This is a genomic window from Nocardioides sp. AX2bis, assembly GCF_902506435.1.
Classification (GTDB): domain Bacteria; phylum Actinomycetota; class Actinomycetes; order Propionibacteriales; family Nocardioidaceae; genus Nocardioides.
Map to the genome: position 1 here is coordinate 3,812,991 of NZ_LR733215.1, position 54,348 is coordinate 3,867,338.

The 54,348-nt window shown below is 71.2% G+C and carries 60 protein-coding genes and 3 tRNA genes (2 of these 63 running past the window's edge); 26 read left to right on the plus strand and 37 right to left on the minus strand.

Annotation, left to right across the window (positions count from 1 at the left end; genetic code table 11):
- The 3 genes from GV155_RS18335 to GV155_RS18345 all read left to right on the plus strand — a co-directional run.
- Positions 1–160 carry the final stretch of a TRAP transporter small permease gene (locus GV155_RS18335; RefSeq protein ID WP_160010307.1) on the plus strand. The gene continues 437 nt to the left of window position 1, outside the view, so the window shows 160 of its 597 coding nt (coding positions 438–597); its start codon lies beyond the left edge, outside the window; the stop codon is at positions 158–160.
- Complete coding sequence (locus GV155_RS18340) at positions 157–1,440, plus strand: TRAP transporter large permease (protein WP_160010309.1); 1,284 nt, start codon at positions 157–159, stop codon at positions 1,438–1,440. Before GV155_RS18335 ends, GV155_RS18340 begins: the two co-directional genes overlap by 4 nt.
- A gap of 80 nt (positions 1,441–1,520) precedes the next feature.
- A complete protein-coding gene (locus tag GV155_RS18345; RefSeq protein WP_160010311.1) occupies positions 1,521–2,873 on the plus strand; it encodes a class I adenylate-forming enzyme family protein in 1,353 nt (450 codons plus the stop codon).
- Between the two features lie 45 nt (positions 2,874–2,918).
- On the opposite strand, the gene GV155_RS18350 is transcribed toward GV155_RS18345, so the two are convergent.
- From GV155_RS18350 to GV155_RS18360, 3 genes are all read right to left on the minus strand, one after another.
- Positions 2,919–3,620: a methyltransferase domain-containing protein gene (locus tag GV155_RS18350; protein WP_160010313.1), complete on the minus strand. Its 702-nt coding sequence runs from the start codon at positions 3,618–3,620 to the stop codon at positions 2,919–2,921.
- Positions 3,621–3,909: 289 nt separating this feature from the next.
- Positions 3,910–4,101 (minus strand): hypothetical protein, encoded by a 192-nt coding sequence (locus GV155_RS18355; RefSeq protein ID WP_160010315.1) that lies wholly within the window; start codon positions 4,099–4,101, stop codon positions 3,910–3,912.
- Between the two features lie 155 nt (positions 4,102–4,256).
- Positions 4,257–4,607 (minus strand): helix-turn-helix transcriptional regulator, encoded by a 351-nt coding sequence (locus GV155_RS18360; protein WP_160010317.1) that lies wholly within the window; start codon positions 4,605–4,607, stop codon positions 4,257–4,259.
- A gap of 491 nt (positions 4,608–5,098) precedes the next feature.
- On the opposite strand from GV155_RS18360, the gene GV155_RS18365 reads away from it, so the two are divergent.
- Positions 5,099–5,866: a hypothetical protein gene (locus GV155_RS18365; protein ID WP_160010319.1), complete on the plus strand. Its 768-nt coding sequence runs from the start codon at positions 5,099–5,101 to the stop codon at positions 5,864–5,866.
- Between the two features lie 40 nt (positions 5,867–5,906).
- Here the strand turns inward: GV155_RS18365 and GV155_RS18370 are convergent, their stop codons facing one another.
- From GV155_RS18370 to GV155_RS18395, 6 genes are all read right to left on the minus strand, one after another.
- Entirely contained in the window at positions 5,907–7,121 is a 1,215-nt protein-coding gene (locus GV155_RS18370; RefSeq protein ID WP_160010321.1) for a hypothetical protein, read from the minus strand.
- Positions 7,122–7,201: 80 nt separating this feature from the next.
- Complete coding sequence (locus GV155_RS18375) at positions 7,202–8,074, minus strand: serine/threonine-protein kinase (protein WP_160010323.1); 873 nt, start codon at positions 8,072–8,074, stop codon at positions 7,202–7,204.
- Between the two features lie 214 nt (positions 8,075–8,288).
- Positions 8,289–9,581 carry a HEPN domain-containing protein gene (locus GV155_RS18380; protein ID WP_160010325.1) on the minus strand — a complete coding sequence of 431 codons (1,293 nt, stop codon included), beginning with the start codon at positions 9,579–9,581 and terminating at the stop codon, positions 8,289–8,291.
- 319 nt (positions 9,582–9,900) lie between these two features.
- Complete coding sequence (locus GV155_RS18385; RefSeq protein ID WP_160010327.1) at positions 9,901–10,434, minus strand: hypothetical protein; 534 nt, start codon at positions 10,432–10,434, stop codon at positions 9,901–9,903.
- A gap of 754 nt (positions 10,435–11,188) precedes the next feature.
- Positions 11,189–11,959 carry an amino acid ABC transporter ATP-binding protein gene (locus GV155_RS18390; protein ID WP_328820818.1) on the minus strand — a complete coding sequence of 257 codons (771 nt, stop codon included), beginning with the start codon at positions 11,957–11,959 and terminating at the stop codon, positions 11,189–11,191.
- Positions 11,956–13,713, minus strand: a complete 1,758-nt coding sequence (locus GV155_RS18395; RefSeq protein ID WP_236554417.1) for an ABC transporter substrate-binding protein/permease — start codon at positions 13,711–13,713, stop codon at positions 11,956–11,958. The genes GV155_RS18390 and GV155_RS18395 overlap by 4 nt, the downstream gene beginning before the upstream one ends.
- Here GV155_RS18395 and GV155_RS18400 point away from each other — a divergent pair.
- Positions 13,688–14,227, plus strand: a complete 540-nt coding sequence (locus GV155_RS18400) for a YaeQ family protein (protein WP_160010329.1) — start codon at positions 13,688–13,690, stop codon at positions 14,225–14,227. The genes GV155_RS18395 and GV155_RS18400 overlap by 26 nt on opposite strands.
- Positions 14,228–14,336: 109 nt before the next feature.
- Here GV155_RS18400 and GV155_RS18405 read toward each other — a convergent pair whose 3' ends face one another.
- Positions 14,337–14,579, minus strand: coding sequence for a hypothetical protein (locus tag GV155_RS18405; RefSeq protein ID WP_160010331.1), 243 nt, complete (start codon positions 14,577–14,579; stop codon positions 14,337–14,339).
- Positions 14,580–14,825: 246 nt separating this feature from the next.
- On the opposite strand from GV155_RS18405, the gene GV155_RS20875 reads away from it, so the two are divergent.
- Positions 14,826–14,999: a hypothetical protein gene (locus tag GV155_RS20875; protein ID WP_236554418.1), complete on the plus strand. Its 174-nt coding sequence runs from the start codon at positions 14,826–14,828 to the stop codon at positions 14,997–14,999.
- Positions 15,000–15,125: 126 nt separating this feature from the next.
- Complete coding sequence (locus tag GV155_RS20880; RefSeq protein WP_236554419.1) at positions 15,126–15,452, plus strand: YdeI/OmpD-associated family protein; 327 nt, start codon at positions 15,126–15,128, stop codon at positions 15,450–15,452.
- Between the two features lie 198 nt (positions 15,453–15,650).
- Here the strand turns inward: GV155_RS20880 and GV155_RS18415 are convergent, their stop codons facing one another.
- Positions 15,651–16,856, minus strand: a complete 1,206-nt coding sequence (locus GV155_RS18415) for an MFS transporter (protein ID WP_160010333.1) — start codon at positions 16,854–16,856, stop codon at positions 15,651–15,653.
- 94 nt (positions 16,857–16,950) lie between these two features.
- Between GV155_RS18415 and GV155_RS18420 the strand changes: the two genes are divergently transcribed.
- Complete coding sequence (locus GV155_RS18420; protein ID WP_160010335.1) at positions 16,951–17,265, plus strand: ArsR/SmtB family transcription factor; 315 nt, start codon at positions 16,951–16,953, stop codon at positions 17,263–17,265.
- Positions 17,266–17,519: 254 nt separating this feature from the next.
- On the opposite strand, the gene GV155_RS18425 is transcribed toward GV155_RS18420, so the two are convergent.
- From GV155_RS18425 to GV155_RS18440, 4 genes are all read right to left on the minus strand, one after another.
- Positions 17,520–17,975 (minus strand): hypothetical protein, encoded by a 456-nt coding sequence (locus GV155_RS18425; protein ID WP_160010337.1) that lies wholly within the window; start codon positions 17,973–17,975, stop codon positions 17,520–17,522.
- Positions 17,976–19,667: 1,692 nt separating this feature from the next.
- Positions 19,668–19,952, minus strand: coding sequence for a hypothetical protein (locus GV155_RS18430; protein WP_160010339.1), 285 nt, complete (start codon positions 19,950–19,952; stop codon positions 19,668–19,670).
- A 139-nt stretch (positions 19,953–20,091) separates the two neighbouring features.
- Positions 20,092–20,508 (minus strand): DUF6228 family protein, encoded by a 417-nt coding sequence (locus GV155_RS18435; RefSeq protein WP_201300242.1) that lies wholly within the window; start codon positions 20,506–20,508, stop codon positions 20,092–20,094.
- 291 nt (positions 20,509–20,799) lie between these two features.
- Complete coding sequence (locus GV155_RS18440; protein WP_160010341.1) at positions 20,800–21,369, minus strand: TetR/AcrR family transcriptional regulator; 570 nt, start codon at positions 21,367–21,369, stop codon at positions 20,800–20,802.
- Between the two features lie 86 nt (positions 21,370–21,455).
- Here GV155_RS18440 and GV155_RS18445 point away from each other — a divergent pair, with 86 nt between their 5' ends.
- Positions 21,456–22,172, plus strand: a complete 717-nt coding sequence (locus GV155_RS18445) for an SDR family oxidoreductase (protein WP_160010343.1) — start codon at positions 21,456–21,458, stop codon at positions 22,170–22,172.
- Between the two features lie 52 nt (positions 22,173–22,224).
- Here GV155_RS18445 and GV155_RS18450 read toward each other — a convergent pair whose 3' ends face one another.
- The 3 genes from GV155_RS18450 to GV155_RS18460 form a co-directional block, all read right to left on the minus strand.
- Positions 22,225–23,481: a tyrosine-type recombinase/integrase gene (locus GV155_RS18450; RefSeq protein WP_160010345.1), complete on the minus strand. Its 1,257-nt coding sequence runs from the start codon at positions 23,479–23,481 to the stop codon at positions 22,225–22,227.
- Positions 23,474–23,749, minus strand: coding sequence for a helix-turn-helix domain-containing protein (locus GV155_RS18455; protein ID WP_160010347.1), 276 nt, complete (start codon positions 23,747–23,749; stop codon positions 23,474–23,476). The genes GV155_RS18450 and GV155_RS18455 overlap by 8 nt, the downstream gene beginning before the upstream one ends.
- 271 nt (positions 23,750–24,020) lie before the next feature.
- Positions 24,021–24,093, minus strand: a tRNA-Arg gene (locus GV155_RS18460).
- A 222-nt stretch (positions 24,094–24,315) separates the two neighbouring features.
- Here GV155_RS18460 and GV155_RS18465 point away from each other — a divergent pair.
- Both GV155_RS18465 and GV155_RS18470 read left to right on the plus strand, forming a co-directional pair.
- Positions 24,316–26,154 carry a phosphoenolpyruvate carboxykinase (GTP) gene (locus GV155_RS18465; RefSeq protein ID WP_160010349.1) on the plus strand — a complete coding sequence of 613 codons (1,839 nt, stop codon included), beginning with the start codon at positions 24,316–24,318 and terminating at the stop codon, positions 26,152–26,154.
- A gap of 121 nt (positions 26,155–26,275) precedes the next feature.
- Positions 26,276–27,283 (plus strand): LuxR family transcriptional regulator, encoded by a 1,008-nt coding sequence (locus tag GV155_RS18470; protein ID WP_160010351.1) that lies wholly within the window; start codon positions 26,276–26,278, stop codon positions 27,281–27,283.
- A 216-nt stretch (positions 27,284–27,499) separates the two neighbouring features.
- Here GV155_RS18470 and GV155_RS18475 read toward each other — a convergent pair whose 3' ends face one another.
- From GV155_RS18475 to GV155_RS18485, 3 genes are all read right to left on the minus strand, one after another.
- Positions 27,500–27,637 (minus strand): hypothetical protein, encoded by a 138-nt coding sequence (locus tag GV155_RS18475; protein ID WP_160010352.1) that lies wholly within the window; start codon positions 27,635–27,637, stop codon positions 27,500–27,502.
- A 175-nt stretch (positions 27,638–27,812) separates the two neighbouring features.
- A tRNA-Ser gene (locus GV155_RS18480) sits at positions 27,813–27,905 on the minus strand.
- A 50-nt stretch (positions 27,906–27,955) separates the two neighbouring features.
- A complete protein-coding gene (locus tag GV155_RS18485) occupies positions 27,956–28,417 on the minus strand; it encodes a hypothetical protein (protein ID WP_160010354.1) in 462 nt (153 codons plus the stop codon).
- A 76-nt stretch (positions 28,418–28,493) separates the two neighbouring features.
- On the opposite strand from GV155_RS18485, the gene GV155_RS18490 reads away from it, so the two are divergent.
- Positions 28,494–28,582 (plus strand) — tRNA-Ser (locus tag GV155_RS18490).
- Positions 28,583–28,629: 47 nt separating this feature from the next.
- On the opposite strand, the gene GV155_RS18495 is transcribed toward GV155_RS18490, so the two are convergent.
- The 3 genes from GV155_RS18495 to GV155_RS18505 are packed head-to-tail and all read right to left on the minus strand — an operon-like array spanning position 28,630 to position 30,709.
- Complete coding sequence (locus GV155_RS18495) at positions 28,630–28,866, minus strand: biotin/lipoyl-binding carrier protein (RefSeq protein ID WP_160010356.1); 237 nt, start codon at positions 28,864–28,866, stop codon at positions 28,630–28,632.
- Between the two features lie 35 nt (positions 28,867–28,901).
- A complete protein-coding gene (locus tag GV155_RS18500; RefSeq protein WP_160010358.1) occupies positions 28,902–29,900 on the minus strand; it encodes a hypothetical protein in 999 nt (332 codons plus the stop codon).
- An 11-nt stretch (positions 29,901–29,911) separates the two neighbouring features.
- Positions 29,912–30,709 carry a carbon-nitrogen hydrolase family protein gene (locus tag GV155_RS18505; protein WP_160010360.1) on the minus strand — a complete coding sequence of 266 codons (798 nt, stop codon included), beginning with the start codon at positions 30,707–30,709 and terminating at the stop codon, positions 29,912–29,914.
- A 25-nt stretch (positions 30,710–30,734) separates the two neighbouring features.
- Here GV155_RS18505 and mobA point away from each other — a divergent pair, with 25 nt between their 5' ends.
- From mobA to GV155_RS18520, 3 genes are read left to right on the plus strand one after another with little or no spacing between them, the layout of a single operon-like run.
- On the plus strand, positions 30,735–31,328 hold the full coding sequence (gene mobA, locus GV155_RS18510; RefSeq protein WP_236554420.1) for a molybdenum cofactor guanylyltransferase: 594 nt from the start codon (positions 30,735–30,737) through the stop codon (positions 31,326–31,328).
- Between the two features lie 10 nt (positions 31,329–31,338).
- On the plus strand, positions 31,339–32,337 hold the full coding sequence (locus GV155_RS18515) for an NAD(P)H-quinone oxidoreductase (RefSeq protein WP_160010364.1): 999 nt from the start codon (positions 31,339–31,341) through the stop codon (positions 32,335–32,337).
- Positions 32,338–32,380: 43 nt separating this feature from the next.
- A complete protein-coding gene (locus GV155_RS18520; protein ID WP_160010366.1) occupies positions 32,381–32,941 on the plus strand; it encodes a bacterial proteasome activator family protein in 561 nt (186 codons plus the stop codon).
- Between the two features lie 12 nt (positions 32,942–32,953).
- Here the strand turns inward: GV155_RS18520 and GV155_RS18525 are convergent, their stop codons facing one another.
- From GV155_RS18525 to serS, 4 genes are read right to left on the minus strand one after another with little or no spacing between them, the layout of a single operon-like run.
- The gene (locus GV155_RS18525) at positions 32,954–33,598 is read right to left on the minus strand and encodes a hypothetical protein (protein ID WP_160010368.1); all 645 of its coding nucleotides are present in this window, start codon (positions 33,596–33,598) and stop codon (positions 32,954–32,956) included.
- Positions 33,592–34,407, minus strand: coding sequence for an HAD family hydrolase (locus tag GV155_RS18530; protein WP_160010370.1), 816 nt, complete (start codon positions 34,405–34,407; stop codon positions 33,592–33,594). Before GV155_RS18530 ends, GV155_RS18525 begins: the two co-directional genes overlap by 7 nt.
- Positions 34,408–34,409: 2 nt before the next feature.
- Complete coding sequence (locus GV155_RS18535) at positions 34,410–35,288, minus strand: HAD family hydrolase (protein ID WP_160010372.1); 879 nt, start codon at positions 35,286–35,288, stop codon at positions 34,410–34,412.
- Positions 35,285–36,553 (minus strand): serine--tRNA ligase, encoded by a 1,269-nt coding sequence (serS, locus tag GV155_RS18540; protein WP_160010374.1) that lies wholly within the window; start codon positions 36,551–36,553, stop codon positions 35,285–35,287. The genes GV155_RS18535 and serS overlap by 4 nt, the downstream gene beginning before the upstream one ends.
- 120 nt (positions 36,554–36,673) lie before the next feature.
- Between serS and GV155_RS18545 the strand changes: the two genes are divergently transcribed.
- Entirely contained in the window at positions 36,674–38,248 is a 1,575-nt protein-coding gene (locus tag GV155_RS18545) for a diacylglycerol kinase family protein (protein ID WP_236554421.1), read from the plus strand.
- Between the two features lie 18 nt (positions 38,249–38,266).
- Here the strand turns inward: GV155_RS18545 and GV155_RS18550 are convergent, their stop codons facing one another.
- Complete coding sequence (locus tag GV155_RS18550; RefSeq protein ID WP_160010376.1) at positions 38,267–38,995, minus strand: AAA family ATPase; 729 nt, start codon at positions 38,993–38,995, stop codon at positions 38,267–38,269.
- Positions 38,996–39,005: 10 nt separating this feature from the next.
- Positions 39,006–40,652, minus strand: coding sequence for an MFS transporter (locus GV155_RS18555; protein WP_160010378.1), 1,647 nt, complete (start codon positions 40,650–40,652; stop codon positions 39,006–39,008).
- A gap of 78 nt (positions 40,653–40,730) precedes the next feature.
- On the opposite strand from GV155_RS18555, the gene GV155_RS18560 reads away from it, so the two are divergent.
- On the plus strand, positions 40,731–41,576 hold the full coding sequence (locus GV155_RS18560; RefSeq protein ID WP_160010380.1) for a MarR family winged helix-turn-helix transcriptional regulator: 846 nt from the start codon (positions 40,731–40,733) through the stop codon (positions 41,574–41,576).
- A gap of 15 nt (positions 41,577–41,591) precedes the next feature.
- Here GV155_RS18560 and GV155_RS18565 read toward each other — a convergent pair whose 3' ends face one another.
- The gene (locus GV155_RS18565; RefSeq protein ID WP_160010382.1) at positions 41,592–41,996 is read right to left on the minus strand and encodes a DUF4446 family protein; all 405 of its coding nucleotides are present in this window, start codon (positions 41,994–41,996) and stop codon (positions 41,592–41,594) included.
- Between the two features lie 23 nt (positions 41,997–42,019).
- Here GV155_RS18565 and GV155_RS18570 point away from each other — a divergent pair, with 23 nt between their 5' ends.
- The 4 genes from GV155_RS18570 (at position 42,020) to GV155_RS18585 (ending at position 45,686) form a co-directional block, all read left to right on the plus strand.
- Positions 42,020–42,859: a prephenate dehydratase gene (locus GV155_RS18570; protein ID WP_160010384.1), complete on the plus strand. Its 840-nt coding sequence runs from the start codon at positions 42,020–42,022 to the stop codon at positions 42,857–42,859.
- Positions 42,860–42,902: 43 nt separating this feature from the next.
- Entirely contained in the window at positions 42,903–44,129 is a 1,227-nt protein-coding gene (locus tag GV155_RS18575) for an arginine deiminase (protein WP_160010386.1), read from the plus strand.
- Between the two features lie 122 nt (positions 44,130–44,251).
- Positions 44,252–44,620: a Crp/Fnr family transcriptional regulator gene (locus GV155_RS18580; RefSeq protein ID WP_160010388.1), complete on the plus strand. Its 369-nt coding sequence runs from the start codon at positions 44,252–44,254 to the stop codon at positions 44,618–44,620.
- A 7-nt stretch (positions 44,621–44,627) separates the two neighbouring features.
- Complete coding sequence (locus GV155_RS18585; RefSeq protein ID WP_236554422.1) at positions 44,628–45,686, plus strand: adenylate/guanylate cyclase domain-containing protein; 1,059 nt, start codon at positions 44,628–44,630, stop codon at positions 45,684–45,686.
- 109 nt (positions 45,687–45,795) lie between these two features.
- Here GV155_RS18585 and GV155_RS18590 read toward each other — a convergent pair whose 3' ends face one another.
- From GV155_RS18590 to GV155_RS18605, 4 genes are read right to left on the minus strand one after another with little or no spacing between them, the layout of a single operon-like run.
- Positions 45,796–46,740: a DUF5926 family protein gene (locus tag GV155_RS18590; RefSeq protein ID WP_160010390.1), complete on the minus strand. Its 945-nt coding sequence runs from the start codon at positions 46,738–46,740 to the stop codon at positions 45,796–45,798.
- A 19-nt stretch (positions 46,741–46,759) separates the two neighbouring features.
- Positions 46,760–47,569: a glycerophosphodiester phosphodiesterase gene (locus GV155_RS18595; protein WP_160010392.1), complete on the minus strand. Its 810-nt coding sequence runs from the start codon at positions 47,567–47,569 to the stop codon at positions 46,760–46,762.
- A 44-nt stretch (positions 47,570–47,613) separates the two neighbouring features.
- On the minus strand, positions 47,614–48,816 hold the full coding sequence (locus GV155_RS18600; RefSeq protein ID WP_160010394.1) for an ATP-binding protein: 1,203 nt from the start codon (positions 48,814–48,816) through the stop codon (positions 47,614–47,616).
- Between the two features lie 33 nt (positions 48,817–48,849).
- On the minus strand, positions 48,850–49,143 hold the full coding sequence (locus GV155_RS18605; protein WP_160010396.1) for a hypothetical protein: 294 nt from the start codon (positions 49,141–49,143) through the stop codon (positions 48,850–48,852).
- A 114-nt stretch (positions 49,144–49,257) separates the two neighbouring features.
- On the opposite strand from GV155_RS18605, the gene GV155_RS18610 reads away from it, so the two are divergent.
- The 4 genes from GV155_RS18610 (at position 49,258) to GV155_RS18625 (ending at position 52,170) form a co-directional block, all read left to right on the plus strand.
- On the plus strand, positions 49,258–50,124 hold the full coding sequence (locus GV155_RS18610) for an Fpg/Nei family DNA glycosylase (RefSeq protein WP_160010398.1): 867 nt from the start codon (positions 49,258–49,260) through the stop codon (positions 50,122–50,124).
- 133 nt (positions 50,125–50,257) lie between these two features.
- Positions 50,258–50,929 (plus strand): alpha/beta hydrolase, encoded by a 672-nt coding sequence (locus tag GV155_RS18615; protein ID WP_201300243.1) that lies wholly within the window; start codon positions 50,258–50,260, stop codon positions 50,927–50,929.
- Positions 50,930–50,966: 37 nt separating this feature from the next.
- A complete protein-coding gene (locus GV155_RS18620) occupies positions 50,967–51,632 on the plus strand; it encodes a histidine phosphatase family protein (protein WP_160010400.1) in 666 nt (221 codons plus the stop codon).
- 202 nt (positions 51,633–51,834) lie between these two features.
- Positions 51,835–52,170, plus strand: a complete 336-nt coding sequence (locus tag GV155_RS18625) for a rhodanese-like domain-containing protein (protein ID WP_160010402.1) — start codon at positions 51,835–51,837, stop codon at positions 52,168–52,170.
- Between the two features lie 33 nt (positions 52,171–52,203).
- On the opposite strand, the gene aat is transcribed toward GV155_RS18625, so the two are convergent.
- Positions 52,204–52,887 carry a leucyl/phenylalanyl-tRNA--protein transferase gene (gene aat / locus GV155_RS18630; RefSeq protein WP_160010404.1) on the minus strand — a complete coding sequence of 228 codons (684 nt, stop codon included), beginning with the start codon at positions 52,885–52,887 and terminating at the stop codon, positions 52,204–52,206.
- Positions 52,888–52,962: 75 nt separating this feature from the next.
- Here aat and GV155_RS18635 point away from each other — a divergent pair, with 75 nt between their 5' ends.
- Positions 52,963–53,646 carry an EcsC family protein gene (locus tag GV155_RS18635; RefSeq protein WP_236554423.1) on the plus strand — a complete coding sequence of 228 codons (684 nt, stop codon included), beginning with the start codon at positions 52,963–52,965 and terminating at the stop codon, positions 53,644–53,646.
- On the opposite strand, the gene GV155_RS18640 is transcribed toward GV155_RS18635, so the two are convergent.
- On the minus strand, positions 53,607–54,348 hold the 3' portion of the coding sequence (locus GV155_RS18640; protein WP_160010406.1) for a hypothetical protein. The gene runs 518 nt beyond the window's last position; 742 of the gene's 1,260 nt are visible here — the last part of the coding sequence; its start codon lies off the right edge, out of view — the gene reads right to left on this strand; its stop codon occupies positions 53,607–53,609. The genes GV155_RS18635 and GV155_RS18640 overlap by 40 nt on opposite strands.

The window sequence follows — 54,348 nt, forward strand, 5'->3', positions numbered from 1 at the left end:
GCAGGTCCTCGTCCGGTTGGCGCGCGGCCACGATCCGTACCCCCAGGCCGCGAACTCGCTGCTCGAGGCAGAGGGCGGCGTCGCGCTCGCCCAGCAACAGCTGGACGACGAGCCCCGCCACGACGAACGTCACGACCGGCCTCAGGGAGACACCCGATGAGCGTTGCTGCGATCGCCCTTTTCGTCATCCTCTTCCTGCTGCTCTTCTCCTCCGCGCCGATCGCGGTGGCCCTTGGGCTCTCGACCCTGATCTACTTCTTCTACTTCACGACCATCCCGCTCACCCAGGTCCCCGAGACGCTCTTCAACGCGCTCAACACCTTCCCCCTGGTCGCGATCCCGATGTTCGTGCTAGCCGCAACCATCATGAGTCGGGGCGGCATCAGTGAACGACTGATCAAGGCGGGCTTGGCCGTAGTCGGCCAGTTCCGAGGTGGGTTGGCCATCACCGCCGTCCTGTCGTGCGTCTTCTTCGCCGCCATCTCGGGCTCCAGCCCCGCGACCGTCGTGGCGGTCGGCACCCTCCTCATCCCCGCCATGATCAACAGTGGCTACGGCAAGGACTTCTCCACCGGGCTGATCGCCACCTCGGGGTCGCTAGGAATCCTCCTGCCCCCCTCGATCCCGCTGATCGTCTACGGCATCGCCACCGAGCAGTCGATCGGTGACCTTTTCATCGCCGGCATCCTTCCCGGCCTCCTGGCCGGGCTGATGCTCCTGCTCATGGTGGTCGTTCTCTCCTGGCGGCGGGGCTACGGCACCGGCGAGCACGCCGTCAACATGACGCGCAAGGAGAAGTTCCAAGCACTTCGCGACGCAGTGCTGAGCCTGCTGCTCCCGCTGTTCGTCCTGGGCGGGATCTACGGAGGGATCTTCACCCCCACCGAGGCAGCTGCGATGGCAGTCCTCTACGCCTTCCTCGTCTCGTTCTTCGTCTACCGGGAGCTGTCCTTCAAGGACCTCGGCAATATCCTGCTGGACTCGTCGCGCGTCTCAGCCATGGTTATGTTCATCATCGCCAACGGCATCCTGTTCTCCTTCGTGCTCACCGCCGAGCGGATCCCGAACGACGTGACCGAGGCGCTCATTGCACTCGACCTGCAACCGTGGAGCTTCCTGCTGCTGGTGACAGTCATCCTCCTGATCGCCGGCTGTTTCATGGAGACCTCGAGCGCCATCCTGATCATCGCGCCCATCCTGCTTCCGATCGCGATGGAGCTCGGGATCGATCCGATCCACCTCGGCATCATCATGGTGATGAACCTCGAGATCGGCATGATCACCCCGCCACTCGGCCTCAACCTCTTCGTAGCCAGCGGCCTCTCAGGGATGAGCGTGCTACGCGTGGCCAAGGCCGCCCTCCCGAGCGCAGCGGTGCTGCTGGTCGCGCTGCTCATCGTGACCTACGTGCCACAGATCAGCCTCGCGCTGGTTAATTAGCAGTTCAGGTGGAGCCTTCGTGATCTCTTCGGTGCAGCGACCGTGCCGCATCGAAGCTTCGAACCGGATGAGGAGCAGGCATGGACGGCCGCACTGACCGGGAACTACCGCGAATCGACCATGCCGGGGCCACGCGGCTGGCCCCGGTGGTCGCGGACGCACTCGAGCGGGCCGGTGCGGGGCCAGGGGCGCGGGTGGCCTTCACCGCCAGCAACTCCCCCGCCCTGCTCGGCGCTGTCTACGGGTGCCTCGTCTCCGGCAGGGCCCCGGTGGTTCTGAGCGCCGGCCTCACCGACTCCGAGCGACACCAGCTCCTCGCCGACAGTGCACCGGCGCTGACCATCGACGACGGCGCCCTCACTCGCCTCGTCGCGGAGACGGACCGGGGAGTCGGAGCCGGTGACCAACCCACCTCCTGGTTCCGGTGCCGGCCCGTCCACTACACCTCGGGCACCTCCGGAAGGCCGAAGGGCGTGTGGAGCGGCTGGCTCGAGCAGCCGGCCGCCCTGGCGCTGAGCGAGGAGGAACGCGCCGTATGGGACTTCGGACCGGACGACGTCCACCTCGTCTCGGCGCCGCTCTCGCACTCGGCGCCGCTTCGCTTCGCTCTTTACACGCTCTTGCATGGCGGCAGCGTGGTGGTACCTCCGAGCTTCGACCCGGTCCTCGCAGGCCGGCTCGTCGAGGACGGCCAGGTGACGACGGCGTTCATGGCCCCGGCCCACCTCCAGCGACTGCTCGACAGCCGCGACGAGGGCCCCCTAGGTGACACCTCCCGCCTCCGGCTGCTCGCCCATGCCGGATCCAGCTGCCCGGACCACGTGCGTCGAGCCGCCGCCGACGTGTTCGGTCCCGACGTCCTGACCGAGTTCTACGGGTCGACCGAAGGCCAGTTCACGGTGTGCCCGTTCCGGGAGTGGGAGCGTCACCCCGGCACCGTCGGGCGCGCCCGGCCGGGTCGCGACCTCGCCGTGCGTGACGGCCAGATCTGGTGCCGGGTTCCGCCGCACGCACGTTTCACCTACTGGCAGGCACCGGAGAAGACCGCGGCCACCTGGGACGGCGACTGGTTCACCGTCGGCGACCTGGGGCGCCTCGACGACGACGGTCGTCTCTTCCTTGAGGGCCGACGGGACGACCTGATCATCTCCGGCGGCGTCAACGTCTACCCGGCCGAGGTGGAACGTGTGCTGGCCGAGATCGCCGGCGTCACGCAGGTCGTGGTCTTCGCGGCCGACGACGAGCGCTGGGGCCAGAAGGTCTGCGCGGCCGTGTCCGGGACAGTCACCGAGCAGCAGGTGCGGGACCACGCGGCGGCGCACCTTGCGTCCTACAAGCGTCCCAAGCTGGTCACCGTGCTCGAGTCGTTGCCGACAACCCACTCAGGCAAGGTCGACCGGCTCACGCTCGTGCGGGACCTGCGCCTGTCGTGACTCGGGGGCGCTCCCTGCCGTCCAGGACCGGGATGCCCCGCGGGCTCAGCGGCGCACGATGGTGGCGAACCGGGTGAGGCTGAAGAAGTACTGCCCCCGCCGGCTCTGCTCCTTGACGTCTTCACGCCACCCCGTGGCCAGGACCGGCTCCGTGCGGCCTACGAAGTGGGCGATCGCGGCCGCCATGCCCATGCTGTAGGTGTCAGCACCCGTCTGTGTCTCCACCATCGGCAGGGCCACCACGTCCACCGAGGTGAACCCCGCAGATCGGGCCAGCCCCGGCATCAGCACCGGCAGCTGGGGGTGTTTGAAGTGGCCCTCCCAGGCGCGCAGCACCGCGTCGGTCCGGTCCCGGTCGTCGGTGTGCCAGACGGCACTGCGCCAGTCGGTGTCCACGAGGACCGCGGTCCCGCCAGGTTTCAGGACGCGTCGGACCTCGGACAGAGCACGCTCCACGTCCGGGACGTACTCCAAGACTTGGACCGCCACCGCACGATCCAGCTGCTGGTCCGCGACCGGCAGCGCGGTCACGTCAGCCAGGACGGTCCGGGACCGGTCCCCGGTGAGCCTCACCGTCGCCGCCTCGACCATTCCGGGCTCTCGGTCCAACGCGACCACCCGGCCCCGCGGCCCCACGTCCAGCGCGAGCTCGCCGGCCAGGTGCCCCGGTCCGCACCCGAGATCGGCCACTGCCTCGCCCTCGCGCGCGCCGAGCAGCCCCCGGATCTGCGCGCGCTGGGTTCGCACGACAACCGCGTCGTACGCCCTCGCCAGATGAGAGGCGCTGAAGCCCGGGGCCGTCACGGCGAGGACCGGCCGCGCTCGACGGCAGGGCGCGTCACGACGATGTGCCGCATCCCGCTGGTGCGCGTATCCATGGACTTCACGGTACGTCGTTCACGCGGTGGCTGGTACTGCCTCAACTCCGCGCGGATCGGCAGCAGTACGTCGCTTGCGTACCCCCACCTGGAAACCCGAGAACGAAGCACCACACACCTCTTGCACTGCCGGGGTGGTTCTGTCGGACGAAACCTCGTCAGCGACGCCACATCGACCGGCCAGCAGGACGCCGCAGCCGCTCGAGCTCGCTGGCCACACTGCTCCACTTCGCCTCGTCGAGCCGACCCGCGACCTCCATGTCGGCGAGCGCGCGCAGGACGCGACGGCATGCAGCCGGTGAGCCGAGCACCGCGTGCGCGTGCTCCTCCAACGAGACCTCAACAGTCACGTAGGTCGTGGGGATGACTCCGCTCGCCGCCGCAAGGCGCTCCCCCGACGCTGCGCGCCGACACGTGGCCGAGCACCACGTCCGCGGGCGCCCCGGCGATCGCGGCACCGACTCGACAATGACCCGTCCGCAACGCGGACAGGAGCGCTCGACGATCACTGAAGGCGCTCGCGTTCGATGGTCCACGCGACGACAGTGGCGGCGCGCCACCGTAGGTGCTTGCCCACCCGGAACCCGCGGGGCCCGTATCCCTTTTGGCGCCAGGCGTAGATCGTCTGCTTCGGGACGTTGAGGTAGGTGGCGACGGCGTTGATGTCCCACAGCCCTTCAGGGTCTGCGCGGTCCTCCGCGTCTAGCGTCGGTGACGGCCGCGCCGTCTTGTCCGGCCTCTGAGCGGCGTCTACCCCCGGGTCTGTTGTGACTGGGCCAGACGTCCGTGTTTCTAGGTCGCTGCTCCCCTCGTCCCTCCACAGCGGGAGCTGTACGCCACCGTCGTCCCTTGCCATCGCTGCCCCTTCGCGTCGGATCTCTCTCGACCGACAGAAGGCAACGACCAGGGCCCATGGATCAGACGGCAGCAGACGTCGCGCGGCTCGATGGCGAGCAGGCGCAGGACTAGGGGCGCATCGACCCGGCTGCGACCGCCTTCGCATGCGCCACCACGATCCGCACAACGGGCACACGGCCCGAACCACTGGGGCGCCCTATGTGCCGCACCAACTCTACGCCCTCGTGGCGTGTTCAGCGCCGGCAGTAGGACGCCGTGGTCGTTAGGACTCGGCAAGTTGCCGTAACCGGGATAGCTGGGTCTGTCAGTATCTGGGCGCGGCGGGGTGGTCGGCGGTAACCTCCGTCGCATGTTCTTCGGGGCGAGTGCTGCTGTCGTGCGGCGATGTATGGCCGAAGGTACCCGGCGAGTGGCCACCGCCTGCCTAGCTGCTGCGGGCACGATCCGGACCGTGGACCCCACTCTTAACGTCGCCCTCCGCAGGGACCGATGACCTGCTCGCGCACCGTCGCCGTCCGCTACGCCCTTGAGGCTGACATGCTGCCGCCTCTCGTCGAGGCGGTCGATGCTCTCGTTGCGGGGTTGCCGGACGCCGCAGACCGTGAGGTTCTCTTCGAGGTGCCGGCGTTCGAGTCAATTCCCGACCTCGTGATTGTGCAACTGAGCCATGACGCCGTGACGCGGCGACTTGCCGCTGGCGTCACCGCGGTGCCGGATCTGACCTGCGTGCGTGTGCTGGCCGGCCTCGCGGCCGGCATCGACAGCCTCGATGCCCTGGCGCATCGCTGCGGCGTGACGCCTGCGCATCTGCGACGCAAGGTCGTCCCCTCGCTCGTTGCCGCTGGGTGGCTGAGCGACCTCGAGGGCTTGCGCCTGGACGCTCCCTTTGAGCCCGTCCTGAACTGGGTCGTGACAGTGGAGGCGAAGCGGTCGAAGTGGCGAGAAGCCTACGCGCAGGCACGGCGTCAAAAGCGTGTCGCCGACCGGGCGTTCGTGGCCCTCGATGCTGGGTCGGCGAACCCGGCACGGCCGTGGTCCGAGGAGTTCGCCGTCCAAGGCATCGGGCTGGTGACCGTCGACGCGCGGACAGACACGGCGAAGGTGGAACGGCGCCCGCGCCGCGGACCTCGCCCCGATACCGACGCACGTTTCCTTCTCGGCGAACGCGTGATGGAGATGACTGCCGCGGGAGTGAGCGTCGGTAAGACGTTCCCCGTGTTCGGTCAGATGCTGCCAATGCGGGTCAGCGTCTGCTGACCTCTTAGCCTCGGCCCGTCGCCAGCTCGGGTCCGCAGAACTACCGCAGTAGCGCCTCCCATTCGGTAAGGTGCTTCGGCTCGCTTTCGCCGGTAAGTGTCGCGGCGCCAGACAGTGCCCTGTTGAACGTGTCGGCTTGCTGGACGCGCGCGTGGCCTGCCGCTCGCCGTCCGGTCCGGCCGAGCGTCGCGGTGAGCTCAGCCCCGTTGAGAAGGTAGTGGAGCTGCTCCACTTTCTGCTGCCAAGGGCCGTTCGCCAGCTGCTGGCAGTACGCGCAGCCGCACGCCTGGTAGCCGGCCTGCCTGGTCAGCGGCGGTTGGTCGGTGCGAAGGATGGTGTGCAGGACGTTGCGTTCAAAGACTCTCTCCCGTGGCGGGTTGCCGCCTCCGCCGCTGGGCGGCGGCTGGTTCAGGTAGGCGCGCTCGGTGCTGGACATACCGGTGGAGAACCCGCTCGCGCCAAGTGCAGTCGCGTACCAGCCGGTCAACCCGCTGTTGGGGAGGAACAGGACCTTTCCTTCGTCGCTGGCGACCTGGGCGAGTTCTCTATAAGCGTTGAGGAGCGTGGTGGCGGTGAGCTGGGAGTACGGGTTCGGGCGGATGGGGGGCCACATGACCCGTAGCCACCACAACGGCTCCGGGCTCTCTACGATCTCCTGCAGCAGGCGTGCGCGCAGGGTCGCGTCGGTCAGCCAAGCCGTGTCCAGGGTGAGATTGACGAACATGGGGTCATCGGAACCGAGCTCGGCGCGGGTCGCAGTGACGAACGAGATGGCGGTCGCGAGCTGCTGGGCGCTTTGGGCGGACCCAACCCAGCCGCTGGCCGAGAGTAGGACGTTCGCGCCGGCATCGTGCTGAGCATCGAGGACCTCTCGCACCCAAGTCGAATTCGGCGTCGCTGGCATCGCCGCGGAGGCGTAGTTGTACCTGGTGGCGAACCGGAGGTGCCTGGAGTGCGGCGCGATGTTCGGTCCGGGCAGCGTATGAATCTCGGGATCGGCGAACCGCAGGGTCGCTGTCGAAACAGAGTTGAGGAACTTCCTAGCCGCCGTGGGAGTCTGGACGGGCAGCCGGGTCGCAACCCCAACAGCAGCATCGGTCGTGCATACGCGCTGCGCGCGGACCACGAGGTCGGGAAGAAGCCCGGCATTGTTGTAACTGCGGTGCACGACGAACGTCGGCACCGTCCCTGCCAGGGCCTCGGCGGGGGTCGGGAGTGATACCCCTGGCGATACGCGAACCAGCGACCTGGTCATGGTGTGCTCCTCGCTCGGCAGGTGCTCCGCCCTATACGGGCGCTCCCGCAGGGTGGTGGGGCTGGCGTGTCGGACTGGGACTAGATGATGAGGTCTCGAAGGGCTCGTTCGGCGCGCCCGCGCTTGTACGCCGCAGCGGACAGGAGGCGCGTCACGACGGCGGCGAGGTCAGGCGGAGTCGTGGTTGGCAGCGGCTTCGGGCCGTCCTCGATGAGCCGGATGGCCTCTAGATCGTCAACGGCCTGGGCCCGGAAGCCATAGAACGGGTGCGCTCCGGCAAGCATGATGTGGAGGACGACGCCGACGGCGAACATGTCGGCCATTTGCCGGGCGCGCTCGCCCTTCAGCTGCTCGGGGGCCATGAACGCGACCGTGCCCATCATGGCCGGGTAAGCGGTGATGGATGCTTCGTCAAGCATCTTCGCCAGCCCGAGGTCGAGGAGCACCGGTTGGGTCCAGTCGCCGCCACGCAACGCGATGTTGTCTGGCTTGATGTCGCGGTGCACGGTCTGTTGGTCGTGAAGCTCCGCGACGCCGGCGAGCAGACCCTGCGCGAAGCATCGGACGTCGTCGGGTGGGACAGGAACTCCTAGTTGTAGGTGTCCAGCGACGGCGCCGCCGTCGATGTACTCGAATATCAGCGCCGGCCGATCGTGGCCGGCAACGTGAACCTGCTGTACCTCGAGCAGGTTGACGACGTACGGGCTGTTCGCGCGCCGCAGCCCCTCGGCTTCCCGGTCGAGGTAGGCCTTCGGGTAGGCGGGTTCGAGGATGAGCTTGGCGGCCCGGTCGACGCTTCCTGCCTGCGAGATCCGCCAGGTCTCCCCGAACGAGCCGGTGCCGAGGGGCGCGGCGGACGTGCATCCGAACGCCGCGGCGACCTCGGCCGCCGAGAAGTTCGGGGCGACCGCAACTGAAGGCGTGGGTTCGTAGAACGCTGAGATAATGAACATGCGGCTCCTCCCCGCTCTCGCCGATGCCCGCAGGTATACACGGTGCGTGGCGCACGATACGCACGTCGACGCCCAGAACTTTGATTTCGGTCACGTTCACCCTCGTGGCGTCCGACCCCGAAATAGACATTCGGGCGAGGCAGGTCGCCGCACAGAGGCTCGCCATGACTGATGCGAAGTAGGCGATCGGCTCTGAGAATGTAGTAGCGGCGTATCACCATCGTGTCGCGACGATCGATGCGGGCACACCAACCTTGACCGCGACCCAAGCGCGCAGCAGGCGAACGCCCTCGCGGTAGTGCTCGATCTTCGCCTGCGGGGAAACTACCGCCCGGTTCGCATGCTTCACGGAGTTGTACGAATCGGTGAAGTCTTGCGCGAACGTCGGCTCGAACGCGTGCGTGCCTGCGACCTCCTTCAGTAGGTGGTCGACGCGCGGTTTGACCTTCACGTTGTTGGCGGCTGAGGGAGTCAACCCCGACTCAATCAACGACTGGTAGCCGACAGCCTCAACGGCGATACCGATCTGCGACATGTGCGCGTCGAGCGTTGCGCCTTCAAGATCCAGCAGGCGCACCAAAGGCTCGATACCACGCGAATATTCAGTCACGAGTTTTAGCCACTTTCCCACACCGACGCGACCAATGTCAGCGTAGGTGAAGAGGAAACGATCAGCTGGGCTCCATGAGAGGGGCGCAATACCAGTGACTGCGGTGCGCACCTTCGACCAGGTTTGCTTCTCCTCGCCCCTAATCGTAACTGTCTCCTTGCGGCTCGCAGCCTCGTGTGACTGGAAATTGATCGGCTTCCATGCAGCGACTCGCAGCAGGCTACGGACGGCGTTGTGGGGAGCCAAGTGCTCGTCCCACGCACTGCCCGACTTCTTGAAGGTTTGGAGGAACACCCTGCTCTGATACGTCACGTCCGGCGTCTGGTGACCCGAACCGATCGCACGCGCAACCGCCCTCAGGTTCATCGAACGCGCCAAGGGCATCGCGTCGACAGCCTTTGCCGTTGTAGAGATCTCGTACGACTGCTCGTCGTCCTTATTGAACTTGAAGACACTTGTCAACGCGGAGTAGCCCAGCCAATGGCCAAGCCCATCCATCTCTGACCGAAGGCCATTCGGCTTCACGTAGTGCGCTGCCGCCCACGCCCCCTCCACTGCGTACCGCGCGTTGATGACGCCCACGCCGGTCGCGGGAGTCGTACCTCCGAACCGCTGTTTGCCCCGACCGCTGTGACAGCCGACGAGCGCAACTGAACCTTCGCTGTCGTAGTAGTAAAGTTCCGTCGGCGGCCTGTAGTCGTGCTTTGACCGGTCCACGTCATCCATGAACATGATGCCTTGACTCCACCAGCGACTGCGGTCGTCCGCGTGAGCGAGATAAGGAACCTTCACCCGCACACCCAACTCGTCGAACTCGTACAACGCGCTCAGCAAGTCCGTGTCGGGATCACCGTCCACTAGAAATCCAATGCGTGTTGGGGTCTGTTTGTCGGCCACCTAGATCTCCTCAACATGCACCTGAATATTATCGATGTCGCTATGAACCAGACACAGAACTGATTGTTCATCCACGCTCTGCACTGCCTATTGTTGAATGACGTGGCCTGACACCCCGGGTCTCACCACACTTGACGTCCGTTTGCTTTGAGTCAGGCGGCTCGCACGGCACATGCGCATGCTCACGTAAAGTACGGCAAGGACAAACCATCCATACCGAACCTAGGACGCTCCGCCATCGTGGCGCTCCGGCCAGCCTGCGTCATTCCACCGTTGTGAGGCGCTGCGGCGCGGTCGCCCCGGCGCTGGCGTGGTCCCCTTACGGAACTGAGAGCGGCGTACTCTGAACAAGCGCCCTTGCGGAGTTCAGCGGGTCCAGTGCGCCCTCAATCGCGGCAGCGAGATCGAGGAGATCCTCTGGACTGCGCGAAACCGTCTTCCACGACTTCCCGTCCTTGGCGGTGTAGGCCAAGCCCGGCAGGTAGTGGCCATGTGAGTCGGTCCCAGCAGTGAACGGATGGGCGTGCAGTAGCTCGTTCCTCATCGACTGTCGAGCATGTCGGAACGCCGTCACGGCGGCATCAAGCGCATCCGCGATCTCTATGCCTTTCGGGAAGGCTCGATAGTCGTCGGCCAAGTCCTGTAGTGCGGTCTCTTTGGCTCCAGCCATCTTGGCTCTGGTCATCGGAAGCGGCACCGCCCCCGCGTCAGTCAAGATCGCCGTGACAGTCTCCTCGAGGCTCAAGAAGCAGAACAGTGCTCGGCCAAGTGCCGCCAGAACGTCGGGGTGAGCCGGCGTGCGGAATTGCCGACCAAGGGTTACGTGCGTCTCGTCCGCGGCTGCATCAGTCACGGGACAGAATCTAGACGGCCGTCGCAGCGGGCGGTCAGGGACCAGAGCGCGTCGTACCGCCGCCTGTCGGGGACGGAGCTGGAGCCCACTGAAACCAGTTGGTGACGGCGAGGTAGCGCGCGGTCACCACGAGCATCTCGACGTCGACGGCGTTTCCGTCCTCGGTCGAGAACGCCACAGCTCACCGGGAGCAATCGGGTCTCCGCTGCCGGAGACGTCCCATGGCACGCCGTGGGCGTACCTCGGTTCGACGTCGGCGGTCTCACTACCGGTTCTGCTGGTGGTGAAGGACCTGTGCGTAGTCGGTCGCTGAGATGCTCAGCGTCCCGACATCACCCCCCGCCGACGGGGGTGGGGTACCCACGGAGCGGACGTGAGCGCTCACCACACCACGGGGAGCCTCGGGGAGGGCAGCCAATGGTTGCTGCTGGCGCGGTCGGTCCCGACTCGTCCCTCGGGACAGGGCTTCGCCCGGTAGCTCAGGCCACCGGCGAACACCTGGCTCGCCGTGACGGTGCCACAGGGCGGCTTGTAGTAGTCGACGTCGGCACATCGGGAACCGCCGTCGAAGAGAAGGCACCGCCTCCGACGGAGTCGTACGGCAGGACGGTCCGAACCGCCTCGTGCCACACGAGACGCTCCTTCGACACCCAGCTGGGCCGCACCGGCGCCAACCCCACGAGCGGTGTCCCCAGGACGAGCTGCCGGAACATGTCGGGAGGTCAGCGCTCACGGCACCTGCGGGCCGGGTTGTTCAGCCTGGCTCAAGCACCCGCCGCAGGAACTGCTTCGTGCGCTCATGCTGCGGGTCGTGGAGCACGTCGGCGCCGCCCTGCTCGGTGATGACGCCCTCGTCGAGGAAGAGCACCTGGTCAGCGACGTCGCGGGCGAAGCGGATCTCGTGGGTGACGATCACCAGGGTCCAGCCCGAGGTCGCCAGGTCGCGGACGACGGCCAGCACCTCGCCGACCAGCTCGGGGTCGAGCGCTGAGGTGGGCTCGTCGAGCAGCACGACCTTCGGGTTCAGGGCGAGCGCGCGAGCGATGCCGACGCGCTGTTGCTGGCCACCGGAGAGCTGCGAGGGGTACTGGTCCTCGCGGCCGTCGAGGCCGACCTGCTCGAGCAGCCGGCGGGCGTCGGCGGTGGCCTCCTCGACCTCGCGGCCCTGTACCTGCACCGGCCCCTCGAGCAGGTTCTGCAGGACGGTCTTGTGCGGGAAGAGGTGGTGCGACTGGAAGACCATGCCGCTGTGCGAGCGCAGCGCGTCGACCTCGTCGCGCCGGGTGGACCGGTCGACCGAGGTGTCGCCGAAGTCGACGGTGGCATCAGCGATGCGTACGGTCCCGCTGTCCGGCACCTCGAGGACGTTGAGGGAGCGGAGGATGGTCGTCTTGCCCGAGCCCGACGGGCCGATGAGGGCGGTGACGGTCCCGTCGTCGGCGCTGAGGTCGACGCCTTTGAGCACGACGTTGTCGCCGAAGGCCTTGCGCAGCCCGCGGACCTCGATCAGTGGCGTGGTGCTCACGCTACGTACCTCCCGAGTCGCCGCTCTAGCGGCTCCTGCGCCTGCGCCACGATGAAGCAGACGATCCAGTAGTAGAGCGCCGCGAAGAGGTAGAGCGGCATGAAGTCCGCACTCGGCGACGCGGCGTTGATCGCCTGCCTCAGCAGCTCGGGCACGAGAATCACCGAAGCCAGCGAGGTGTCCTTGATCAGCGAGAGCAGCGTGTTGGACAGCGGCGGCACCGCGATCCGCGTGGCCTGCGGCAGCACGATCCGACGCATCAGCTGCGGGTAGCCCATGCCGATCGTGGTGGCCGCCTCGTACTGCCCGCGTGGGACGGACAGGATCGAGCCGCGGATGATCTCAGCGGCATAGCCGCCGACGTTGAGGCTGAGCGCGAGGATGGCGGCGGGAACGGGCGGAATGGTCAGCCCGATCTGGCCGAGGCCGTAGAACACGATGAAGAGCTGGACCAGGAGCGGGGTGCCGCGGATCGTGGAGATGTAGACGTGGGCGGGGAGCTGGACCAGCCGGTTGGACGACATCCTGGCCAGTGCCGTGACCAGCGCCAGCACCAGGCCGATCGCGAAGCTGGCGGCGGTGAGCGGGAGTGTGTAGACCAGCAGCCCCCTGAGCATGGGCCACGCTGCGCCTCGGACGACCTCCGAGGTCGAGCGGGTGTCGGAGCCCTTCACGTCCGTGACCTCGGCGGCGTCCTCGACGGTCACGTCGGCGCCGAAGTAGTCCTCCGAGATGCCCGCGAGGGTGCCGTCGTCGGCGAGCCTGGCGAGCGCGTCGTCGGCCTCCTGCTGCAGCTCGGGGCTGTCCTGGCGGAACGTCAGCGCCTGCTGGCCGACGTCCTCGCCGGCGTCGCCGACGATCTCGATCTCGTCCGACCCGGTGGAGGCGAGGTAGTCGAGCACGGCGATGTTGTCGTTGACGACGACATCGACGCGCCCCTGCACGAGCAGCTCAGCCGCCTGGGCAAACTGGTCGACCGTGCGGATCTCGGCGCCGGCGTCACGGGCGACCTGCGCCCAGTTGCTCGTCTCCGACTCGGCGGCCACCAGACCGTCGATGTCGTCGAGCGTCTTCACGTCGTCGTTGCCGGCGGCGGTGACGATCACGCCGCGTGAGTAGGTGTAGGGCGCCGAGAAGAGGTACCGCGCCTCGCGCTCGGGATTGATCGTGATCTGGTTGGCGATCACGTCGACCCGGCCGGCGTCGAGCGCCGGGAAGATCGAGTCGAAGGGCGCCTCGACGAACTCGAGGTCCCACCCGGCCTCGTCGGCCACGGCGCGGATCACCTCGATGTCGAAGCCGGTGAGCTCGTCGGTGTCGGGATCGTGGAACGTGAAGGGCGGGTACGTCCCCTCGGTCCCAACGCGGACCGTGCGTGCCTCCGCCGGGGTGCCCGCCGACTCGGCCGACGCCGCACCTCCGGTGAGGGCCAGGGTCGCGACGAGCCAACTCAGGACCACGAGCGCGAGTGCGCGCCGCGACTGCTGCATGAAAGTCACGTTAGTCGCTGCTGTTTTGACCAGTGGCCTGTGGTCGCTGTTGGCGGCACCGTGACGCGCGGGTCCTGACCCTGGCCCGGGTCCACGCAGTGACACCGTGGAGCACGGTGCGGAGAGCGAAGGGGTCTGCTGCACGATTTGGTGTCGGCAGACCTGGCCCATTCCGCCGCGATCAGGCGACGGTGATAGCGACGCGAGAGGTACCCGTTCCCGGACTAGGCTGAGCCCCATGGCGGCCGGCGCGACGATGCACACGTTTGAAGTCGAGTTGGCCGACACGGATCGCGGCGTCTACGAGGAGTTCACGCTGCGCGCGGCGCGGCATCCGTCAGAGACCGAGGCGTACCTCGTAACGCGCGTGCTCGCCTACTGTCTCGAGCACGAAGAGGGCATCGCATTCAGCGAGGGCATCTCGGCGACCGACGCCCCGGCGGTGCTGGTGCGTGACCTGAGCGGGAAGCTGCTCGCCTGGATCGAGGTCGGCGCACCGGATGCCGCGCGACTTCACACGGGCAGCAAGGCGGCCGAGCGCACGACGATCTACACGCACCGCGACCCGGCCAAGGTGCTCGCGCAGTGGGCAGGGGCGAGGATCCACCGCGCCGCCGAGATCGTGCTGCACCACTTCGATCCCGGGTTCATCGATTCAGCGGTGGAAACGATGGAGCGCCGCAACACGATCACGCTCACCGTCACGGAGCGGCAGCTCTACCTGGAATTGAACGGCGTGCACCTCTCATCGGCGGTGCACGACCACCCGATCGGCTAGCGGGAGCGACGGCCCGTTGCCGATCCTGATGCGCGACTTCCGGCGCGCGTCAACACACCGCTTCTGGGACGGCTCCATACGCCGAAACTGCCGAGAGTCGGGCGGGTCTCTATCCCTGTTCGACAGCGGTAAGGGCGACGACCGCGCCGCAGTCAAGCAAGACCAGGAAGTAAGCGCCATCGGCGGCAACAGAAGCCGACTCCGGCTCGGTCATGGGCTGCCGTAGGGCCTCTACGAAGGTACGCAACCCCGGCGTGCTCGGACCCTTGCCGTCTTCACTCCGCGCCAGCCGCACCTCATAGGTTCGAAGGTCAAGCGCGCCGGAGGTCACAGCCACCAGTTCGGCGCTCATGACGTCCAGGGAAGCAGCGGCTCGCTCAGCCAACGGGAGTTGACTTGCCGTGAGCATCGAGTGGAGTTCGCTGAGTTCGACATAGCGGGTTCGCACTAGGGCATCGTGCCGCACGATGTCCGCCCGCCATGCCGCACTGAGGGCGGCTAAACTCGCCCGGATCTGCCGCGGACAGAGTGCACCGGAGGTGCGTCTAACCACCGCCTGAGAGGCGCAGATGTCGGCGTCCGCGGCTAGCGTCGGACCATGGCAACCCCGCTGCCCGAGCTGCTAGTGAGCGACCCGGCCGCGCTGCGAGCGTGGCTCGAAGAGCACCAGGCGACGTCGCCGGGCGTGCGGCTGGTGCTGACCAAGAAGGGCGGCACGGACACCACGATCAAGTGGGCGAACGCGGTCGAGGAACTGCTCTGCTTCGGCTGAATCGACGGCCAGGCTGGCAAACGTGACGAGTACAGCTACACCGTGCGCATCACCCCGCGACGCCCCAAGAGCAGCTGGTCCCAGCGAAACGTCGCACTCGTAGCGACTCTCGAAGAGCAGGGCCGGATGACCGACGCCGGTCGTGCCGCGGTCGACGCCGCGCGCGCCGACGGGCGGTGGGACTCGGCGTACGCCGGTCCGGCGACCCGCCAGGCGCCCGACGACCTGCCCGCGGCGACAGCGGCGGATCCGGACGCGCGGGCGATGTTCAAAGTGCTCACGAGCGCCAACCGGTTCGCGCTGATCCATCGCGTCGAGAACATGAAGCGCGCTGAGAGCCGGGCCCTCAAGATCACCGAGATGGTTGAGATGCTGGCGCGCGGCGAGACGCTTCACCCGCAAAAGGCGGGTCATCCCGGACGGGCAAGCCAGGGCACCGACGCCCGGCAGTAGGCCCCTCGTCGTGGTCGTCGTGCCTGCTCGAGCAGGGTCTTCCACCGCTACGGACGTGACCTGCACGGCCGATGATGCGCAGCGAGCGTGCGAGGCCCTCAGCCTTCCTAGAAGGCCTTCGCCATCTGCTCCGCAACCCTCTGCTCGTCCGGACGACCGCTCTCACGGAGCCCCGCGCCGATGTCGCTGCTGGATCTGTCAGTCAGTCGAGCGGTATTTGCGCAGGAGCGCCGCCGTCGCGGAAAGGACGATGACCAGCCCGCCGTAGGCGTACGTCGTAGCGGCCAGGCCCACGTGGGGTGCGGCCACGCCGGCGACGACGGCGGGGATTCCGAAGGCGAGGTAGCTGACCACGAAGACCGAAGCGAACAGCTCGCCCCGCTCGTCGGGTCCGACGGTCGGGGTGATGGAGCGCATGATGCCGAGGAACGCGGTGCCGAAGCCCGAGCCGGCGACCACGGCCGCGGCGATGAAGCCCCAGTAGGAACCGAACGCGAGCGCGACCAGCGTGAGTGCGGTGCCGAGGGCCAGCGCGGTCGTGCCGTAGATCGTGATCTGGCGCGAGGTCCGGTTGCGGGCCACGAAGCTGGAGAGGGCGCCGACCCCGGTCAGCGTGGTGACCACCAGTCCCTGCTCGACGTGGCGGGCGCCACCGAGCTCCTGCGCGACGATCGGCGCGCCCAGCGAGAGGTAGAGCCCACCGGTGGCCCAACCGGCGAACAGGGCCGGGGCGCTGCGCGCGAAGGCCGGGCGGGCGGTGACCGGGACGCCGACGGTGGGTCGGAACGACTGGAGCACACCGTCGTGACGAGGAGAGGTCTCGGGGAGCAGCCACACGGCCAGCGCGAGGAGCGCGTACACGCCGGTCAGGACGCCGAAGACCACTGCCAACGGGGCGGCAGCACGGTCGATGACGGCGCCGCCGACCAGCGCGCCGAGCGCGAGGCCGGCCAGGGGCATGACGCTGTTGGCGGTGGCGGCAACTCCGGGGCGGCCGGGGGGCTCGAGGTCGACCACGGTGGCGGTGAGCGAGGAGAGCAGCAGACCGCTGGCGACGCCCTGAACGATCCGGGCGGTGACCAGGAGCGTGACGGAGTCGGCGTGCCAGAAGGCCAGCATGCTGACGGCCAGCAGGGCCAGGGCGCCCGAGACGACCGGACGACGGCCCAGGTGGTCCGACAGCGAGCCGGTCACCAACAGCGTGAGGAGCAGCGCGACGGCGTACACCGCGAAGATGCCGGTCAGGGTGGCCGAGGAGAACCCGATGTCGCGCTGGAGCACGGGGTAGAACGGCGAGGGGGCACTGGCCCCGGCCATCATCACCAGGATCGCGCCGAGGGCGAGGGCGAAGCCGGCCGGGTGGCCACGACGGACAGGGGCCGGGGCGTCGACGGTGGTGGCCATGGTGGGTCCTCGCGGGGATCGATATTGGTTCGACGAAGTTCGAACCATGGCGACGGTACGTGAGTCTTGCCAATGGTTCAACTATTGTCGAACCATGACGGCTCCCACCGAGCTCCACCACCCCCCGATCAGTGACGTGGCCATCACAGACGTGCTCTTCGCGCTGAGCGATCCGGCGCGCCTTGCCCTGGCGCGCCAGCTCGTGGACGGGCCGATGGACATGGCAGCCTGCAGCGCGACCGGCGGCCCGGTGCCGAAGGCGACCAAGTCGCACCAGCTCAAGGTGCTGCGCGAGGCCGGCGTGGTCCGCAACGTGCCCAAGGGACGTGGGCGCCTGCTCAGCCTGCGCCGCGACGAGCTCGACGCCGTGTTCCCGGGACTGCTCGACTCCGTACTGGGCACCCGCTGAGGTCCCAGCCCGACCACGGGTTCACCACTCCTGACTCTGCGTCGCGAGGCGCGTCATTCCCCCGCGTGCGGGCAACGTCCGCTGGCGATGGTCGAGCCCAGGCGTCACCGTGGAGGCACCCGTTCCCGGCGACGCACAGCGGACGGCTCTTGCGGAACACGACCTCGACCACAGCGCTGCCAGCTGCGCGCGTTCCGGTTGAGGTTCCTCCTGCGACACCGCCCCGACCTATCGAGGGCCGGGCGCCGGAAACGTCAGCGGCGCCTCAGTGGTCCGATGAAGCGGATTCGCTGGACGACCTGTCCGTCACTATCCAAGCCCACAAGGGCGGTGACGTCGTCCACCGGCGGCCGGATAAGGACGAAGCAACGCAGCGGGCTTCCGTCGTCCGTAGTGGCCGCGGAGAGTGCGGCGGTAGAGACCTCAGTGTGGTTGCCCTCATCAAGGCTCTCAGCACGCAAGATTTCGATGCGGGAAGTGACGAGGCCGTAGATGTAGCGGTTTCCTTCTCCGTGCTTGAAACCGCCCCCAAATCCGATCTCCGTCGTGCCCGGTATGTCGTAACCAGACCCGTCCTCAACAATGCCCCCGTTCACATAGAGCGCCATTTCGTGGCGCCCGCCTATGCCGTCGGGCCGATACCGCAGCGCCCATGTGTCTCCGTTCGGCGCAACGCCCTCCGCAGCAACGACTTCGCCTGCTGTGTTCATGTGCACAGGCTGACACGGGGTGTGGCCACGTCCACCCGTGCCGCAGACCGCGAGGGTGCAGCAGGCGGCACGCTCCGCGAGCCGAGCCGAGCCGAGCCGAGCCGAGCCGAGCCGAGCCGAGCCGAGCCGAGCCGATCCGTTCTGGTGATGGACGCCCGTGTACCGCAGGGGCGATCCGATCGGACGATCTTGGTTTCGCAGGACGTTCCGATTGCGGTACGCCGTCTAACGGCGCTCGGGAACCAGCACGTGCGAGCGCCTGCGTCGCAAGCAATAGCCATTTCCTTGGGACGCCATCGCCTTCCGAAGAAGGTGAACCCCGACGCTGTTGCTCAGGGGCGTCGAGTTGCGCCACGCAGCAAGAACCGGCCGGTCAACAGCACGACCACAATCAGTAGACCCAAGGCCACAGCAGCGTTCCAGAGACACGGCTCATGAGACTCCTTATGGCATCAAATCGACGGCTCCGCGAAGGAACCGGCGTCCTGCCCTCCTTGCGGCTTGCCAGAAGGAAGGCCCCGAGCGCCTCGCCTCGCGGTGGGTCAGAACTGCCAACGCCACCAGCCCACCGACGAAGATGACCCATCCGACTGCCAGAACGGGCATGTCTACGAACCACGCCGCGAACAGCAGTACGCCACCAAACATGGTGACGAAGACCGAGGTAGTCATAGACCGTGTCAGGTCTTGCTCGATAATTGGAGACACGCCACCACGGTAGAGGTCGGCGGCGCAGCCCATGACTCGTGGCCGTGTGCCTCGCCCGTTTCATCTGAGGGCACGGGCTTCCCCGCCCCTTAGAATGGCTAGGGATTCGACTACTTGTGATTGGCGCAGGCGCTCATTCGCCCGCCCTCTTCATGAGGTCAACCGCAAACGTAGAGCGGAACCGAATGGGCATCCAGCGCGTCTGAGTGCCAACTGGTGCATGCGCAGTCAAGAGCGGTTTGAGGTCAGAGGAGACTCGGTGAAGGTTCTAGGTGCGACGGCAGCATTGGTCATCATGTCGCTAGGTACTGCGTGTTCAGCGCCGACGCCACCGCTGGGGGAGGACCCTAGGGAGCCTAGCGAGCTCACCAGCCCATCCGCCGAAGTCGACGGACCGCAAACGGTACTCATGGAGTATTCCGGGGTAGAAGTCAAAGTCCCATCGACGTGGGAGCGAATAGACACGAGCGCATGCGAGTTTGGGTTTGACCGCTGGGGACCACCCGAGTCCGACCCTTGTAATCATGTAGAAGGGGTCGCGTTCTACGGGTCTGCTTTGTTCGACCCGGCCACCGGTCCCGGAGTGAATCGAACGAAGGATAACGGGACCCCCGGCTGGGACGGTTACGTTCTAAGGGGCGACTGGGCTGTATATGGCTTCTCTTGGGACCGCGGCGTTGTCCAAGGCATCTTGGACTCGGCAGTCAAAGCGGACAGTGGTGCTGGGTCAGGGGACACCCGGTGAGAGTTCCAAGATTCACAACAGCAGCGGTCGCGTTGCTCGCCGGTGCATGCTCACACGCGGCACCTGAACAGGTTAAAGCCGAGGTTCATTACAGCGACTACCCGCGTGAATCTTCTGGGTCTCTGCCAAGTGCTGAACCCAAGTGTGATTCCAAAAAGTTTCTGAGTTACTACTACGCCGGTCCAGGTAAGAAGACGCCAGAGGCCATGGTGGATTTTATGGCTCCTGAGTTTGATGTCTCATTCCGTAGCCGTGACCGTCGTGAGGTTGAGGTCAACGCCTCTGACCTGGATACCGGTGACTTGGCCCGGATCTACACGGTCTCTAAAGATGGTGACCTCTGGTACCCCGATGGATATGCCACCTGCGCCAAGAACTAGCGCACAGTGCGCCCCTAGCGCACGGATCTCGTCGTCGACAATTGCTGTTGCCATGAAGGGGGCATCGCTCCGACCCCAGGGCTGCAAGGTCACGTGGCCGTCGGAGAGGTTCACCGACACCTCGCTGCCCTCGACTTCGCTCACGATGCCGAACCCCGCAGTGTTCTCGATTGAGAGGCACGCTCCGCGAGCCGATCATCATCCGGGACCGTTGGAGCTGCGTCTTTTCGCCGCGATCAGGACCCCTTCAATGTCATGCCGTGAATCGGACCTGCAGCGAGCGTCACGAACTGCGGTTCGCGAGGTCCTGTAAGTCGCCTGCCACCTGGCTCAACTGCTCTCCGGGGTCGAGGGTCAGGTCGGCGGTTGCCTTCCAGCCGTGGTTGCCCCAACCCGCGAGCGCGTCACTCAATGTGACCCGGACTTGGACGTGGCCGTACTCGTAGCGGGCCTCGATGCTGAGATCAGACTCAAGCGAGGTCCATTCGCGTGTGCCTGACCAGCCGCGCCAGTCGAGGGCCAACCCCGCGAAGAACTCTTCGAGCTCGCTCCACCCCGATGCGGGGTGCAGGTAAACCCGCTTGGTGGCCGAGAGCCCATCGACAGAGAGGACCGCGACGAGGTCGCCGAGCGCGGGGTCGTCAGACTCGACGTCGAGCCGGAGGCACTCCGACGCTGATCCAATCTCCACCGCAGCCACGCGCCGAGTTTGCCAGACAACGCCCCCGCGTGCGGCGCAGCGTGCGCTCGACGCCGCACGCCTTGCCAGCGCAATCTGCGCGCTCGTCAACTGGCAACTTTCCACCGCCCGTGGGTGCGCATCGACTGCCGCAAGGCGCCGCGGATGCCGGCACTCGGGGCCTCTCGGCAGTCCGAGAGGCGAGGACAGCGGCGACTGAACGGACCGCGGCAAGCCGGCTGACAGAACCGCTCGTCCCTACGCTCCGTGCGGGCGCACCAAGCGAAGACGCCGACAAACCGTCAGCGCCACCTAGTTGCCGCGGTCGTGCGTCGGCGCGGGCAAAGTCGCCATCGCGGTCCCTGCGATGGCCAGCAGGTCTTCGCGGGTGCCGCCGTCACGCGCGCAGCCGGACATGCCGCGCAGGACAGCCACGAGGAACGAGGCAAGGTGGTCGGTGTTCGCCTCGGCTGCCAGGTCGTGGTCTCGCACCCCTTGGTCGAGCCGGTCCTTGAGCCGCTGGCGGAGGACCTCCCGCTGGGCGTCGAGCCGAGGGTCGGTCAGCATGAGGCACCCAGCGGGGGTCTCGGGGTTGGTGTGGGCGTGTGCGGTGTCGTCGAGGATGCGAGCGATGGCCTCCCTCGTGCTCGGCAGGGCCGCCGCGCTGTCGACTGCCTCGCAGGTCCGCTCGAAGTACAGAGTCGAAGCCTCCTCGAAGAGGCGCTGTTTGTTGCCGAACGCCGCGTACAGGCTGGGGGGCGTCAGGCCCATCGCCGCGGTGAGCGTCGCGATGGAGGTCTCCTCGTAACCCGCGCGCCAGAACTGCTCGAGCGCTGCTGCCAGAGCAGCATCGCGATCGAAGCTTCGAGGTCGGCCGGCCATGAAGACCACCGTAACGTATCGACCACTACAGAATGTGGTAGCGTCTCGCCGTCATTCAGTAGCGATCGATACAGAACGGATTCCCCATGAACATCGAAGGTGCAGTCGTGCTCGTCACCGGCGCGAACCGAGGCATCGGCGCCGAGTTCGTCGACCAGCTCAAGAAGCGCGGCGCGGCGAAGATCTACGCCGCCGCCCGCGACGCGGGCGCGATCACCGCCGAGGGAGTGGTGCCGCTCGAGCTCGACATAACCAACGCCGGCCAGGTCGAGGCGGCGGCGGCCGCGGCGGGCGACGTCCAGGTGCTCATCAACAACGCCGGCATCTCGACCGGGACTGCGCTGGTCGCTGGCGACGAGGCGACGATCCGTCGCGAGATGGACACCAACTTCTACGGCCCCCTGCTGATGACCCGCGCGTTCGCGCCCGTCCTGGGAGCGAACGGTGGCGGCGCGATCCTCAACGTGGTCTCGGCGCTGTCGTGGTTCACCGCCCCTGGCGCCGGTGCGTACGCGGCGTCGAAGGCTGCGGCCTGGGCCCTGACCGACAGCACCCGGCTCGAGCTCGCCGCCCAGGGCACGCACGTCGTGGGCGTGCACATGGGGTTGGTCGACACCGACATGGCCCGGGCCGTGGACGCGCCGAAGATCGCGTCGTCGGCCTTGGCGAGCGCGGGCCTCGACGCCATCGAGTCGGGTGCGCAGGAGGTGCTGGCCGACGACTGGGCGAAGTTCGTGAAGTCCGGGCTCAGCCTCGACCCGAAGGCGCGGTACGAGCAGATCTTCGCCGCCCTGGGAGCCTGAGCCCGGTCCTGCTCCCCGTCCCATCCACGCGACGGAGCACCGCAGCACCGTGTCACTCGACGGCCTGCGGAATCGCGGAGTCCTCCCACAGCAGCGCACCCATCTGCATCGCGGCCCGCCGCCGCAGCTCGTCGACGGCGTGGGTGTAGCGCTGCGCGGTGGCCATCTCGGTCCAGCCCATGATGGCCATGACGGTGCGGATGTCGACGCCCTGGAGGAGCAGGAGGGTCGCTGCGGTGTGGCGGGCGTCGTGCAGCCGCACGTCCCGGGTCCCCGACGCGGTGAGCAGCGCCTTCCACTCGGTGTGGTCGCGCGAGGGATCGATGAGCCCGCCGGCGGCGGCGGGGAAGACGAGGTCGTGGGTGGCGTCCCAGTCGGCGCCGGCGCTCAGGCGGCGGCGGTTGACGCGGGCTCGGTGCGCCCGGAGCTCCTCGACCAGCGGGGCCGGCAGGACGACCGTGCGGCGCGAGGCCTTGGTCTTCGGCTCGACCAGCTGCAGCCCGCCGCCGGTGCGCTGCTCGCACTCCGCGCCCCGCTTGCGCCCACAAGCAGGCTGGCCGTCGGTGGCGGCGCAGCCGTGGTCCCAGGTGTGGCGCTGGACCGCGCGGCGGATGCGCAGCACGCCGCCGTCGAGGTCGACGTCGCTCCAGAGCAGGCCGAGCGCCTCGCCCTGGCGCAGGCCGAGGGACAGGGCCATCGACCACCGCGGTGGGTTCAGGGTGCGCTGCGCCGCGGCGATCACGCGACGGCTCTCGGGGACGGTCAGCGGCTCGACCTCGACCTGCACCGCGCGTGGGGGACGCGCGATCAGGGCCGGGTTCGAAGCCAGCCGCCGGCGGCGGACGGCCTCGTTCAGCGCCGAGCACAGCACCCGGTGCACGGCGCGGATGGTGTGGGTGGAGTGGCCCGCCTCCACCATCCGGCGGTAGTGCGCCTCGAGGTGCTCGGGCTGGATCTCGCTGAGCCGCCAGGCCCCGAGGCTGTCCGCGACGTGGTTGCGCATCTGGCTGCGGTAGGTCGACAGCGTCTTCCACCGTGCCGTCATCGGCAGCACGGTGCCCAGCCAGTGCTCGAGCCAGGCGTTGAGGGTGAGGTCGTCGGCGGTCCAGACGTAACGCCCGGTGTCGCGGGAGCGCTCGACCTCGCGGACGGCCTCGCGCAGCGCGGCCTTGGTCCTGTGCTGCAGGTGCTTGCGCTCGGTGGTCCCGTCGGGGCGGCGGCCCATGGTGACCCGGGCGTGCCAGCTGCCGTCGGCGCCGCGGTAGAGCGAGGCGGTGGTCTGCTCGGCGGGCTTGCGTGCCCTACCCATGGTGCGGGTCACTGATCTCGCCGCGGAGGTGGGCGACGTAGCGCTCGAGCTCGCGGCGCTCGATGCGTACCGAGCGCCCGACGTGCACCGCGGCGAGCCGGTGCCGGGTGATCTGCCGCTCGACGCTGCGCCGCGCGCAGCGCAGCTCGCGGGCGACCTCGTCCAGGGTCAGCAGCATCGTGACCGGCGCAGCCGGGCCGGTGCTCGGGGCGCGTCCGGTCGTGGTCGGGGCGGTGGTGGCGGCGTGGGTGTGCGCGTGGGTGTCCATGCCACCCCGATGACATGACAGACCACCGTGAGGATCACTCGAGGTACGAGAAACCGGGGGACGCAGCGGGGGACGTCCTGGGGGACGCCGCCTCATGGTCAAGGCGGGTCTCGTGACGCTCGCTTCGCTCGCTCCTCGACCACCGAGGATGGCGCCCCGCGGTGCGGCGAATCGTTTTTGAGCCGATATTTGAGCCGGGAGAGCCCCGTGGCCCGCTTTCAGCGAGCCGGTCATGCACCTGTTCGTGCAGGTCATGAGCCTGTCCAGTCTGTGCGCCTGTAGGGATTCGAACCCCAAACCTTCTGATCCGTAGTCAGATGCTCTATCCGTTGAGCTACAGGCGCCCGTCCCCGGTCGCCCAGGAACCAGACGAGAATAGCCGACCCCCGTCGCGGGCACGAATCCGGGTCCGGACCCGCCGGTCGTTGATCGATCCAATGTCGCGGCGCGGTGACCCGCGGGTAACCTCGCGTCGAAATAGTCGGAGTCCGAACAATTACCACCGACGACGACACCACCGCCACTGCGCAGCGGCTGCGGCGAGATCACGGGAGAGGGATGAAGGCATGACCGCCACCCAGGAGTCCAGCACCAGCGCCACCGGCCACCCGACCACGCACCAGGGGATCATCGACTTCGTCGAGGAGGTCGCGGCGATGACCACGCCCGACCGCGTCTACTGGTGCACCGGATCCGACGAGGAGTGGACCGAGCTCACCGCGGCCCTGGAGTCGACCGGCACCTTCACCCGGCTGAACCCGAACATCAAGCCGAACTCCTTCCACGCGGCCTCCGACCCGATCGACGTCGCGCGCGTCGAGGACCGCACCTACATCTGCTCGGTCGACGAGAAGGACTGCGGGCCCACCAACAACTGGATGGACCCGGAGGAGATGAAGGAGCGCATGCGCGGGCTGTACGCCGGCTGCATGAAGGGCCGCACGATGTACGTCATCCCGTTCGTGATGGGCCACCTCGACGCCGAGAAGCCGATGTTCGGCATCGAGGTCACCGACTCCGCCTACGTCACCGCCTCGATGCGCGTGATGGCGCGGATGGGCAGCAACGTCCTCGAGCGGATGACCGAGCTCGACGCCGACTTCGTGCCCGCCCTGCACTCCGTGGGCCACCCGCTCGAGCCGGGCGAGGCCGACGTGGCCTGGCCCTGCAACGACACCAAGTACATCGTGCAGTTCCCCGAGGAGCGCGCGATCTGGTCCTTCGGCTCCGGCTACGGCGGCAACGCCCTGCTCGGCAAGAAGTGCTACGCGCTGCGCATCGCCAGCGTGATGGCGCGCGACGAGGGCTGGCTCGCCGAGCACATGCTGATCCTCAAGCTCACCAGCCCGCAGGGCGTCACCAAGTACATCGCCGCGGCCTTCCCCAGCGCCTGCGGCAAGACCAACCTCGCCATGCTCGAGCCGACCATCCCCGGCTGGACCGTCGAGACCCTCGGCGACGACATCGCCTGGATGCGCGTCGGCGACGACGGCCGCCTCTGGGCGGTCAACCCGGAGTACGGCTTCTTCGGCGTCGCCCCGGGCACCAACGAGCACACCAACCCGAACGCGATGAAGACCATCAACAAGGGCAACTCGGTCTTCACCAACGTCGGGCTCACCGAGGACGGCGACATCTGGTGGGAGGGCCTGGAGAACCCGCCGGCGCGCGCCACCACGTGGAAGGGCGAGGAGTGGACGCCCGAGAAGGCCGAGGAGGGCCTGCTCACCAGCCACCCGAACTCGCGCTACTGCACCCCGATCAAGCAGTGCGACATCCTCGCCGACGAGTACGACGACCCGCGCGGCGTCCCGATCGACGCGATCCTCTTCGGCGGCCGACGCAAGACCACCGTCCCCCTGGTCTTCGAGGCCCGCGACTGGAACCACGGCACCTTCCTCGGCGCCACGCTGTCCAGTGAGACGACCGCGGCCGCGGTCGGCCAGGTCGGGCTCGTGCGCCGCGACCCGATGGCGATGCTGCCGTTCATCGGCTACAACGCCGGGAACTACTTCGACCACTGGATCTCGATGGGCAAGGACCACGACGCGGCCAAGCTGCCGAAGATCTTCTACGTCAACTGGTTCCGTCGCGACGAGGAGGGCGGCTTCCTGTGGCCCGGCTTCGGCGAGAACAGCCGCGTGCTGAAGTGGGTCGTCGAGCGCATCGACGGCCAGGCCGCCGCGGTCGAGACCGCGATCGGGCACGTGCCGACCCCGGAGTCGCTCGACACCGACGGCCTCGACATGACCGAGGAGCACCTGCGCGACGCGCTCGCGGTCGACCCGGTCGAGTGGCGCGCCGAGCTCCCCGAGATCCAGGAGTGGTTCGAGAAGTTCGGCGACGACCTCCCCACGGTCCTGTGGACCGAGCTGGACGGGCTCCGCGCCCGCCTCGACGCCTGACCCCGTACGCCCGCAGCACCCCGGGCCCCGTCCGCGAACAGCGGGCGGGGCCCGGGTGCGTGTGGGACGATGACGACGCCCCCGACGGCTCCCTGACGGTGGCCGGAAGGAGTCCCCTCGCGTGACCAGCTACGGCCCCGAGGAACGCGCGCTCTTCGAGTCCGAGGCGGCCGCCCTCTTCGCCGAGATCGTCGGCACCGGTGGCATCGCCCACGACGACCCGCGGATCGCCCTCGGCGGCGCCCGGCACCCCGCCTTCGAGCTGCTCCTCGAGCTCGGCCTGCTCCAGCTCGACCGTGAGGGCACCAGCTACCAGCCCCAGGACCCCAGCGCGATCCAGTCCCGCGTGGTCTCCCCGCTCTCCCAGGAGGGCTCCCGGCTGCTCGAGGAGTCCTCGCAGTGGGCCTCGGCCTTCGGCCAGCTGACGCAGACCTGGCGGCGCTCGCCCCGGGCCTCCGACGGCGGGCCGATCACCCACCTGCGCGGCAACGCGATCGGCCCGTTCCTCGCCGGCCTCGTCCAGGAGTGCGAGGAGGAGATGCTCACCGCGCAGCCGCAGACCGGCCGGGACCCGCAGACGCTGGCCTCCGCCGCGCTGCGCGACATCGAGATGCTCGAGCGGGGCTGCACGATGCGCACGCTCTACCAGCACAGCGCGCGCCGGAGCACCGTCACCCACCAGTACGTCTCCGCGGTCACCGAGCGCGGTGCGGAGGTGCGGACGCTGGACGAGTTCTTCAACCGGATGCTCGTCTTCGACCGGCGCGTGGCCGTGATCCCCGGCGACGACGACCTGCGGCTGGCCATCGCCATCCGGGAGCCGTCGGTGGTGGCCTACCTCGTCGACGTCTTCGAGCGGGCCTGGGAGCGGGGGCGGCCGTTCACGAACCGCGACACCGCGATGATGAAGGACATCGCCGCCGAGCAGCGGGCGATGACGATCCGGATGCTGATCGAGGGACACTCCGACCCGGCCAGCGCCAAGCGCCTGGGTGTCAGCCCCCGGACCTATGCCGGCTACGTCGCCGACCTCAAGGCCGAGTGGGACGCCCAGACCCGTTTCCAGCTGGGCTACGTCATGGGCACGAAGGGTGTCTCGGGCCAGGAGCCGTCGCTCGGGGAGGATTGACCAACCCGGCCCGGGACCCGATGATCAGCATCGAAGGCGGTGACTCGAGTCTGGTTCGAGTCACCGCCTTCGCCGTAGGGACCGGCCCTGTCGAGCGCGGGAGCCCCACAATCTGGGGGGGTGGTGAGGCTCCGGTCCCACGTATGTGCGGCGCTCAGCGCGCCGGTCTGTGAGCGATCAGGTCCTGCTGCGGCCCACCCGCAACAGGACCGGGGATCACTTGTTGGTGACGAGGCAGGGACCGCCGCAGCCCCAGCTCGAGTCGCGTGCCTGGGCCGGGGCGGAGACGCCCAGCAGCCCGAGGCTGACGGCCGTGGCGGCGACGGTGATACCGATCTTGCGGGTGATGTTCATGGAGTCTCCTGTGGCTGGTGTCCCGGTGCGGTCTTCCTGACCGCGGTCACAGTCTGCGGGCGCGACCGGAGCCTCCGGGAGCCTCAGAGTGGCTCATGTCTCTGCATTGCAGGATCTTGCAACGCCGAAAAATCACCGGAGCAGCATCCTGCGCCCCCGTGAGGGGGAGCAGGACTGGCGGAGGCGGCGGGATTTGAACCCGCGAGAGGGCATTACCCTCAACCCGCTTAGCAGGCGGGCGCCATAAACCTGACTAGGCGACGCCTCCCCGACAGCGGACACAGGCTACAAGCACCGCCGGGTGACGGCGAATCCGGCTCAGCCCCGGCGCTGCAGCCTGGCCCGGACCTCGCGCACGAGCTCCTCCCGGTCACCGGCCACGGCCTCGACCGGGATCACCGTCTCGCGCCCGTCGCCCAGCCGCAGGACCAGGCACGGGTGGCCGCCGGTGGTCGTGGTCACCACCTCGCGGACCTCCGACCACGCGGCGTCGGTGACGCGCGCGCCACGGACGAGGCGGACGGCGTACCCGGCGTCGTCGAACCGCAGCACCCAGGCCCGCGAGCGGAGCCACCACCCGAGGGCGAAGGCACCGACGACGCCCAGCAGCAGCGGGACCACCAGCAGGTCCCCGTTCAGCCCGAAGGCGTAGACGAGCGCCGTGGTGGCGAAGAGCAGCAGCGCGACCCCGACGAAGGCCGAGCCGACCAGTCGGGCGACCAGGGGCGGCGCCATCCGGTAGACACGCGTGCCGGACGGTGCGGCGCCGGGAGTGCTCATGGCCCCGATCATCCCCGACCGGGCCCGTCTAGACTCCCCCGGGTACGGGCGGCCGGCGACGCCGTGGCGCCCGCACGGAGGGGTGCCGGAGCGGCCGATCGGAACCGCCTTGAAAGCGGTCGCTGGCAGAGATGTCAGCCGCGGGTTCGAATCCCGCCCCCTCTGCCGAGGCCGGCGCTGCGTCCGGTGGTGCGTCCGTGGTGCGTGCCCGGTCAGTCGGCGAGCAGCAGCTCGACCAGGACGTCACCCTCCTGGACGACGTCGCCGGGGGCGACCTTCACCGCGCGGACGGTCCCGGCGTGCTCGCTGGGCACCGGGATCTCCATCTTCATCGACTCCAGCAGCACCACGGACTGGCCGACCGCGACCTCGTCGCCGGGGGCGACCTCGATCTCGAGCACGTTGGCCACCATCTCGGCGAGGACGTGGCTGAGGCGTTCACGGGGCATGGGAGTGAACCTAGTCGTTACCGCCGCGTACGCGGCTACAGCAGCGGCTCGGTGCGGCGGGGCTCCGGCCGGACGGCCAGGCCCTGTTCGGCGGCCCGGCTGCGACGACCCCGGGTGCCGGTGACGGCGAGGTCGACCCGGATCAGCAGGTAGCCGACCACCAGGCCGACCACGAGGCCGTACAGCACCGAGAGACCGCTCTCCAGCAGGGTGACGCCGGGGTTGACCAGCGCGGCGGCGGTGGACGCCGTCGCCGCGGCGCCGAACGCGCAGACCCACCAGCCCTGGCGGCGCCGGGCCCGCATGTGGCACCCCCACGCCAGGGCCGGCACGCCGACGACGGTCTCGATCGGCCGGGGGAAGGCGCCGAGGGTGTCGCGGACCCAGACGACGCCGTCGAGCAGGTTGTCGACGACCGACGGGGTGCCGTAGCGGCGCAGCAGCTCGGCGTAGAGCAGTGTCACGGCGAGCAGCAGCGTCCCGCCGACCACCGCGACCACCCCGCGGCGCCCGAGGCCGTGCAGGCCCGCACCGAGGCGCTGGACCACGGCGACCGTGGCCGCCAGCGCCAGGCCGAGGGTGACGTACTCGAAGCGGGCCAGGGTCAGCGCCGGGGCGTAGCCCAGCGTCGCGAGCGCGCCCACGCCGGCGACCACGACCGCCACGAGGCACTCGCGCGCGGCCTGCCGGAAGCGGACCGCCGGCACGGTGGCCATCACCCCGAGGACGGCCGCCACCACGCAGGTGGCCACGGCCGCGCCGGTGCGCAGCCAGGTCAGGTCCAGCACCACCGCGAGGACCCCGGCGACCAGGGCGACGGTGCCGAAGACGACCGGCCGGCCACCGACGCGGGCGGCCAGCGCCCAGGCGTACGCGGTGGAGACGACCACGGCGCCGGCCCGCGGCAGCTCGTCGGGGCCCACCGGGACCAGGCCGACCACGAGCAGCGCGGCGCCGGCGGCGACCAGCAGCAACCACAGCGGCGCGAGCAGCCGGGGCGAGGTCAGCCGGGATGCGGCAGCGGGGGTGCGCACGTCGTCGAAGGCTACAGACCGGCCGCCGGGGCCCGGACCTGCAGGCGGCGGTTGGCCAGGGAGGGGTTCGTACGGCGCGCCTGCTCGAGGACCGCCCGCTCGAGGACCGCGGTCACCACGGCCGGCTCCGCCTCCGCCTCCCCGAGCACGTCCCCCAGCGGGTCGACGACCATCGAGTGGCCGCTGTAGCGCGGACCCGGCTGTGCGGCCGCCGCCACGAAGACGGTGTTCTCGATGGCCCGGGCGCGCACCAGCGTCCGCCAGTGGTCCACCTTGCGCTCACCGGCCACCCACGCCGACGGGACGACCAGGACCTCCGCACCGGCGTCGACCAGCAGCCGCGCGTGCTCGGGGAAGCGCAGGTCGTAGCAGGTCATCAGGCCGACCACCCAGCCGTCGACCTCGACGACGGCCGGCGTGGTCTCCCCCGCCAGCAGCCGGTCGGACTCGCGGTAGCCGAAGGAGTCGTAGAGGTGGATCTTGCGGTAGTCGGCCTGCGCGGCGCCGCGCAGGACGAGGGTGTTGAACGGCCGGCCGGCGTCGTGGCTGGTCTCGAACATCCCGGCGACCACCGTCGTGGACCGCGCGGCCGCCGCCTCCGCCACGGTGCTCGCGAACGGGCCGTCCACCTGCTCGGCGAAGGCGCTGACGTCGGAACCGGCCGTGCCGAAGTCGCGGGCGAAGGCCTCGGGGTAGGCCACCAGGTCCTGGTCGGCCGGCGTCAGCGCGCGCACCGCGTCCCGGTTCACCGACGGCTCCAGCGAGGCCGCCTCCTGGACGAGGGCCACCCGCAGGCGATCACGACTCATGCGCCCAGGGTGTCAGACTCGGGGCGTGCCCGACCCCCTGCCGACCTACGCCGCCGTGGTGCTCGCCGGCGGCCGCGCGACCCGCCTGGACGGGGTCGACAAGGCCGGGGTCGAGGTCGACGGGCGGACCCTGCTCGCCCGGGCGCTGGACGCCGTGGCCGACGCCGTCGAGGTCGTCGTGGTGGGCGAGAGCGTCCCGACGGCCCTGCCGGCCACCTTCGTGGTCGAGGACCCGCGCCACGGCGGGCCGGTGGCCGCCCTGCTGACCGGGCGCGACGCCCTGCGGGCCGACCCGGCGTACGTCGCGGTGCTCGCCGTCGACATGCCCCACCTGACCCCGGGCACCCTGGACCGGCTCCGCGCCGCCGCGGCGGGCCGGGACGGCGCGGCGCTGACCGACCCGGACGGGCGCCGCCAGCTCGCGCTCGTGCTCGACGTCGCGCGCCTCGACGCCGTCGCCCCGGACCGTGAGGACCGGCACGGCCACCCGGTGCACCGGATGCTCTCCGGGCTCGACCTGGTCGACGTGGCCGCGCTCGGCCGGGAGCACCGCGACGTCGACACGTGGTCGGACCTGCGCGACCTCGCGGGCGAGCCGGGCCCCGACCGCACGCCGTAGGGTCGCCCGCATGCGTGCAGTCGTGACGGACGGGACCGGTGGACCCGAGGTCCTCTCGGTCGGTGAGGTCGACCAGCCCGAGGCGGGCCCCGGCGAGGTGCTGATCGAGGTGCGGGCCACCGCGGTCAACCGCGCCGACACCCTGCAGCGGCGCGGGATGTACCCGCCCCCGAAGGGCGCCTCCGACGTGATCGGCCTGGAGTGCAGCGGAGTGGTCGCCGCCCTCGGTCCCGACGGTGACGGCGGCCCCGTCACCGGGGCCGGCGGAGCCGTCCTGGCCGTGGGTGACGAGGTCTGCGCCCTGCTCGCCGGCGGCGGCTACGCGGCGTACGTCGTCGTGCCCGCCGGTCAGGTGATGCCGGTCCCCGCCGGCGTCGACCTGGTGACCGCCGCGGCGCTGCCCGAGGTCGCCTGCACCGTCTGGTCGAACCTCGAGATGGTCGCCGGCCTCCAGCAGGGCGAGACCCTGCTCGTGCACGGCGGCGCCGGCGGCATCGGCACCTTCGCCATCCAGCTGGCGCACCACCGCGGCGTCCGCGTCGTGGCGACCGCCGGGTCGCCCGAGAAGCTGCAGACGTGCCGCGACCTGGGCGCCGACGTGGTCGTGAGCTACCGCGACGAGGACTTCGTCGAGGTCGTGAAGGGCCTCGGCGGGGCCGACGTCATCCTGGACAACATGGGCGCCTCCTACCTGGGCCGCAACGTCACCGCGCTCGCGACCGAGGGGCGCCTCGTCGTGATCGGGATGCAGGGCGGCGCCAAGGGCGAGCTCGACCTCGGCATGCTGCTCGGCAAGCGCGGCAGCGTCGCGGCCACCTCGCTGCGTGCCCGGCCGGTCCAGGAGAAGGCCGCGATCTGCGCCGAGGTCGTCGCCGAGGTCTGGCCGATGGTCGCCGACGGCCGGATCCGCCCGATGGTGCACGGCACCATGCCGCTGGAGGAGGTCCGCGCCGCCCACGAGCTGATGGAGGCCTCCGGCCACACCGGCAAGATCGTCCTGACGCTCTGAGCGGGTGGGCCCCGGCCCGGGGCCCGCTGGCTAGGGTCGGTCCATGAGCGAGCAGCAGGACCAGCAGGTCGTCGTGGTCGGCCCGGACGGGAAGCCGGTCGGTGCCGGCGGCGAGGGCGAGCGGGCGATCACCGAGCTGGTCGAGCAGCCGGCCAAGGTGATGCGGGTCGGCAGCATGGTCCGCCAGCTCCTCGACGAGGTGAAGTCGGCGCCGCTGGACGACGCCAGCCGGGTCCGGCTCCGCGAGATCCACCAGGCCTCGGTCCACGAGCTCGAGGAGGGCCTCGCCCCCGAGCTGGTCGAGGAGCTGCAGCGCCTGTCGCTGCCCTTCACCGACGACTCGATCCCCTCGGACGCCGAGCTGCGGATCGCCCAGGCCCAGCTGGTGGGCTGGCTCGAGGGTCTCTTCCACGGCATCCAGACCGCGATCTACGCCCAGCAGATGACGGCCAAGGCCCAGATCGAGCAGGTACGCCGGGCGCTGCCCCGCGGCGCCGGCGGTCCGGAGCAGGCCGGTCAGCAGCCCGGCGCGCCGGGTCAGCCCGGCCAGCCGGGTCAGCCCGGCGAGGCCGGGGGCCACGGCAGCGGCGGGATGTACCTGTAGTCCCGCTCCGCGTCAGTCGCCGCGGTTGAGCCGGCGCGTGACCAGCAGGCCGAGCAGCCCCACGAGCACGAGCCCGGCGCCGGGGACCGCAGCCCGGACGAACGGGGTCGGGGTGGCGGTCGACACCGGGGTCAGCGTCGCCGTCGGCGTCTCCGGCGGCACCGGCGGCCGGCCGGAGCCGAGCAGGGTCTCGACCTCGGCCACGAGGTCGGCGTCGGCCAGGGCCGTGCCGCTCTCCCCGTCGGCGAGCAGGACCTCGCCGGACAGGCTGGCGAAGACGACGTACCGCTCACCCTCGTCGAGGGCGCCGAGGCTGCACCGGTCGTTGGTCCGCTGGGTGACCAGCTCGACCTCCTCGGTGTCGATGATCGCGCCGCGGCCGGGCTTGTAGACGCGGTCCACGACCACGGACTGGAAGTAGTCGGTCTCCTGGGCGCTGATCTCGTCGCTGGCCACGCCCCGCACGGTGCCGGTGAAGACGGCCGAGGCCGACTTGGTGGCGTCGGCGAGCGAGGCAGGCGCGCAGGACGTCGGTTCCGTGCCCGTGCCGTCGGTGCCGCCGGTGGTGTCGGTCGCGCCGGCGGCCGGGGCGAGCAGCGCCAGCCCGAGCACCGTCGCCGGGAGGGCGACGCGCAGTGACCAGGGGCGGCTCAGCATGCGCCCATGACAGCAGACGGGAGGTCGAAGAGACCAACCAGGGCACGCGCCACGCCGTCGTCGTCGTGGTCCCCGACGACCTCGTCGGCCGTGGCCCGGACGTCGGGGTGGGCGTTGGCGACCGCGCAGCCGCGGCCGGCCCAGGTCAGCATCGGCAGGTCGTTGGGCATGTCCCCGAAGGCGACCACGTCGACCGCGTCGATCCCCAGACCCGCGGCGAGGTGGGCCAGGGCGACGCCCTTGGTGACACCCCGGGCGCTGACCTCGACCAGCCCGGGCAGCGTCCACGTGGCCTCGGCGTCGTCACCGACGGCCGCCGTCACGGCCTCCCGCAGCGCGTCCGGGTGGGCGCTCTCGTCCTGGACGAGGAGCTTGAGCCCGGGCTCGTCCCACAACCGCTCGGGGTCGTCGACGACGAGGCCCGCCGGAGGGTCCTCGATCTCGGTGTAGGCCGCGTCGCAGACCAGGCCGGAGACCCGCTCCACCCCGAAGCCGGCGCCGGGGACCGCGGCGGCCACCCGGGCCACCACGGCCCGCCCGACGGCGGGGTCGAAGGGCCGCGTCTCGACCGGCCGGTCGCCGGCGACGTCCCAGGTCAGCGCCCCGTTCGAGACGACGGCGAGGCCGTGGGCCCCGACCACCGGCCACAGGTCGAGCATCCAACGGCGCGGGCGCGCGGTGACCAGCACGACCGGGACGCCCCGCTCGTCGAGAGCGGCGAGCACGCGCCGGCTGGCCGCCGACAGCGTGCCGTCCGCGCGCAGCAGGGTGCCGTCGAGGTCGGTGGCGACCAGGCGGGGCGGGGGCACCGTCAGCCCCCGGCGGCGTCGGCGTCGGCGTCGGCGGTGCCGAACCAGCGCTCGAGCTCGCGCGCGGCGCCGTCGTCGTCGACGCCGGCGGTCACGGCGTCCGCGGCCTGGTGCACCACGTCCACGGCCTGGCCCATCGCCACACCGCGCCCGGCCCAGCGGAGCATCTCGACGTCGTTGCGGCCGTCGCCGATCGCCAGCACGTCGGTGGCGGTCAGCCCGAGCGCGTCGACCACGTGGTCGAGGCCGGAGGCCTTCGAGACCCCGGGGGCCGAGAGGTCGAGCCAGGCGGTCCACCCGACGACGTAGTCCGTGCCGTGCAGCCCGAGCTCCTCGCCGAGGCGCACGAAGTCGTCGACGGTCGCGGCGGGGTCGCGGATGATGACCCGGCTCACGGGCGCGGCGACCATGTGCTCGACCGGGGTCGGGATCAGGTCCCCGCTGAGCTCACCGGTCGGGAAGGCCCGGTTGACCCGGTAGCCGACGCCGCGCTCCTCGACGGCCACCAGGGCCTCGGGGTGCAGCTGGAGGATGCGCTGCACGGCGGGGCCGGCGTCGAAGGTCTCCTCCCGCACCACCTCGAGCGGGGGGTAGCGGGTGACCACCGCGCCGTTGCTGGCCACGATCCAGAGCCGGTCGTCGGCCAGCTCGGCCAGCCCGAGCAGGTCGGCCACCCCGGTCATGCCGTGCGGGGAGCGTCCGGAGGCCAGCACCACGTGGGCGCCGGCCCGCGCAGCCCGGCGGACCGCGGCGCGTACCGCGTCCGGGACCTCCTCGAGCGTGGTCCCGGCGCCGGTGATCCAGCGCAGCAGCGTGCCGTCGATGTCGAGGGCGACCAGCCGGGGCCGCCAGCCCGGCTCGCCGGGCGCGGGCGTGCTCATGCGGTGACCGGGGTGAGGACCTCGAGGCCGCCGAGGTACGGCCGCAGCGCCTCCGGGACGCGGACGGAGCCGTCGGCCTGCTGGTGGGTCTCGAGGATGGCCACGATCGTGCGCGGGATCGCGCAGAGCGTGCCGTTCAGCGTGGCGACCGGGCGGGTGCCGTCGGCGTCGCGCAGGCGGATGTCGAGGCGGCGGGCCTGGAAGTCGGTGCAGTTCGAGGTCGAGGTCAGCTCGCGGTAGCGGCCCTGCGTGGGGATCCAGGCCTCGCAGTCGAACTTGCGCTGGGCGGAGAGCCCGAGGTCGCCGGCCGCGGTGTCGATGACGCGGTAGGCCAGCTCGAGCTTGCCGAGGAACTCCTTCTCCCAGTCCAGCAGCCGCTGGTGCTCGGCGTAGGACTCCTCCACGGTGGTGTGGACGAACATCTCGACCTTGTCGAACCAGTGCACCCGGATGATGCCGCGGGTGTCCTTGCCGTGCGAGCCGGCCTCCTTGCGGAAGCAGGGGCTCATCGCGGCGTAGCGCAGCGGGAGCGACGCGCCGTCCAGGATCTCCTCGGAGTGGAAGGCCGCCATCGGCACCTCCGAGGTGCCCACGAGGTAGAGGTCCTGGCCCTCGATCCGGTAGACGTCGTCGGCGGCCTGGCCGAGGAAGCCGGTGCCCTCCATCGCCTTGGGCTTGACCAGCGACGGCGCGATGACCGGGATGAAGCCGGCCTGCTGGGCCTGGTCCATCGCCATCTGCACCAGCGCCAGCTCGAGGCGGGCGCCGTGGCCGGTCAGGAAGTAGAAGCGCGAGCCGGAGACCTTGGCGCCGCGCTCGAGGTCGATCGCGCCCAGCATCCGGCCGAGCTCGACGTGGTCGCGCGGCTCGAAGTCGAACTCGCGCGGCTGGCCGACGTGCTCCAGCACGACGTAGTCGTCCTCCCCGCCGGCCGGCACCTCGTCGGCGGCCAGGTTGGGGATCTCCGTCAGCGCGGTGCGCCACGCGGTCTCGGCCTCGCCCTGCGCGGCCTCGGCGGCCTTGACCGCGGCGGAGAGCGCCTTGGTCCGGGCCAGCAGCTCCTGCTTCTCCTCGCCCTTGGCCTGCGCGACCCGCTTGCCGAGCTGCTTCTGCTCGGCGCGCTTGGCCTCGAAGTCGCCGATCGCGGCCCGGCGGTCGGCGTCGGCGGACAGCGCCCGGTCGACCACCTCGGCGGACAGGCCGCGCTTGGCCTGGGCGGCACGCACTCGGTCGGGGTCGTCTCGCAGCAGCCGGGGGTCGATCATGGCGCCAGGCTATCGGCCGCACCGCGTCGCTCCCGGTCCCGGACCCCACCCCCGGGGCGCCCTATCCTGGCGAGGGCCGCGCGTCCCCCGGCCCTCTCCCCCTGCCCCTCGAGGAGCGTCGTGCTCGACCGACCCCGCAGCCTGCAGCTGAGTGCCGGCGTGGCCTGCCTGCTGCTGCTCGGCCTGCTCGCCCTCGGCGTCCTCCAGGGTTGGGACTGGCTGGCCTCGGTCGACGACGCGGGCAGCCGGGCCGCGGCCTGGACCGCGGACCAGCCGTGGCTGCGCCAGCCGCTGCACGTCGTGGAGCTCGCCTTCGGCACGATCGGGATCACCGCGCTCACCGCGGTGCTCGCGGTGGCGCTGTGGGTCAAGGGACACCGGCGCGCGGCGACGTACGCCGTGCTGGTCGTCGCCGCGACCGCGCTCGCCACGACCGGGCTGAAGCTGCTGGTCGGCCGGGAGCGTCCGCCGTGGCAGGACCCCGAGCTGCTGCTGCTCTCCAAGGCCTTCCCGTCGGGACACGCCTCGTCGATCACCGCGCTCGGCACCGTGGCCCTGGTGCTGGTCTGGATGCTGGTGCGGCGCGGGGGGGTCCGCCGGTTCGCCGCCGTGCTGGTCACCCTGGTGGTGCTCGCGGTCTACGCCGACCGGGTGCTGCTGGGTCGTCACTACCCCAGCGACGTGGCCGGCGGGCTGCTGCTCGGCCTCGGCCTGGCGCTGGTCGGCCTGGTCGTGCAGGACCCGCTGCCGCGCAGCCACGCCCGCGGGAGCGAGCCGCTGCCGGTCGCCGGCCCCACCACCCGTGACCTCGCCGTGGTGCTCAACCCCAGCAAGGTCGAGGACGAGCAGGCGTTCCGCACCCTGGTCACCTCGATGGCGCTGGCCGCCGGCTGGTCCGAGCCGCAGTGGTTCCTCACCACGCCCGAGGACTCGGGCACGGGCCAGGCCGAGGCGGCCGCGGTCGCGGGTGCCGACCTGGTCGTCGTCTGCGGCGGCGACGGGACCGTGCGCGAGGTCTGCGCCGAGCTGGCCGGCACCGGCGTCCCGGTCGGGATCATCCCGGCCGGCACCGGGAACCTGCTGGCCCGGAACCTGGCCCTGCCCCTCTACATCCGCGCGGCCGTCGACATCGCGCTGACCGGGCAGGACCAGGCCGTCGACCTGGTCGAGGTCTCGGGCGACGACCTCGAGCGGACCCACTTCATGGTGATGGCCGGGATGGGCTTCGACGCCGCGATCATGGAGGGCGTCAACGACAACATCAAGAAGCGCGTGGGCTGGCTCGCCTACGTCCTGTCGGGCCTGAAGGCGCTGATGTACCCGGCGGTGAAGGTCCGGATCTCGGTCGACGGCGGCGAGCCGGTGGAGACCCGTGCGCGCACGATCGTGGTCGGCAACGTCGGGCACCTCCAGGCCGGGATGCCGCTGCTGCCCGACGCCCGGATCGACGACGGCCAGCTCGACGTGGTGCTGCTGCACCCGCGCCGGTTCCTGTCGTGGATCCCGCTGGCGATCCGCGTGATCCTGCGCCGCCGCCACGTCGACGACCTGGTCAACCGGATGACCGGGCGGACCGTGGTGATCCGCACCGACGTGGAGACCCCGCGCCAGCTCGACGGCGACGTGATCGCGCCGGGACGCGAGCTGCGGATGGAGTGCCTCCACGGCCGGGTGCTGGTGCGCGTCCCGCGCTGAGCCGGGGCCGGAGGCGGCTCAGTCGTCGTCGAGCAGGTGGCGCAGGTAGCGCTGCGGCTCGTCGAGGTAGCGCCGCCAGTGCTCGACCAGCTCCAGGTCCTCCCAGCGGGTGCGCCGGTAGCCCCACTCGCCCACCTCGAGCAGCGTCGCGCCGGGCATCGCGGCCAGCACCGGGGAGTGCGTCGCGCAGAGGACCTGGCCGCCGCGGTCCGCGACGTCCTGCAGCGCCGCGATCAGGCCCAGCGTCGCCGAGAAGGAGAGCGCGGCCTCGGGCTCGTCGAGGCAGTAGAAGCCGGGTGAGCCGAACCTGCTGCGCAGGACGGCGAGGAACGACTCGCCGTGGCTCATCTCGTGGAAGGCCGGGTCTTGGGGGCCGCCGAGACCCTCGAGGTGGGTGAACCACCCGTGCATCGTCTCGGCGCGGAGGAAGAACCCCCACCGACGGCTGCCGAGCCCGCGCTGCAGGCGGAGCGCGTCGCCGAGGGGGGACTCCGAGCGGCGGGTGCTGTGCACGCTGTTGCGGGTGCCGCCCTCGGGCGAGAGGCCGTACGCCATCGCGACCGCCTCGACCAGCGTCGACTTGCCCGACCCGTTCTCCCCCACGAGCAGCGTCACGCCGGGGTCCAGGCGCAGGCCCTCGCGGTCCAGCTGCGCCACCGCCGGGACCGTCATCGGCCACTCATCGGGATCCGGGCGCCGGGTCCGGTCCACGGTGACCTCGACGACCGGCGGCTGGTCGAGGTCCATGCCGCGCAGGCTAGGCGGTGGCGCCGACACCGTCCCGCTGCTCGGGCCCGTCGGCCGGCGGGGCGGCCGGGGCCGGGCCCTGGGCGACGAAGTCCTTCTGGCGGATCAGGACCAGGCAGAGCAGGCCGGCGACCAGCGCGATCACCGCGGCGATCAGCAGGATGTGGTCGAGGGCGTCCACGACGGCGGTGGTGCCGACCTGGGTGACCAGCTCGCGGGCGGCCTCGGCCCGACCCCCCGGGGCCGCCGCTGCCGCCGCGTCGGCGGCGACCTGGACCTGGCCGCCGGAGAGGGCCGCGGTCAGCGGGTCCAACGCGGCCGCGGGGACCTGCGCCTGCAGCCCGGACGTGGCGTCGGCGGCGATCTCGCGGCTGAAGATCGAGCCCAGCGCGGCGATGCCGGTGGCGATCCCGACCTGACGGAAGGTCGAGTTCACCCCGGAGGCCATCCCGGAGCGCTCGACCGCGACCACGCCGACCGCGGTGGAGGCCAGCGGCGGGTTGATCATCCCGATCCCGACGCCCGCGACGAGCAGGCCCGGGATCAGGTGGGTCCAGTCGTCGCCCACGCCGATCATCAGCGCGAGGCCGCCGGCGGTGAGCAGGAAGCCCGGGGCGATCAGCCACTTGGTGGGGACCTTCTCGGTCAGCCGGCCCGCGATCGCGGCCGCCACGAAGGAGGCCCCGGAGAGGAACAGCAGGCGTACGCCGGTGCCGACCGCGGAGTAGCCGAGGACGTTCTGCAGGTAGATCACCAGGTAGGCCAGCACCGAGAAGATCGACGCGGACACCCCGAAGGCCGCGACCAGGCCCCCGGTGAAGGTCGGCTTGCGCAGCAGCGCCAGGTCGAACATCGGCTGCGACTGGAGCAGCTGGCTGACCACGAAGGCCGTCATCATGACGGCGGCGACGACCAGGCAGCCGACGACGAGCCCGTCGGACCAGGACCGCTCGCCGGCCTCGATCAGGCCCAGGACCAGCGCGGCCAGCGCGGTGCTGAAGGTGACGAACCCGATCCAGTCGGGGCGCCCGGCGTACGGGTTGCGGGACTCGCGGACCTTGGCCAGCGTCAGGACGACGGCGCCGACGCACAGCGGGACGTTGACCCAGAAGATCCAGCGCCAGGACAGGCCGGTGGTGAGCACGCCGCCGAGGACCGGGCCGACCGCGACGGCCACGCCGGTGACGGCGCCGAAGACGCCGAAGGCGACGCCCCGCGCGCGGCCGGTGTAGGTGCTGGCCAGCAGGGCGAGGGCGGTCGCGAACATGGCGGCCCCGCCGATGCCCTGGAAGGCGCGGGCGAGGGTCAGGAACAGCACGTCCTGGGCGACGCCGCAGGCCGCGGAGCCCAGCCCGAAGAGGACGATGCCGATCACGAAGACCTTGCGGCGGCCGTACAGGTCGGCCAGGGAGCCGGCGGTGAGCAGCAGCGCGGCCAGGCTCAGGGCGTAGGAGTCGATCACCCACTGCAGGTCGGCGATCGAGGCGTCGAGCTGGCTCTGGATGTCGGGCAGCGCGACGTTCACGATCGTGATGTCGAGCAGCAGCATGAAGACGCCCGTGGCGACCGCCACCAGCGTCCACCACGGGGAGCCGGCCGGCGTGTCGGTGGCGTCGGTGGCGTCGGGGGTGCGCGGGGTCTGGTCGGGGTCGGGCATGGGGATGACGATCCACCCGGAGCGGGATATGGTCAAGGGGTTAACGATCAACGTCTTGCCTACAGTGAGGAGGGACACGTGCTGGAGGTGCTGGCCGCCCTGCCCGGACACCTGCTCTTCCGGGCGCGGATGCGGGTCGCCGCCGAGCTGGCGGCCGTCCTGCCGGCGGACGTCGACGTGCACGGCTTCGCCGTCCTCCACGTCCTGGGCGACGGCCGGGCCCGCTCCCAGCAGGACCTGGCCGAGGCGGTGGCCGTCAGCGGGACGACCCTGGGCACCGTGGCCGCGGCGCTGGTACGGCAGCGCCTGGTCGCCCGGGTGCGCAACCCCGCGGACCGCCGCTCGTGGCTGCTCACCCGCACCCCGGCGGCCGACGACGCCCTCCGCGCCTGGGGCGCCCACGTCGACGAGGTCGTGCGGCGGCTGACGGCACCGCTCGGGACGAGCGGCGCGGCCGAGCTGCGCGACCTGCTGCACGCGGTGGCCGACCCCCACCTGCCCGCGCCGGTGCCGCCCGTCCTGCGGGCCAGCACCGGCTTCCTGGTCACCCGCGTGCACGAGCGGGCGCACCGGGACTTCCTGGAGGCGCTGGCCCCCGTCGGGTTGGAGCCGCGGCACTTCGCGGCGCTGGTCGTCCTCGCCGAGACCGGACCGGTCCCCCAGGCCGACCTGGCCCGCCACCTCGGGCTCAGCGGGGCAAGGGTGGTCCAGATCGTCGACGGGCTCGAGGAGCGCGGGCTGGTCAGCCGGCGGGCCGCGGCGGGCGACCGTCGTACGCACCTGCTGCACCGCGAGGCCGGCGCGGACGCGGCCACGGACGCCGCGCGCGCGGTCGGCGCGCGGGCGATCGAGGACCTGCTGTCGCCGTTGTCCGCGGAGGAGCGGAGCCGGCTCAGCGCGCTGCTGCGGGCGTTCGTGTCCTAGCCCGGAGTGGCTGGGTCAGGCGCGGGCGTGGTCGACCGACTCCTGCTCCTCCGGGGAGAGCGGCTGGTCGCAGGTCCAGGCGGCGATGTTCTTGGCGTAGGTGCGCGCCTCGCTGCGGCCGTGGATCGAGGTCAGCACCACGCCGTGGCCGGCGTCGTCGAGCAGGGCCAGCGACCACGACAGGTGCCCGCCCATGTCGCCGAAGGCGTCGTATCGCACGACGGCGAGGTTGCGCAGCGCGGCGCGGCCCTCGGCGGCCAGCGCGGCGACCTCCTGGCGGAGGCCGTGGAGGTCCTCGGGCAGCGCGTCGACGCCGCCGCCGCGGGGACGCGCGGTCCGCCGCAGGGCGACGACCGCGAAGGCGAGGGCGACGGTGGCGAGGAGGGCGACCACGGCGGTGAGCAGCGACAGGACCAGCACGTCGCCGACCCTAGACTGAGCCGGTGACCAGGACGGGACGCATCGCCTACCAGGGCGAGCCGGGCGCCAACTCCCACGCGGTGTGCGCGCACCACTACCCCGACCTGGAGCCCGTGCCGTGCGCCTCCTTCGAGGACGTCTTCGCCGCGGTCGACCAGGGCACCGCCGACCTGGCGATGATCCCGATCGACAACTCGATCGCCGGCCGGGTCGCCGACATCCACCACTTCCTGCCCGGCTCGGGCCTGCACATCGTGGCCGAGCACTTCTGGCGGATCCAGTTCGTGCTGCTCGGGGTGCCCGGGGCGACGACCGACGGCCTGCGCACGGTCCACAGCCACGTCCACGCGCTGGGCCAGTGCCGCAAGGTCATCCGGGAGCTCGGCCTGACGCCGCTGATCTCCGGCGACACCGCGGGCGCCGCCCGCGAGATCGCCGAGGCCGGCGACCCCACCCAGGCCGCGATCTCCCCCCGCCTGGCCGCGGAGATCTACGGCCTCGAGGTGCTGCGCGAGGACGTCGAGGACGAGGACCACAACACCACCCGCTTCGTGGTCCTCTCCCCCGACCTCGTCGAGGCCGAGCCCGGCCGCGGCCCGGTCGTGACCAGCTTCGTCTTCAACGTGCGCAACATCCCGGCCGCGCTCTACAAGGCCCTGGGGGGCTTCGCGACCAACGGCGTCAACATGACCAAGCTGGAGAGCTACATGGTCGACGGCCAGTTCACCGCCACCCAGTTCCTCGCCGAGGTCGACGGCCACCCCGCCGAGCCCGGGCTCGCGCGGGCGCTGGAGGAGCTGCGGTTCTTCACGCACGAGATCAACGTCCTGGGCGTCTACCCCGCCGACGCCTCGCGCCGCTGAGGCGGCGCGCCGCCGAGGGCCCCGCTGGCCCTAGGCTGCGCCCATGACGGCTCACGCGCCCACCGGCGCCGACAGCGAGGTCGGGACCCTCCGTACGGTGCTGCTGCACCGGCCGGGTGCCGAGCTGCAGCGACTGACCCCCGGCAACAACGACCGCCTGCTCTTCGACGGCATCCCGTGGGTGGCGCGCGCCCAGGAGGAGCACGACGCGTTCGCGCAGGCGCTGCGCGACCGCGACGTCGAGGTGCTCTACCTGACCGAGCTGCTCACCGAGACCCTCGACGACCCCGACGCCCGGGCGACCGCGATCGGCACGGCGCTCTCGGGCCTCGACCTCGGCGACACGATGCGCGGCTACCTGGCCGGCAAGCTGGGCGACGCCACGCCCGCCGAGCTGACGCACTACCTGACCGCGGGCATCCGCAACGACGAGGTGCGCGGCGGGTTCGGCCTGGTCACCTCGCTGCTGCCGCACGACGCGTTCCTCATCGACCCGCTGCCGAACCTCCTCTTCACCCGCGACTCCAGCTTCTGGGTCCGCGACCGGGTCGCGATCACCTCGCTGGCGATGCCGGCGCGCAAGCGCGAGACGCAGCTGACCGAGCTGGTCTACAGCCTGCACCCGCGCTTCGACGCGGCCCCGCGCATCCACGGCCACCAGCTCGAGCACGTCGAGGGCGGCGACGTCCTGCTCCTCGCCCCCGGCGTGATCGCGGTCGGCGTCGGCGAGCGGACCACGCCCGCGGGCGCCGAGCGGCTGGCCCGCCAGGTCTTCGAGGGCGGCCTGGCGCACACCGTGCTCGCGGTCCCGATCGCCCAGGAGCGCGCGACCATGCACCTCGACACCGTCTGCACGATGGTCGACGTCGACAAGGTCGTGATGTACCCCAACGTCGCCGACTCCCTCACCGCCTACGCCGTGACCGACGCCGGCCGCGCCGACGACGGCAGCCTCCTGCTCGCGGTCGCCGAGGCCGAGCCGTTCCTGGTCGCCGCCGCCCGGGCGATGGGCATCGACCGGCTGCACCACATCGACACCGGGCTCGACCCGGTCACCGCCGAGCGCGAGCAGTGGGACGACGGCAACAACACCCTCGCCCTCGCCCCGCGGGTCGCGGTCGCCTACGAGCGCAACACCGAGACCAACGCCCGCCTCGAGGAGGCCGGGATCGAGGTCGTCCGGATCTCCGGCTCCGAGCTGGGCTCGGGCCGTGGCGGGCCGCGCTGCATGAGCTGCCCGATCGAGCGCGACGCGTTGCCGCGCGGCTGAGCGCCGGCCGCCGACGTCCAGCGGTGGTCCGGTCCAGTGGGCCGGGTCACCGTCGTACGCCGTGACCCGCGTCCGCGCGGGCTCGTTGACGAGGTGACCACCCCGCGACGAGAGGCGCCCCCATGCCCGGCACGTTCTTCGAGTCCTTCACGCCTCCCGAGGTCGCCCGGATCAGCGCCGCCGGCCGCCGCGTGCGCCTGCCCGAGGGCTGGTCGCCGATCTGGGAGCGGACGCCGGCCGACAAGGCGTACGTCATCATCTCCGGCGAGGTGTCCGTGCGCCGTGGCGGCGAGGAGATCGCCCGGCTCGGCGCCGGCGACGTGATGGGCGAGGGCGGGATCGTGCGGCACTCCCTGCGCTCGGCCTCGCTGGTGGCCCTGAGCCCGCTGGACCTGATCCACTTCACCGCCGAGGCCGTCGAGCAGCTGTCGGTGGAGATGCCGCGCTTCCGGCAGGCGCTCGACGCGGTGGCCGCGTCCCGCCTGGGATGATGCGGCGGTGAACGAGGACCAGGACCAGGGCGGTGACGAGGCCCTCCCGACGGGCGCGTCCCTGCAGGACGCGGTGCAGCGGCTCGAGGCGCGACTGCTCGACGGGCTCCCGCGGCTGACCCGGCAGGAGGTCGCCGACGCGGCCGGCGTACCGCTGGTGGTGGCCGAGGAGATGTGGCGGCTGCTCGGCTTCGCCCGGGTGGGCGACGACGACGTCGCGTTCACCGACGCCGACGTCGAGGCGCTGCGCCTGACCCACGACCTGATGCGCCTGGGCGTGCTCGACGACGACTCGCAGTCCGCGCTGGTGCGGACCTGGGGGCGCAGCTTCGCGCGGCTGGCCGAGTGGCAGACCTCGCTGATGGCCCGGGTCGCCCTCGAGGACGCCCGCGACCCCGCCGAGCAGCTGGCCCGGTTCGCCGAGGACGTGCTGCCGCGCATCGACCAGCTGCAGTCGTACGTGTGGCGCCGCCACCTCACCAGCGCCGCCGGCCGGTTGCTGACCTCCTCGGGCGGGGCCCGGGACGCCGCCGACGCCGTGCAGACGCAGACCGTCTGCTTCGTCGACATCGTCGGCTACACCGCGCGCAGCCGTTCGCTGGACGAGTCCGAGCTGGTGGCGTGGCTGGAGTACTTCGAGGACCAGTGCGCGGGGATGTCGCTCGACGTCGGCGCCCGGATCATCAAGAACATCGGCGACGAGGTGCTGCTGGTCGCCGACGCCCCCGGCCCGATGGTCGCGCTGGCGCTGGCGATGACCGCGCGCGGGGAGGACGAGGACGACCGCTTCCCGCGGGTACGCGCCGGCGTCGCGACCGGCGAGGTGGTCAGCCGCCTCGGCGACGTCTTCGGCTCGACGGTCAACGTGGCCGCCCGCCTCACCTCGGTCTCGCGGCCCGGCCGCGTGCTGGTCGACGCCGGGACGCACGACGCGCTGGCGCCCGCCGAGCAGCCCGCGGGCGCCGACGACGCGCCGCCGTACCGGTTCAAGCGGGTGCGGCGCATCTCGGTGAAGGGGTTCACCCGGCTGGCGGCCTGGACCGTACGGCCGCGCTCCGGGGGCTGAGCGCCGACCGAGGCGGGACTTGACGGGCAGGTTTCGAACTTGTCGGCCTTTGCAAAGGCCGACAAGTTCAGAAGTCCCCGGCCGGCCGGGGACTTCCGACGGCTCCGACCTAGCGGATCGTGACCTGCCGGTTCGCCAGGCCCGACCGCGCGGCGCGCTGCTCCGAGGTCAGCGGGGTCGTCTCCGCCAGGGCGGCGTCGAGCGCGGTCTTGAAGTCGGCGGCGGGGTCCTCGAGCGCCTCCGCACCGGTGCCGACGGGCAGGTCCCAGACCGGGGTGAGCAGCCCGTGGGCGCGGAACATGCCGACCAGGCGGCCCTCCGGGATCAGGGTGTCGGTGCCCGCGGCGTGCAGGCGGGCGAGGGCGTCGAGCAGCTCGCCCTCGGGCTCGGGCATCACCCAGCGCAGGTGCTCCTTGGAGCCCATCCGGGTCCAGTAGGCCGAGGCGACCGACGTCAGGCGGGCCGTCGGGGCGGCCTGGTCGTCGGCCTGCTCGAGCAGGTCGGCGACCTCCGGGGACTGGTCGGACTCCTCGACCCAGTAGCCGTAGCCCTCGTGCACGGTGATGTCGAGCGGGGCGTCGACCACGAGGTCCTGCAGCCGGGGACCGGGGCCGGGGGCGTCGGTGAGGCCGACGGCGCCGGGCTCGGCCTCGAGCGCGGCCAGCAGCACGGCGGCGAGGTCCCGGGAGGGGTCGCCGAAGGCGTGCTGGACCTGGAGCCCGAGCAGCACCTCGCCGGAGTCGCGGACGACCGCCGGCACGGCGCCGGGGGCCAGGGTGCAGAGCGTGACGGTGCGGCCGTGGGCGTCGACGTCGTCGCGCAGCGTCAGCGGGGCGGTCGCGGCGGGGACGAGCTCGCGCAGGGCGACCACGTCGCCCTCGGAGGCCAGGCCCTCGAAGGGGCGCGCGACGTACACGTCACCGCCGCCGGCGGCACCGTGGCACGCCTTGTAGCGCTTGCCCGACCCGCAGGGGCAGGGCTGACGGGGACCGACCTCGCCGGGCTCGGTGGGGGTGGTCTCGGCGCGCTGCCGGTTGCGGTTCTTCTTGGCCATGGCCGCAACCTATCCGGCCTCAGGCGCCGGAGGCGGATCGCCCGCCGGGGCGCCCGTCGAGCAGGCCGATCAGGTACGCCGGGCGGTCGGTGATCACGGTCGTCACACCGAGGTCCTGGCAGAGCCGCAGCTCCTCGGCGGTGTTGACCACCCACACGTGGACCTCGTGCCCGCTGCGGGCGAGCCGCTTGCCGTACTTGCGGTGCTCGGTGAGGTCGTCCATCCCCGGCCCGACCAGCCAGTCGCGCCCGATCGCGCGCTTGAGCATCGGCCAGGCCGCCGGGCGGTCGATCAGCTGGACGAGCTGGACCCCCGGGGCGAGCCGCTCGACGCGCTGCAGGGCGGTGAAGGAGAAGCTCATCACCCGGGCCGGGGACCCGGGCCGGGCCCAGCCGAACTCCCCCAGCATCTCGACCAGCCGCTTCTCGACCAGGCCGCCGTAGCGGGTCGGGTGCTTGGTCTCGATCGCGATCTCGACGCGGCGGTCGAGGTCGGCCACGTGCTCCAGCAGCTTGCGGAGGGTCAGCACGCCGCTGGTCTCGGGATCGGGCTCGGCCGCCTCGTCGTCGAGGTCGGCCCACGGGTTCTTCCAGCTGGCGAAGTCGAGCTCGGCGATCTCCGCCAGCTCCATGGTCGAGACGGCGCCGGGTGACTGGGCGGTGCGGCGCAGGTCGCGGTCGTGGACGCAGATCAGGTGCCCGTCGGCGGTCAGCCGTACGTCGCACTCCAACCCGTCCGCGCCGGCGTCCAGCGCGGCGAGGTAGGCACGGAGCGTGTGCTCGGCGTTGTCGTGGCTGGCGCCGCGGTGAGCGACGACCTTCGGCCTCATGGCTCCATGGTGGCAGGGTCAGGGGCGGTCGGGTGGGAGGGCGGTCACCGGGCGCGCAGGTACTTGCCGAAGTGCGGCACGGTGAACGCCACGCTCCCCCGCTCGGCGGAGTAGACGAGGCCCTTCTTGATCAGCCCGTCGCGGGCCGGGGAGAGCGACTGGGGCTTGCGGGCGAGGTGCTCGGCGATGCCGGCGGTGGCCACCGCGAGGTCGCCGGCCTCGACGCCGAGGTCGGCCATCGCGGTCATGTAGTCGCGCTCGGCGGGGGTCGCACGGTCGTACCGGGCGCCGAAGAAGCCGATCGCGAGCTCCTGCTCGGCCTCGGGGGCGGCGGCGCGGACGTCGTCGACGCCGATCGGGGAGCCGACGGCGGCGTCCCAGGTGACCTTGCCGTAGGCCTGCACGAAGTAGGGGTAGCCGTCGGTCAGGGCGTAGAGCTCGTCGAGGGCGTCGTCGTCGAAGGTGACCCCCTCGGTGGCCGCCGGCAGCCGCCAGGCGCGGTCGGCCATCGCGCGCGGGAGCCGGTCGACCGAGACGTAGCGGAACAGGCGCTCGGCGTACGACTTCGACGCCGCGAGCGCGACCGGCAGGTGCGGCAGGCCCGCGCCGACCACGATCAGCGGGGCGCCCTGCTGGCTGATCTCGTGGCAGGCGCCGCAGAGCGCGGCGAGCTCCTCGATCGAGATGTCCTGCATCTCGTCGATGAAGAGCCCGACGCCGACGCCGAGGTCGCCGGCCAGGGTGGCGACGTCGGTGAACAGCTCGACGAGGTCCAGCTCGAGGTCGCCGGAGTCGGCGCGGCCGCGGGTGGCCGGGACGTCGGTCGGCGGGGTCCAGCGGACACCGGCCGAGCGGGCCGTACGCCGCTCCTCGACCGTGGCGCGCAGGGCGAACGACTTCAGGGTGCCGGCGACCTCGTCGACCCGGTCGGGGTCGCGGTGGCGGTGGGCGACCTCGCGGACGGCGGCGTGGACGGCCTGCGCGACCGGGATCCGGATGCTCTGGTCGGGGCGCGCCTCGATCTTGCCGGTCCCCCACGCCCGCCGCACGGCCTCGCCGCGCAGCGCGTTGAGCAGCACGGTCTTGCCGACCCCGCGCAGCCCGGAGAGCACCATCGACCGCTCAGGTCGCCCGGCGCCGACGCGCTCCAGGGTGACCTCGAACTGCCCCAGCTCGCGGTCGCGACCGGCCAGCTCGGGCGGGCGCTGCCCCGCGCCGGGGGCGTACGGGTTGCGGATCGGGTCCATGTCAGGACCGTATCCGTGTGTCTAGCGCCAGCCCTAGATGGCGGCGGGCCGGGCGTGGCGCGCGTGGAGGCCGGTGACCGGGACGGCGCGGGCGGCGGCCGGGTGGTTGTCGGCGTACGCCTGGTCCAGCCCCGACTGCAGCACCTCCATCAGCTGCGCGGCCTCCGGGAGACCGAGCCGGAAGGAGCCGGTGCAGACGTTGTCGCGCCACAGCGAGAGCACGATGAGGTCCTTCTCGGAGTGCCAGGAGACCCGCATCGCGCGCTCGGCCCCGCGCGCGTCGAGGAAGATCGCGCCCGTCGCCGGGAGGGGGTGCGGGAGTGGCACCCCTCCATCCTGCCCGCGCGACGGGCCGGAGGGAAGGGAAAGTCGACAAAGTGGACTGTGGTCCGGGGTGACGGACCCCTCGCCGGTGGTCGCGGGCGTCCCTAGGATGACGCCATGCCGGAGCTCCCCGAGGTCGAGGCGCTGGCCCTCGACCTGCGCCAGCGGCTCGACGGCCGGGCGATCACCAAGATCCACCTGGCCGCGTTCAGCGCGCTGAAGACCTACGACCCGCCGCTCACCGCGCTCGAGGGCACCCTGGTCGACGACGTGACGCGGCACGGCAAGTTCCTCGACATCGAGGCCTCGGGCACGCACCTCGTGCTGCACCTGGCCCGGGCCGGGTGGGTGCGCTGGCGCGACGAGGTCCCCGACAAGCCGCCGAGCGCGAGCAACAAGTCGCCGCTGGCGCTGCGGGTCGTGCTCGACCCCGAGGCCGGGCTCGACGTGACCGAGGCCGGCACCCGCAAGTCGCTCGCGGCCTACGTCGTGCGCGACCCGCTCGACGTGCCCGGCATCGCCAGCCTGGGCCCCGACCCGCTCACCGACGACTTCACCCTCGACGCCTTCAAGGTCATCCTCGAGCGCGAGGGCCGCAAGCAGGTCAAGGGCGTGCTGCGCCACCAGGGCACCATCGCCGGCATCGGCAACGCCTACTCCGACGAGCTCCTCCACGCCGCGCGGATGTCGCCGTACAAGCCCGCGAGCAGCCTCGACGAGGAGGAGGTCCAGACCCTGTACGCCGCGATCCGCGGCGTGCTCGGCGACGCGGTCGAGCGCAACCGGGGTCTCGCGGCGAGCGAGCTCAAGGGCGAGAAGAAGACGCACATGGCCGTCCACGGGCGGGCGGGCGAGGCCTGCCCGGTCTGCGGCGACACCGTGCGGGAGGTGTCCTTCGCCGACTCGAGCCTGCAGTACTGCCCGACCTGCCAGACCGGGGGGAAGCCGTTGGCGGACCGGCGGACGAGCAAGTTCCTGAAGTAGCCGTCGGGCCTGCGTCACGGGGGTGCTCCGGTCCGAGGGTCGACAGTGCAGCGGATCGGGACGCGTATCGCGTACCGATCCGCTGCGATCGGCCTCACCCCTCGGCGGCTTGGGCCTCGGGGAGGATTGCAGCGTGCCTGGAACTCCTCAGCTGATCACCGTCGACCGCCCCCGCGACCCCGACGGGGTCGTCCTGCTCCTCCACGGTGGCGGGTCGCGCCGCGACTCCGCCGCGGTCAGCCCCACCCAGCTGTCGGTGCTGCGGATGATCCCGGTCGCGCAGCGGGTGCGCCGCGCCGGGCGGGGACGGCTGGCGGTCTACCGGCTGCTGAACTCGGTGCGCGGCTGGGACACGAGCCGTACCCCGGTCCAGGACGTCGAGTGGGCGCTCGACCAGGTCCGCGCCGACCTCCCCGACGCTCCCGTGGCGCTGGTCGGCCACTCGCTCGGGGGCCGGGCGGCGCTCCTGGCCGGCGACCGGCCGGCCGTACGCACGGTGGTCGCGCTGAACCCGTACGTCTTCCCCGACGACGCCCCCGACCTGCGCGGGCGCCACGTCCTCTTCGTGCACGGCGACGAGGACCGGATCGCGAGCCCGGCCAAGGCCGAGGCCGTGGCCCGGCGGCTGATGCGCACCACCGACGTCGGGTTCGTCACCGTCACCGGCGGCAAGCACGCGATGCTGAAGCACGGGGCGACCTTCGAGAAGGCGGCCGCCGACTTCGTGGCCGCCACCCTGCTCGGCGACGACAGCGCCGGCCCGGCCGCGCGGGTGCTCGCCGGCGAGCAGTGGGTGACGTCGTGACGCCCCCCGTCCACCCGACGCCGCTACCCTCCGCGCCATGCGGCTGATCCTCGTCCGGCACGGCCAGACCTCCTCCAACGTCGCCGGCGCGCTCGACACCGCCGAGCCGGGAGCCGACCTCACCGACCTCGGCCGGCGCCAGGCCGCGGCCGTGCCTGCCGCGCTGGCCGACGAGGACGTGGTGGCGGTGTACGCCTCCCCGCTCGTCCGCACCCAGCAGACCGCGGCCCCGCTCGCCGAGGCGCGCGGGCTGCCGGTCGTCGTACGACGCGGGCTCGAGGAGGTCTCCGCCGGCGACCTCGAGATGCGTACCGACGAGGAGGCCGTGCTGGCGTACGTCGACCTGCTCCGCTCCTGGATGCACACGGACCGCGACCGGAGCCTCCCCGGCGGGGAGGACGGCACCTCCTTCCTGGCCCGCTTCGACGCCGTCGTCGCGGACCTCGCCGAGGCCCACGGACCCGACGACACCGTCGTCGTGGTCAGCCACGGGGCGGCGATCCGGGTCTGGACGGCCGTCGCCACGGCGATGTCGCCCGAGCACGCCGCCGAGCTGCACGTCTCGAACACCGCGGCCGCCGTCCTCGAGGGATCACCGCAGGCCGGGTGGGAGCTGGTCTCGTGGACCGCCGACCCCCTCGGCGGTGCCGAGCTCCTCGACCTGACCGCGCACGACGTCACGGGCGACGACGTCGACGACTGAGCCGTCCGACTCATCACTGTCCCGGCGGGCACGGTCTCGTCACGCTCGCTCCTCGACCACCGGCGCCGTGTCCGGAATCGTCACCTCGAGGCGCCGCGAGCGTCATCTCGGCTGTCCGCGAGCGTCACCTCGGCTGTCCGCGAGCGTCATCTCGGCGGTGCCCGGCCAGCCTGCCGCGCGCCCGCCGTGGCAGGCTCGGGGCATGAGCGAGGTCCCCACCGTCACCCTGGACGCCGTCCCGAACCCCCTGCCCGAGCGGTTGCCCGTGATCGACGTGCGCGAGCAGCACGAGTGGGACGCGGGGCACATCGAGGGGGCGCGTCACCTGCCGATGAGCCAGCTCATGGAGCGTCTCGACGAGGTGCCCGAGGGCCAGGTGCTGGTGACCTGCAAGGTCGGGGGCCGCTCGGCGCAGGTCGTGGCCTACCTCGTCCAGCAGGGCCACGACGTGGTCAACCTCGACGGCGGGATGCTCGAGTGGGAGGCCGCCGGGCGCCCGATGGTCAGCGAGGACGGGCAGCCCCCGCGCGTGGTCTGAGCCTGCCCGACCCGGTCTGCTCGACCCGACCGCTCAGCGCAGGTCGAGGCCCGGCGGGAGCGGCGTGGCGAACAGCTCCGGCAGCGCGGCGAGGTAGTCGGCGCGGTCGATCTCGGTGATGCCGAGGGACTCCAGGTGCGGCGTCGCCCACTGCACGTCGACCAGTCGCGGACCGTCGGCCGACCCCTCGCGCAGCAGGTCGACCAGCCCGACCAGGGCCACCTTCGAGGCGTCGCGGGCGCGGTGGAACATCGACTCCCCGGCGAACAGCCCGCCGATGGCGAGCCCGTACAGCCCGCCGACGAGCTCGTCGTCCTGCCACGCCTCGACGGAGTGCGCCCAGCCGAGCGCGTGCAGGCGCTGGTAGGCCGCGGCGACGTCCTCGCTGATCCAGCCGTGCGGGCGTCGGGGGTCCGCGCAGGCCTCGACGACCTCGGCGAAGACCGTGTCGACCCGGATCTCGGTGTCGCGGCAGGAGCGACGCAGCGACCGCGGGACCCGCAGGTCCTCGAGCCGGAGGACGCCGCGGCGGACGGGGCTGAACCAGTACATCGGGTCGCCGGGTTCGCCGGCCGGCATCGGGAAGATCCCGTGCCGGTAGGCCTCCAGCAGCGTGCCCGGCTCGAGGTCGGCCCCGATCGCGACCAGGTCGTCGGTCTCGTCGTGCGCCGAGGGGTCCCCGAAGATCCATCCGGTGGTGGGGGGCTCGACGGGCACGGGGCGACCGTAGCGGCTCCCCGGACCCCCCACGGCTGCCGACCGGGTGGTCGGGTCCTCCCTAGGATCGGGGACATGGGCATGATCAAGAACCAGATCGGCAAGCAGCTCGGCTCCCGCGTCACGGGACTCGCTCCGGGACTGACGACCTCCTTCGTGCGCGAGGCGCTGGCGCGTGCGATCAACGGCGTCGGGCCCCTCCCCGCGGCGGCGAAGGCGGCCGAGAAGCAGCTGGCCGAGCAGAAGGGCGACCGGGACAAGGCGGTGCGCGAGCTGGTCGAGAACCACGTCCGCTTCGCGGGCGCCCAGGGCTTCGTGACCAACGTCGGCGGACTGGTGACCGCGCCGCTGACGATCCCCACCAACGTCACCGGGCTGGCGCTGCTGCAGTGCCGGATGGTCGCCGGCATCGCGCACCTGCGCGGCTACGACCTCGACGACCCCAAGGTCCGCAACGCGATCCTGGTCACCGTCCTCGGTGAGGACGTCGTGGAGGACCTGGTGAAGAAGAACAAGCTGCCCGCCCCGCCGATGGCGATGGCGACCGCCCCCGTGCACGACGAGGCGCTGGACGCCACGGTCTCCCGCGAGGTCGCCAGCTCGATCATCAGCCGGATCACCGGCAAGCGTGCCGCCGTCGCGGTGACCCGCCGGATCCCGGGTGTCGGTGGCGTCGTGGGCGCGAGCGCCGACGGCTACGCCACCTGGAAGATCGGGCGCTACGCCGAGCGCGAGCTCCTGCCGCGCGCTGCCCGGTAGACCCGCATCGAGACGCGGCCCACCCGCGAGCGCTCGAGCCCGCGCACGATCCGCTCGCGGCGCAGGTAGGAGGGGCGGAGGTAGGAGCGCTCGAGGGCGTCACGGACCTCGTCGAGCTGCCGGCGCAGGTCCTGCTCGACCTCGCGCGCCCGGGCCTGCTCGGCGGCGCGCCCCTCGCGCTCGCGCACCTGCTCCTGCAGCACCGCCCCGATCGTGGCAAGCGCCGCGTCCGCGACGTCCGCCTCGTCGGGCCGGTCGGGATCGGCGAAGTCCTCGGCCGAGCCCGTGGGCCGCGAGAGCAGGTCGTCGAGGTCGCCCACCACGTCGTAGCCGCGGTCGCGGACCTCGGCGACCCAGCTCGACTGGAGGTCGTGCAACCAGTCGTGCAGGTCCGGCGGGACGGCCAGCCGCGGCGAGTCGCGCCGCGGGGAGAGCGTCTGGTGCGCCACCAGCTCGCGGACGAGGGGCCGGTAGTGCACGGGGGGGACCAGCTTGTTGGTGCTCGCGTTGATCCGGCGCAGCAGCGCGGTCTCGGGCACGCCCATCGAGGGGTTGGTGCGCGTGGTGTCCAGCTCGAGGTCGAGGCCGTCGAGGCCGAAGGCGTGCGAGAACCGCTGCCACAGCAGGTCGGGGTCGCCGCCCGGCGGTGGCACCGTGATCAGGTGCACCCGCTCGGGCGGGACGAGGGCGCCCCACCGGTCG

Coding starts and splice junctions, on each gene's coding strand:
- GV155_RS18360 (WP_160010317.1), bottom strand. CDS start 4,607: ATGGCAAGGGACGACGGTGGCGTACAGCTCCCGCTGTGGAGGGACGAG.
- GV155_RS18610 (WP_160010398.1), top strand. CDS start 49,258: ATGCCGGAGCTCCCCGAGGTCGAGGCGCTGGCCCTCGACCTGCGCCAG.
- GV155_RS18580 (WP_160010388.1), top strand. CDS start 44,252: ATGCCCGGCACGTTCTTCGAGTCCTTCACGCCTCCCGAGGTCGCCCGG.
- GV155_RS18415 (WP_160010333.1), bottom strand. CDS start 16,856: ATGGCCACCACCGTCGACGCCCCGGCCCCTGTCCGTCGTGGCCACCCG.
- GV155_RS18575 (WP_160010386.1), top strand. CDS start 42,903: ATGACGGCTCACGCGCCCACCGGCGCCGACAGCGAGGTCGGGACCCTC.
- GV155_RS18520 (WP_160010366.1), top strand. CDS start 32,381: ATGAGCGAGCAGCAGGACCAGCAGGTCGTCGTGGTCGGCCCGGACGGG.
- GV155_RS18635 (WP_236554423.1), top strand. CDS start 52,963: ATGGGCATGATCAAGAACCAGATCGGCAAGCAGCTCGGCTCCCGCGTC.
- GV155_RS18455 (WP_160010347.1), bottom strand. CDS start 23,749: ATGGACACCCACGCGCACACCCACGCCGCCACCACCGCCCCGACCACG.
- GV155_RS18505 (WP_160010360.1), bottom strand. CDS start 30,709: ATGAGTCGTGATCGCCTGCGGGTGGCCCTCGTCCAGGAGGCGGCCTCG.
- GV155_RS18465 (WP_160010349.1), top strand. CDS start 24,316: ATGACCGCCACCCAGGAGTCCAGCACCAGCGCCACCGGCCACCCGACC.
- GV155_RS18450 (WP_160010345.1), bottom strand. CDS start 23,481: ATGGGTAGGGCACGCAAGCCCGCCGAGCAGACCACCGCCTCGCTCTAC.
- GV155_RS18550 (WP_160010376.1), bottom strand. CDS start 38,995: ATGGACCTCGACCAGCCGCCGGTCGTCGAGGTCACCGTGGACCGGACC.
- serS (WP_160010374.1), bottom strand. CDS start 36,553: ATGATCGACCCCCGGCTGCTGCGAGACGACCCCGACCGAGTGCGTGCC.
- GV155_RS18555 (WP_160010378.1), bottom strand. CDS start 40,652: ATGCCCGACCCCGACCAGACCCCGCGCACCCCCGACGCCACCGACGCC.
- GV155_RS18625 (WP_160010402.1), top strand. CDS start 51,835: ATGAGCGAGGTCCCCACCGTCACCCTGGACGCCGTCCCGAACCCCCTG.
- GV155_RS18535 (WP_160010372.1), bottom strand. CDS start 35,288: ATGAGCACGCCCGCGCCCGGCGAGCCGGGCTGGCGGCCCCGGCTGGTC.
- GV155_RS18400 (WP_160010329.1), top strand. CDS start 13,688: ATGGCGGCCGGCGCGACGATGCACACGTTTGAAGTCGAGTTGGCCGAC.
- GV155_RS20880 (WP_236554419.1), top strand. CDS start 15,126: ATGACCGACGCCGGTCGTGCCGCGGTCGACGCCGCGCGCGCCGACGGG.
- GV155_RS18485 (WP_160010354.1), bottom strand. CDS start 28,417: ATGAGCACTCCCGGCGCCGCACCGTCCGGCACGCGTGTCTACCGGATG.
- GV155_RS18445 (WP_160010343.1), top strand. CDS start 21,456: ATGAACATCGAAGGTGCAGTCGTGCTCGTCACCGGCGCGAACCGAGGC.
- GV155_RS18365 (WP_160010319.1), top strand. CDS start 5,099: ATGACCTGCTCGCGCACCGTCGCCGTCCGCTACGCCCTTGAGGCTGAC.
- GV155_RS18620 (WP_160010400.1), top strand. CDS start 50,967: ATGCGGCTGATCCTCGTCCGGCACGGCCAGACCTCCTCCAACGTCGCC.
- GV155_RS18345 (WP_160010311.1), top strand. CDS start 1,521: ATGGACGGCCGCACTGACCGGGAACTACCGCGAATCGACCATGCCGGG.
- GV155_RS18525 (WP_160010368.1), bottom strand. CDS start 33,598: ATGCTGAGCCGCCCCTGGTCACTGCGCGTCGCCCTCCCGGCGACGGTG.
- GV155_RS18590 (WP_160010390.1), bottom strand. CDS start 46,740: ATGGCCAAGAAGAACCGCAACCGGCAGCGCGCCGAGACCACCCCCACC.
- GV155_RS18600 (WP_160010394.1), bottom strand. CDS start 48,816: ATGGACCCGATCCGCAACCCGTACGCCCCCGGCGCGGGGCAGCGCCCG.
- GV155_RS20875 (WP_236554418.1), top strand. CDS start 14,826: ATGGCAACCCCGCTGCCCGAGCTGCTAGTGAGCGACCCGGCCGCGCTG.
- GV155_RS18440 (WP_160010341.1), bottom strand. CDS start 21,369: ATGGCCGGCCGACCTCGAAGCTTCGATCGCGATGCTGCTCTGGCAGCA.
- GV155_RS18515 (WP_160010364.1), top strand. CDS start 31,339: ATGCGTGCAGTCGTGACGGACGGGACCGGTGGACCCGAGGTCCTCTCG.
- GV155_RS18495 (WP_160010356.1), bottom strand. CDS start 28,866: ATGCCCCGTGAACGCCTCAGCCACGTCCTCGCCGAGATGGTGGCCAAC.
- GV155_RS18475 (WP_160010352.1), bottom strand. CDS start 27,637: ATGAACATCACCCGCAAGATCGGTATCACCGTCGCCGCCACGGCCGTC.
- GV155_RS18420 (WP_160010335.1), top strand. CDS start 16,951: ATGACGGCTCCCACCGAGCTCCACCACCCCCCGATCAGTGACGTGGCC.
- GV155_RS18370 (WP_160010321.1), bottom strand. CDS start 7,121: ATGACCAGGTCGCTGGTTCGCGTATCGCCAGGGGTATCACTCCCGACC.
- GV155_RS18405 (WP_160010331.1), bottom strand. CDS start 14,579: ATGAGCGCCGAACTGGTGGCTGTGACCTCCGGCGCGCTTGACCTTCGA.
- GV155_RS18425 (WP_160010337.1), bottom strand. CDS start 17,975: ATGAACACAGCAGGCGAAGTCGTTGCTGCGGAGGGCGTTGCGCCGAAC.
- GV155_RS18375 (WP_160010323.1), bottom strand. CDS start 8,074: ATGTTCATTATCTCAGCGTTCTACGAACCCACGCCTTCAGTTGCGGTC.
- GV155_RS18595 (WP_160010392.1), bottom strand. CDS start 47,569: ATGAGGCCGAAGGTCGTCGCTCACCGCGGCGCCAGCCACGACAACGCC.
- GV155_RS18340 (WP_160010309.1), top strand. CDS start 157: ATGAGCGTTGCTGCGATCGCCCTTTTCGTCATCCTCTTCCTGCTGCTC.